At 46.6% G+C, this 56,375-nt stretch carries 59 protein-coding genes (2 of these 59 cut by a window edge); 38 read left to right on the plus strand and 21 right to left on the minus strand.

Features of this window, described 5'->3' with window-relative positions; translation table 11 throughout:
* Positions 1 to 517: the 5' portion of a bifunctional phosphopantothenoylcysteine decarboxylase/phosphopantothenate--cysteine ligase CoaBC gene (gene coaBC, locus AABA11_RS01900; RefSeq protein WP_338264917.1), read on the minus strand. The gene continues 710 nt to the left of window position 1, outside the view; 517 of the gene's 1,227 nt are visible here — the first part of the coding sequence; its start codon is at positions 515 to 517; its stop codon lies off the left edge, out of view.
* Between the two features lie 137 nt (positions 518 to 654).
* On the opposite strand from coaBC, the gene radC reads away from it, so the two are divergent.
* From radC to cdd, 9 genes are all read left to right on the plus strand, one after another.
* Positions 655 to 1,329 (plus strand): RadC family protein, encoded by a 675-nt coding sequence (radC, locus tag AABA11_RS01905; RefSeq protein ID WP_338264919.1) that lies wholly within the window; start codon positions 655 to 657, stop codon positions 1,327 to 1,329.
* 269 nt (positions 1,330 to 1,598) lie between these two features.
* Complete coding sequence (gene rpmB, locus AABA11_RS01910; RefSeq protein ID WP_072838851.1) at positions 1,599 to 1,835, plus strand: 50S ribosomal protein L28; 237 nt, start codon at positions 1,599 to 1,601, stop codon at positions 1,833 to 1,835.
* An 11-nt stretch (positions 1,836 to 1,846) separates the two neighbouring features.
* Positions 1,847 to 2,017 carry a 50S ribosomal protein L33 gene (gene rpmG, locus AABA11_RS01915; protein WP_123096784.1) on the plus strand — a complete coding sequence of 57 codons (171 nt, stop codon included), beginning with the start codon at positions 1,847 to 1,849 and terminating at the stop codon, positions 2,015 to 2,017.
* A gap of 168 nt (positions 2,018 to 2,185) precedes the next feature.
* Positions 2,186 to 3,004: a bifunctional DNA-formamidopyrimidine glycosylase/DNA-(apurinic or apyrimidinic site) lyase gene (gene mutM / locus AABA11_RS01920; RefSeq protein WP_338264925.1), complete on the plus strand. Its 819-nt coding sequence runs from the start codon at positions 2,186 to 2,188 to the stop codon at positions 3,002 to 3,004.
* A 248-nt stretch (positions 3,005 to 3,252) separates the two neighbouring features.
* A complete protein-coding gene (locus AABA11_RS01925; protein WP_265728444.1) occupies positions 3,253 to 4,245 on the plus strand; it encodes a BMP family lipoprotein in 993 nt (330 codons plus the stop codon).
* 93 nt (positions 4,246 to 4,338) lie between these two features.
* On the plus strand, positions 4,339 to 5,907 hold the full coding sequence (locus tag AABA11_RS01930) for an ABC transporter ATP-binding protein (protein ID WP_338264927.1): 1,569 nt from the start codon (positions 4,339 to 4,341) through the stop codon (positions 5,905 to 5,907).
* The gene (locus AABA11_RS01935; RefSeq protein ID WP_265728446.1) at positions 5,904 to 7,001 is read left to right on the plus strand and encodes an ABC transporter permease; all 1,098 of its coding nucleotides are present in this window, start codon (positions 5,904 to 5,906) and stop codon (positions 6,999 to 7,001) included. The genes AABA11_RS01930 and AABA11_RS01935 overlap by 4 nt, the downstream gene beginning before the upstream one ends.
* A gap of 9 nt (positions 7,002 to 7,010) precedes the next feature.
* Positions 7,011 to 7,979 (plus strand): ABC transporter permease, encoded by a 969-nt coding sequence (locus tag AABA11_RS01940; RefSeq protein WP_265728447.1) that lies wholly within the window; start codon positions 7,011 to 7,013, stop codon positions 7,977 to 7,979.
* Between the two features lies 1 nt (position 7,980).
* Positions 7,981 to 8,397, plus strand: a complete 417-nt coding sequence (gene cdd / locus AABA11_RS01945; RefSeq protein WP_338264931.1) for a cytidine deaminase — start codon at positions 7,981 to 7,983, stop codon at positions 8,395 to 8,397.
* 50 nt (positions 8,398 to 8,447) lie between these two features.
* Here cdd and AABA11_RS01950 read toward each other — a convergent pair whose 3' ends face one another.
* The gene (locus AABA11_RS01950; protein WP_338264932.1) at positions 8,448 to 9,527 is read right to left on the minus strand and encodes an AbrB family transcriptional regulator; all 1,080 of its coding nucleotides are present in this window, start codon (positions 9,525 to 9,527) and stop codon (positions 8,448 to 8,450) included.
* A 256-nt stretch (positions 9,528 to 9,783) separates the two neighbouring features.
* Here AABA11_RS01950 and AABA11_RS01955 point away from each other — a divergent pair, with 256 nt between their 5' ends.
* Positions 9,784 to 10,167 (plus strand): septal ring lytic transglycosylase RlpA family protein, encoded by a 384-nt coding sequence (locus AABA11_RS01955; RefSeq protein ID WP_338264933.1) that lies wholly within the window; start codon positions 9,784 to 9,786, stop codon positions 10,165 to 10,167.
* Here the strand turns inward: AABA11_RS01955 and AABA11_RS01960 are convergent.
* Positions 10,164 to 12,557, minus strand: coding sequence for a bifunctional acetate--CoA ligase family protein/GNAT family N-acetyltransferase (locus AABA11_RS01960; protein ID WP_338264935.1), 2,394 nt, complete (start codon positions 12,555 to 12,557; stop codon positions 10,164 to 10,166). The genes AABA11_RS01955 and AABA11_RS01960 overlap by 4 nt on opposite strands.
* Before the next feature lie 210 nt (positions 12,558 to 12,767).
* On the opposite strand from AABA11_RS01960, the gene AABA11_RS01965 reads away from it, so the two are divergent.
* Positions 12,768 to 13,691, plus strand: coding sequence for a histone deacetylase family protein (locus tag AABA11_RS01965; RefSeq protein ID WP_338264937.1), 924 nt, complete (start codon positions 12,768 to 12,770; stop codon positions 13,689 to 13,691).
* A gap of 36 nt (positions 13,692 to 13,727) precedes the next feature.
* Here the strand turns inward: AABA11_RS01965 and AABA11_RS01970 are convergent, their stop codons facing one another.
* The 6 genes from AABA11_RS01970 to AABA11_RS01995 form a co-directional block, all read right to left on the minus strand.
* Positions 13,728 to 14,789: a GlxA family transcriptional regulator gene (locus AABA11_RS01970; RefSeq protein ID WP_265727445.1), complete on the minus strand. Its 1,062-nt coding sequence runs from the start codon at positions 14,787 to 14,789 to the stop codon at positions 13,728 to 13,730.
* Between the two features lie 186 nt (positions 14,790 to 14,975).
* Complete coding sequence (locus tag AABA11_RS01975; protein ID WP_265727446.1) at positions 14,976 to 16,070, minus strand: sulfate/molybdate ABC transporter ATP-binding protein; 1,095 nt, start codon at positions 16,068 to 16,070, stop codon at positions 14,976 to 14,978.
* Positions 16,067 to 16,948: a sulfate ABC transporter permease subunit CysW gene (cysW, locus tag AABA11_RS01980; RefSeq protein WP_265727447.1), complete on the minus strand. Its 882-nt coding sequence runs from the start codon at positions 16,946 to 16,948 to the stop codon at positions 16,067 to 16,069. Before cysW ends, AABA11_RS01975 begins: the two co-directional genes overlap by 4 nt.
* Positions 16,949 to 16,957: 9 nt before the next feature.
* Positions 16,958 to 17,818, minus strand: a complete 861-nt coding sequence (gene cysT / locus AABA11_RS01985) for a sulfate/thiosulfate ABC transporter permease CysT (RefSeq protein WP_338264938.1) — start codon at positions 17,816 to 17,818, stop codon at positions 16,958 to 16,960.
* A 97-nt stretch (positions 17,819 to 17,915) separates the two neighbouring features.
* Positions 17,916 to 18,929: a thiosulfate ABC transporter substrate-binding protein CysP gene (gene cysP, locus AABA11_RS01990; protein ID WP_265727448.1), complete on the minus strand. Its 1,014-nt coding sequence runs from the start codon at positions 18,927 to 18,929 to the stop codon at positions 17,916 to 17,918.
* Between the two features lie 120 nt (positions 18,930 to 19,049).
* Positions 19,050 to 19,949, minus strand: coding sequence for a LysR family transcriptional regulator (locus AABA11_RS01995; RefSeq protein ID WP_265727449.1), 900 nt, complete (start codon positions 19,947 to 19,949; stop codon positions 19,050 to 19,052).
* A 150-nt stretch (positions 19,950 to 20,099) separates the two neighbouring features.
* Between AABA11_RS01995 and AABA11_RS02000 the strand changes: the two genes are divergently transcribed.
* From AABA11_RS02000 to feoB, 3 genes are all read left to right on the plus strand, one after another.
* Positions 20,100 to 20,855 (plus strand): SDR family NAD(P)-dependent oxidoreductase, encoded by a 756-nt coding sequence (locus AABA11_RS02000; RefSeq protein WP_338264944.1) that lies wholly within the window; start codon positions 20,100 to 20,102, stop codon positions 20,853 to 20,855.
* 194 nt (positions 20,856 to 21,049) lie between these two features.
* A complete protein-coding gene (locus AABA11_RS02005) occupies positions 21,050 to 21,274 on the plus strand; it encodes a FeoA family protein (protein WP_265727451.1) in 225 nt (74 codons plus the stop codon).
* Positions 21,275 to 21,317: 43 nt separating this feature from the next.
* Positions 21,318 to 23,387, plus strand: coding sequence for a ferrous iron transport protein B (feoB, locus tag AABA11_RS02010; RefSeq protein WP_265727452.1), 2,070 nt, complete (start codon positions 21,318 to 21,320; stop codon positions 23,385 to 23,387).
* Between the two features lie 21 nt (positions 23,388 to 23,408).
* Here the strand turns inward: feoB and AABA11_RS02015 are convergent, their stop codons facing one another.
* Positions 23,409 to 23,720 (minus strand): cupin domain-containing protein, encoded by a 312-nt coding sequence (locus tag AABA11_RS02015; protein ID WP_265727453.1) that lies wholly within the window; start codon positions 23,718 to 23,720, stop codon positions 23,409 to 23,411.
* Positions 23,721 to 24,016: 296 nt separating this feature from the next.
* Between AABA11_RS02015 and AABA11_RS02020 the strand changes: the two genes are divergently transcribed.
* Complete coding sequence (locus AABA11_RS02020; RefSeq protein ID WP_338264947.1) at positions 24,017 to 25,516, plus strand: methyl-accepting chemotaxis protein; 1,500 nt, start codon at positions 24,017 to 24,019, stop codon at positions 25,514 to 25,516.
* A 78-nt stretch (positions 25,517 to 25,594) separates the two neighbouring features.
* Here AABA11_RS02020 and nadS read toward each other — a convergent pair whose 3' ends face one another.
* On the minus strand, positions 25,595 to 25,879 hold the full coding sequence (gene nadS, locus AABA11_RS02025) for a NadS family protein (RefSeq protein ID WP_338264950.1): 285 nt from the start codon (positions 25,877 to 25,879) through the stop codon (positions 25,595 to 25,597).
* 176 nt (positions 25,880 to 26,055) lie between these two features.
* Between nadS and AABA11_RS02030 the strand changes: the two genes are divergently transcribed.
* On the plus strand, positions 26,056 to 27,465 hold the full coding sequence (locus tag AABA11_RS02030; protein ID WP_338264952.1) for a tetratricopeptide repeat protein: 1,410 nt from the start codon (positions 26,056 to 26,058) through the stop codon (positions 27,463 to 27,465).
* A 178-nt stretch (positions 27,466 to 27,643) separates the two neighbouring features.
* On the opposite strand, the gene tnpC (AABA11_RS02035) is transcribed toward AABA11_RS02030, so the two are convergent.
* The 3 genes from tnpC (AABA11_RS02035) to tnpB all read right to left on the minus strand — a co-directional run bounded on the left by tnpC (AABA11_RS02035) (position 27,644) and on the right by tnpB (position 30,403).
* The gene (tnpC, locus tag AABA11_RS02035) at positions 27,644 to 28,279 is read right to left on the minus strand and encodes an IS66 family transposase (RefSeq protein WP_338264955.1); all 636 of its coding nucleotides are present in this window, start codon (positions 28,277 to 28,279) and stop codon (positions 27,644 to 27,646) included.
* Between the two features lie 184 nt (positions 28,280 to 28,463).
* Complete coding sequence (gene tnpC, locus AABA11_RS02040; RefSeq protein ID WP_338264682.1) at positions 28,464 to 30,014, minus strand: IS66 family transposase; 1,551 nt, start codon at positions 30,012 to 30,014, stop codon at positions 28,464 to 28,466.
* Between the two features lie 26 nt (positions 30,015 to 30,040).
* Entirely contained in the window at positions 30,041 to 30,403 is a 363-nt protein-coding gene (tnpB, locus tag AABA11_RS02045; RefSeq protein WP_338264837.1) for an IS66 family insertion sequence element accessory protein TnpB, read from the minus strand.
* A gap of 62 nt (positions 30,404 to 30,465) precedes the next feature.
* Here tnpB and AABA11_RS02050 point away from each other — a divergent pair, with 62 nt between their 5' ends.
* Positions 30,466 to 32,022, plus strand: coding sequence for a tetratricopeptide repeat protein (locus AABA11_RS02050; protein ID WP_338264957.1), 1,557 nt, complete (start codon positions 30,466 to 30,468; stop codon positions 32,020 to 32,022).
* A 9-nt stretch (positions 32,023 to 32,031) separates the two neighbouring features.
* Here the strand turns inward: AABA11_RS02050 and AABA11_RS02055 are convergent, their stop codons facing one another.
* Positions 32,032 to 32,319, minus strand: coding sequence for a type II toxin-antitoxin system RelE/ParE family toxin (locus tag AABA11_RS02055; RefSeq protein ID WP_338264959.1), 288 nt, complete (start codon positions 32,317 to 32,319; stop codon positions 32,032 to 32,034).
* Positions 32,316 to 32,597, minus strand: a complete 282-nt coding sequence (locus AABA11_RS02060; RefSeq protein ID WP_338264961.1) for a type II toxin-antitoxin system Phd/YefM family antitoxin — start codon at positions 32,595 to 32,597, stop codon at positions 32,316 to 32,318. Before AABA11_RS02060 ends, AABA11_RS02055 begins: the two co-directional genes overlap by 4 nt.
* A 178-nt stretch (positions 32,598 to 32,775) precedes the next feature.
* On the opposite strand from AABA11_RS02060, the gene AABA11_RS02065 reads away from it, so the two are divergent.
* From AABA11_RS02065 to AABA11_RS02085, 5 genes are all read left to right on the plus strand, one after another.
* On the plus strand, positions 32,776 to 33,006 hold the full coding sequence (locus tag AABA11_RS02065; RefSeq protein WP_338264964.1) for a Trp family transcriptional regulator: 231 nt from the start codon (positions 32,776 to 32,778) through the stop codon (positions 33,004 to 33,006).
* Positions 33,003 to 34,412, plus strand: coding sequence for an anthranilate synthase component I family protein (locus tag AABA11_RS02070; protein WP_338264966.1), 1,410 nt, complete (start codon positions 33,003 to 33,005; stop codon positions 34,410 to 34,412). The genes AABA11_RS02065 and AABA11_RS02070 overlap by 4 nt, the downstream gene beginning before the upstream one ends.
* An 11-nt stretch (positions 34,413 to 34,423) precedes the next feature.
* On the plus strand, positions 34,424 to 35,086 hold the full coding sequence (locus AABA11_RS02075; RefSeq protein ID WP_338264968.1) for an anthranilate synthase component II: 663 nt from the start codon (positions 34,424 to 34,426) through the stop codon (positions 35,084 to 35,086).
* A 99-nt stretch (positions 35,087 to 35,185) separates the two neighbouring features.
* Positions 35,186 to 35,575 carry a type II toxin-antitoxin system RelE/ParE family toxin gene (locus AABA11_RS02080; protein WP_479481447.1) on the plus strand — a complete coding sequence of 130 codons (390 nt, stop codon included), beginning with the start codon at positions 35,186 to 35,188 and terminating at the stop codon, positions 35,573 to 35,575.
* Positions 35,575 to 35,877, plus strand: a complete 303-nt coding sequence (locus AABA11_RS02085; RefSeq protein ID WP_265727458.1) for a helix-turn-helix domain-containing protein — start codon at positions 35,575 to 35,577, stop codon at positions 35,875 to 35,877. Before AABA11_RS02080 ends, AABA11_RS02085 begins: the two co-directional genes overlap by 1 nt.
* 9 nt (positions 35,878 to 35,886) lie before the next feature.
* Here the strand turns inward: AABA11_RS02085 and AABA11_RS02090 are convergent, their stop codons facing one another.
* Positions 35,887 to 36,081, minus strand: coding sequence for a hypothetical protein (locus tag AABA11_RS02090; RefSeq protein ID WP_338264971.1), 195 nt, complete (start codon positions 36,079 to 36,081; stop codon positions 35,887 to 35,889).
* Positions 36,082 to 36,091: 10 nt separating this feature from the next.
* Positions 36,092 to 36,832, minus strand: a complete 741-nt coding sequence (locus AABA11_RS02095; RefSeq protein ID WP_338264975.1) for an ElyC/SanA/YdcF family protein — start codon at positions 36,830 to 36,832, stop codon at positions 36,092 to 36,094.
* A gap of 86 nt (positions 36,833 to 36,918) precedes the next feature.
* On the opposite strand from AABA11_RS02095, the gene AABA11_RS02100 reads away from it, so the two are divergent.
* Positions 36,919 to 37,923, plus strand: coding sequence for a phosphotransferase (locus AABA11_RS02100; protein ID WP_338264977.1), 1,005 nt, complete (start codon positions 36,919 to 36,921; stop codon positions 37,921 to 37,923).
* A gap of 3 nt (positions 37,924 to 37,926) precedes the next feature.
* Here AABA11_RS02100 and hrpB read toward each other — a convergent pair whose 3' ends face one another.
* Together hrpB and AABA11_RS02110 are read right to left on the minus strand one after the other, a co-directional pair.
* On the minus strand, positions 37,927 to 40,467 hold the full coding sequence (gene hrpB / locus AABA11_RS02105; protein WP_338264980.1) for an ATP-dependent helicase HrpB: 2,541 nt from the start codon (positions 40,465 to 40,467) through the stop codon (positions 37,927 to 37,929).
* Between the two features lie 58 nt (positions 40,468 to 40,525).
* Positions 40,526 to 40,828 (minus strand): 2Fe-2S iron-sulfur cluster-binding protein, encoded by a 303-nt coding sequence (locus AABA11_RS02110; protein WP_338264983.1) that lies wholly within the window; start codon positions 40,826 to 40,828, stop codon positions 40,526 to 40,528.
* Between the two features lie 129 nt (positions 40,829 to 40,957).
* Here AABA11_RS02110 and AABA11_RS02115 point away from each other — a divergent pair, with 129 nt between their 5' ends.
* The 10 genes from AABA11_RS02115 (at position 40,958) to AABA11_RS02160 (ending at position 51,373) form a co-directional block, all read left to right on the plus strand.
* The gene (locus tag AABA11_RS02115; protein ID WP_338264985.1) at positions 40,958 to 41,692 is read left to right on the plus strand and encodes a response regulator; all 735 of its coding nucleotides are present in this window, start codon (positions 40,958 to 40,960) and stop codon (positions 41,690 to 41,692) included.
* Positions 41,693 to 44,221: a PAS-domain containing protein gene (locus AABA11_RS02120; protein ID WP_338264988.1), complete on the plus strand. Its 2,529-nt coding sequence runs from the start codon at positions 41,693 to 41,695 to the stop codon at positions 44,219 to 44,221. It abuts the gene before it with no gap.
* Positions 44,222 to 44,376: 155 nt separating this feature from the next.
* A complete protein-coding gene (locus AABA11_RS02125) occupies positions 44,377 to 45,399 on the plus strand; it encodes a sugar ABC transporter substrate-binding protein (protein ID WP_265728304.1) in 1,023 nt (340 codons plus the stop codon).
* A gap of 128 nt (positions 45,400 to 45,527) precedes the next feature.
* Entirely contained in the window at positions 45,528 to 46,610 is a 1,083-nt protein-coding gene (locus tag AABA11_RS02130; protein ID WP_265728305.1) for an ABC transporter permease, read from the plus strand.
* Positions 46,610 to 47,407: an ATP-binding cassette domain-containing protein gene (locus AABA11_RS02135; protein WP_338264993.1), complete on the plus strand. Its 798-nt coding sequence runs from the start codon at positions 46,610 to 46,612 to the stop codon at positions 47,405 to 47,407. Before AABA11_RS02130 ends, AABA11_RS02135 begins: the two co-directional genes overlap by 1 nt.
* A gap of 121 nt (positions 47,408 to 47,528) precedes the next feature.
* On the plus strand, positions 47,529 to 48,509 hold the full coding sequence (locus AABA11_RS02140) for a substrate-binding domain-containing protein (protein ID WP_265728307.1): 981 nt from the start codon (positions 47,529 to 47,531) through the stop codon (positions 48,507 to 48,509).
* A gap of 90 nt (positions 48,510 to 48,599) precedes the next feature.
* Positions 48,600 to 49,487 (plus strand): AEC family transporter, encoded by an 888-nt coding sequence (locus AABA11_RS02145; RefSeq protein ID WP_338264997.1) that lies wholly within the window; start codon positions 48,600 to 48,602, stop codon positions 49,485 to 49,487.
* Positions 49,488 to 49,508: 21 nt separating this feature from the next.
* Positions 49,509 to 50,060: a mechanosensitive ion channel domain-containing protein gene (locus tag AABA11_RS02150; RefSeq protein ID WP_265728309.1), complete on the plus strand. Its 552-nt coding sequence runs from the start codon at positions 49,509 to 49,511 to the stop codon at positions 50,058 to 50,060.
* An 86-nt stretch (positions 50,061 to 50,146) separates the two neighbouring features.
* Positions 50,147 to 50,422 (plus strand): hypothetical protein, encoded by a 276-nt coding sequence (locus AABA11_RS02155; protein ID WP_072842024.1) that lies wholly within the window; start codon positions 50,147 to 50,149, stop codon positions 50,420 to 50,422.
* A gap of 117 nt (positions 50,423 to 50,539) precedes the next feature.
* Positions 50,540 to 51,373: an ion transporter gene (locus tag AABA11_RS02160; protein WP_338265001.1), complete on the plus strand. Its 834-nt coding sequence runs from the start codon at positions 50,540 to 50,542 to the stop codon at positions 51,371 to 51,373.
* Positions 51,374 to 51,382: 9 nt separating this feature from the next.
* Here AABA11_RS02160 and AABA11_RS02165 read toward each other — a convergent pair whose 3' ends face one another.
* The gene (locus tag AABA11_RS02165) at positions 51,383 to 52,279 is read right to left on the minus strand and encodes an EamA family transporter (RefSeq protein WP_338265004.1); all 897 of its coding nucleotides are present in this window, start codon (positions 52,277 to 52,279) and stop codon (positions 51,383 to 51,385) included.
* A gap of 293 nt (positions 52,280 to 52,572) precedes the next feature.
* Here AABA11_RS02165 and AABA11_RS02170 point away from each other — a divergent pair, with 293 nt between their 5' ends.
* From AABA11_RS02170 to AABA11_RS02190, 5 genes are all read left to right on the plus strand, one after another.
* A complete protein-coding gene (locus AABA11_RS02170; RefSeq protein ID WP_338265005.1) occupies positions 52,573 to 53,244 on the plus strand; it encodes a response regulator transcription factor in 672 nt (223 codons plus the stop codon).
* Positions 53,237 to 53,713, plus strand: coding sequence for a sensor histidine kinase N-terminal domain-containing protein (locus AABA11_RS02175; protein ID WP_338265006.1), 477 nt, complete (start codon positions 53,237 to 53,239; stop codon positions 53,711 to 53,713). Before AABA11_RS02170 ends, AABA11_RS02175 begins: the two co-directional genes overlap by 8 nt.
* Before the next feature lie 33 nt (positions 53,714 to 53,746).
* The gene (locus tag AABA11_RS02180; protein WP_338265008.1) at positions 53,747 to 54,661 is read left to right on the plus strand and encodes a sensor histidine kinase; all 915 of its coding nucleotides are present in this window, start codon (positions 53,747 to 53,749) and stop codon (positions 54,659 to 54,661) included.
* Positions 54,658 to 55,785 (plus strand): ABC transporter substrate-binding protein, encoded by a 1,128-nt coding sequence (locus tag AABA11_RS02185; RefSeq protein WP_338265010.1) that lies wholly within the window; start codon positions 54,658 to 54,660, stop codon positions 55,783 to 55,785. Before AABA11_RS02180 ends, AABA11_RS02185 begins: the two co-directional genes overlap by 4 nt.
* A 93-nt stretch (positions 55,786 to 55,878) precedes the next feature.
* Positions 55,879 to 56,375: the 5' portion of a TAXI family TRAP transporter solute-binding subunit gene (locus AABA11_RS02190; RefSeq protein WP_338265012.1), read on the plus strand. Its footprint extends 442 nt past the window's final position; only the first 497 of its 939 coding nucleotides appear in the window; it begins with the start codon at positions 55,879 to 55,881; its stop codon lies off the right edge, out of view.

Genomic DNA, 56,375 nt, shown 5'->3' on the forward strand with positions numbered 1-56,375 from the left:
TATCGCCCGGTTCGCTCATGCGGCCAGGGCCAATATCGCCACAGGCTTGTGCTCCATCGGCAGGCCCAATGCTTAATGCGCCTCGTTCGGCCAGTAATTTTGCATTGGCTTGTGTTGCAGGATGACGCCACATGGCTTGATTCATCGCAGGTGCCAGCAAAACAGGGGATTCCGTGGCCAAACATAATGTGCTTAGTAGGTCGTTTGCCATGCCTTGAGCGTATCGTGCCATAAAGTCGGCAGAGGCTGGAGCGATCACAATTAAATCTGCCCATTTCGCTAATTCTATGTGTCCCATGCCCGCTTCGGCATTTGGGTCTAATAAGGTACTGCGTACAGGATGGCCAGAAATCGCTTGTAGTGTCATCTCAGTGACAAAAGCTTTTGCACCTTCTGTTAAAACGATCTGAACCTCAGCACCTACCTTGGTTAATAAACGAATTAACTCGATGCTTTTATAAGCAGCGATGCCGCCAGTAATGCCTAATAGAATGCGTTTTTGAACGAGATTTGACATAAAAAACTTCTCAATTCGATCTGTGATAGATAAGGTTAGCAAATAAGGCAGGAAGCCTTTTGCGGTTGTTGTTACATCGCCGCTTTTATTTGCTTGTCTAAATTAAAGCAAGATTATCATGTATCAAGGAGTAGATCATGAGTATTAAACATTGGCCGGAGCAGGAAAGGCCGCGTGAGAAACTGATTCATCAGGGCGCGAGCGCATTGAGTGATTCGGAATTGTTGGCTATTTTTTTGCGCACAGGCACTCAGGGTATTAGTGCCGTCGATCTGGCTCGTCAAGTTTTGTCCCAATTCGGTGGATTGCGAGCGTTGATGTCGGCCAGTCGTGAAGAATTTTGCCAAGGCTTTGGTCTTGGTGATGCTAAATACACCCAGCTGCAAGCGGTGCTGGAAATGTCCAAGCGCCATCTGCAAGAGCAGCTAATGCGCGAAACGGTATTCACCAGCGCGGAACATGTCAGAACCTATCTTTCTTCCCAACTGCGTCATTCTCCGCGAGAAGTGTTCGCGGTGCTTTTCTTAGATACTCAGCACCGGTTGATCCGCTACCAAGAACTTTTTATGGGCACCATTGATGCCGCTGCCGTGTATCCGCGTGAAGTCGTTAAAGCGGCTTTGCAATATAACGCCGCGGCGGTGATTCTCGCTCATAATCACCCCAGTGGTGTTGCAGAGCCAAGCCAAGCGGATATCAGTATTACCGATAAAATCAAACGAGCGTTGGATCTTGTCGATGTGCGATTGCTCGACCACTTTGTGGTGGGTGATGGCTCGCCTGTGTCGTTAGCAGAGAGAGGATTGATGTAAGTTGCTTTTGGGAAAAGCATAGTGATGTTCCGAATGAGGTAGGCGCGAGTTTCGATAAGGAACATCACTGTGTTTTTCTTTGAGATTCTTGTTTGAGTGCTGGTTGATCATTTTTTTAACAAAAGAATTGCTCAATAGGTGTGGTTATGGGAAAATGCGCGCCGCTATATCCTCGGTATGGGATTTTTTTGATTCATAAGGAATCATGCTCCGCCTGAGGAAGTGAAACACTTCCAATAATCTTTCTGGATAGCAAAAGGTATTTAATTATGTCTCGCGTATGTCAAGTTACTGGGAAACGTCCTGTTACAGGTAATAACGTTTCTCACTCAAAACGCCGCACTAAGCGTCGTTTTCTTCCTAACCTTCATTGGCACCGTTTTTGGGTCGAAGGTGAAAACCGTTACATCCGTTTACGTGTATCTTCTAAAGGTATGCGTATTATCGATAAAAAGGGCATTGAGACAGTTCTTGTTGAAATGCGCGCTAACGGCGAAAAAGTATAAGGATCTGAATCATGGCTTCTAAAGGCGCTCGCGATCTAATTCGCATGGTATCTTCTGCTGGTACTGGTCACTTCTACACAACTGACAAGAACAAGCGAAATACTCCTGACAAACTTGAAATGAAAAAGTTTGATCCAGTTGTACGTCAACACGTAATGTACAAAGAAGCGAAAATTAAATAATTTTCGATTTTTGTCAAAAGGAACCGACTCATTGAGTCGGTTTTTTTTTATCTAGCATATAGTAGTAGAAGCTTTTTGTTCGTTTGGTCAAAATTGCTTGTATTACATGACGCAGAATCCCATGAGGTGGTGAGATGATCCTATTTGAGGTTTTACTGGAGATTGCTTATGCCTGAATTACCCGAAGTAGAAACCACATTGCGTGGCATCGAAACCAAGTTAGTCGGACGTTCTCTTGCTAGTGTGGACATTCGTCAGCCAAAGTTACGTTGGTTGATCACGCCGGAACTAAGTTCAGACATGGTCGGCGAGGAAATTACACACTTGTCTCGTCGTGGTAAATACATTGGTATTCACACGTCAAAAGGCACCTTGATTGTGCATTTGGGCATGTCTGGTAGTTTGTACTTTGTGCCTGCTGAGACACCGCCGCTGTTTCATGATCATGTGGATTTTTGTTTTGCCGATGAGGATGTGTGGCTGCGATATACAGACCCACGTCGTTTCGGTGCGATTTTGTGGACGACTGACGATTGGCATGAACATGAACTGATTAAGCATTTAGGTCCTGAACCACTGTCTGAGCTTTTTAATGGTGACATGCTGTACGCAAGAGCGAAGGGGCGCAAAGTGCCCATTAAGACCTTTATCATGGACAGTAAGGTGGTTGTGGGTGTTGGGAATATTTATGCCAATGAAGCGCTTTTTAAAGCTGGGATTCGTCCAGATCGTTTGGCCGGCAAGATCAGTAAGGTGCGCATGACACGGTTGGTTGAGTGCATTAAAGTGGTGCTTTCAGCTGCCATTAAACAGGGCGGAACCACGTTAAAAGACTTTGTCGGTGGCGATGGAAAGCCGGGGTATTTCAAGCAAGAATTAGCGGTATACGGGCGTGCTGACAAACCTTGCGTGGTTTGTGGTGCGGCATTAAAAGAAATTCGTCAGGCACAGCGCAGTACGGTTTTTTGCTCAAACTGCCAATCTTGACCCTGTGTTTATGTCCGCTGTGAATGGCGGCATAAGAATTGCTGTCTATAATAGTCGGTAACACAGATAGTTAGAAAAGTGTTTTCTGGATTGGCTTTTTACTATATACGTAAGAATATTGCTCAAAATGTGCATATTGCGTTGCGGTATTTTGCTATTCGGTTTATTTTTGACCAGTTAGGCAAGATTTACATTGTGCCTAGATTAAATTATGCCTAGAACATATTACACAAATAAGAGGAATTGGAATGAAAGCTGTCTTTCTTGCGTCTGTCACGGCGTTGGCTATCTCATCAAGTATGGCTCACGCGGCATCAGAACCTGCTGTTGTTTACGATCAAGCGGGTAAATTCGATAAATCGTTTAACGAAGGTGTTTACAACGGCGTTAAAAAATACACGGCTGAAAGCGGTGTTCAGGTTCGCGAATTTGAACCTAAAAACGAAGCGCAAGTAGAGCAAGGCCTACGCCGTTTAGCAAAACGTGGTTATTCTCCAATTGTTACTGTTGGCTTTAACATGACGTCTGCTGTTGAGAAAGTTGCGAAAGATTTCCCAGAAATCAATTTCACTATTATTGATGGCGTGATCGACCTTCCAAACGTTCAGTCCGTTGTTTTTAAAGAGCATGAAGGTTCTTTCCTTGTTGGTGCTTTGGCTGCAATGGCGTCCAAAACCAATACTGTAAGCTTTGTTGGCGGCATGGATATTCCTCTTATTCGTAAGTTTGCTTGTGGCTACGAGCAAGGTGTGAAATATCAATCTCCTAATGCCACTGTTTTTCAAAACATGACAGGTTCTACTGGTGCGGCGTTTAATGATCCAACAAAAGGATCTGAGCTTGCGAAGAGCCAGTTCTCTAAAGGGTCTGACGTTGTATTTGCTGCCGCTGGCGGTACTGGTATTGGTGTTTATCAAGCCGCAAAAGACGAAGGCAAATTGGCGATCGGTGTTGACTCAAACCAAAACCATATTCAACCTGGCACTATGTTAACGTCCATGGTTAAACGTGTGGATGAAGCCGCGTTTAAGACCTATTCTGATTCTGCTGCAGGTACCTGGAAGCCAGGCTTAGTGGTATTGGGTCTTGCTGAAGATGGTGTTGATTGGGCGCTAGACGACAATAATGCCAAGCTAATCACGGCTGATATGAAAGCGAAGATCAATGATATTCGTTCTAAAATTATCAGTGGTGACATCAAAGTTCACGATTACATGTCTGACAATACATGTAACTACTAAGCTGTCGATGAAAACAGTTACTTACTTTTGGTAGGTAACTGTTTTTTTTGCTCTAGTGTGTTCCGTTTTTAAGCAGATGAATTATTTTTAGTTATGACGAATAAAACAATGCCATACGCAATTGAATTGCGAGACATCAGTAAACGTTTTGGTGCCGTTCAGGCCAACAAAGACATTTGCTTACAAGTCCCAGCCGGTACAGTTCACGGAATTATCGGTGAAAACGGGGCAGGAAAATCCACCTTGATGAGTATCATTTATGGCTTTTATGAAGCCGATACTGGCCATATTGAGGTTGACGGTAAGCAGGTTGATATTCGCAGTTCTCAAGATGCTATAAATGCTGGTATTGGCATGGTGCACCAGCATTTTATGTTGGTGGAAAATTTTAGTGTGCTTGAAAACGTTATTTTGGGCGCAGAAGGTGGAGCGTTACTGAAAAACGGCATCGATACTGCGCGAATCGAATTACAACGTCTTGCTCACGAATACAGTTTGGATATCGATGTAGACGCTATTGTCGAAGATTTGCCAGTCGGATTACAGCAGCGAGTCGAGATTTTAAAAGCGCTTTACCGTGGCGCCCGTATTCTTATTTTGGATGAGCCTACAGGGGTTTTAACACCACAAGAGGCGGATCATCTTTTTCGTATCCTGAAAGCCTTGAAAGATCAGGGCGTGACCGTTCTATTAATCACCCATAAATTGCGCGAAATTATGGCTTCCACGGACAATGTGTCAGTGATGCGCCAAGGCGAAATGGTGGCCCACCGTGAGACAGCACAGACCAGTAAAGAAGAGCTGGCTGAACTGATGGTGGGTAAAAAAGTCCGTCTTACTGTTGATAAAGACGAAGCTCAGCCGAGTGAGGTTTTATTGTCTGCGCAGAACCTTTCTCAGTTTGATAGTCAGGGCGTGAAACGCTTAAAAAATGTCAGTTTAGAATTACGTGCTGGTGAAATTTTAGGCATTGCTGGGGTGTCTGGTAATGGTCAAAGTGAATTATTGAATGTGTTGTCTGGCATCGTTCCTATGGACGAAGGCGAGATCCATTTTGCAGGTCAAGTCATGACCGCAAAAGCCCCAAAAGATGCTGCGCAGATGCGAGACCTTAAGATGGCTCACGTACCAGAAGACCGCCATAAAATGGGGTTGGTGACGGGTTTTGAAGCGTATGAAGCCGCGGTGTTGGGCTACCACAATTCGCCTGCGTATAACGGCAAAATCCTTATGGACCGTAAGGCTATGCTGGATGAGTGTAATGAACGTATGGCGGCGTGGGACGTTCGTCCACCCAATCCACATTTAAAAACCGCTAACTTTTCCGGTGGTAATCAGCAAAAAATTGTTATTGCCCGTGAAGTAGAACAGAACCCAGATGTTTTGTTGATTGGTCAGCCGACCCGCGGTGTGGATATTGGCGCGATTGAAAATATTCACGAGCAAATTGTTAAATTAAGAGACGCTGGCAAAGCTATTTTGTTGGTATCCGTAGAACTGGATGAAATTATGGCACTGAGTGATCGCATCATTGTGATGTTTGATGGTGCGGTCGTTGGTGAGCTTGATGCGAAAGACGCAGACGAACGCACCCTTGGCTTGATGATGGCTAACGCCTATAACGAAGAACAAGGCGAAGAGCAAGAAGGGGTATCTGCATGAGTCAGGCGAAAGTTCCAGCTTGGGTAAATATTGCACTTATCCCAGTACTGAATATTTTATTGGCCTTTTTAGTATCTGGATTGGTGATTCTGGCTATTGGTGAAAATCCAATCGAAGCGGCTGGCTATCTGATCTATGGTGCTTTTGGTTACGACGAAGGCATTGGCTATACGCTGTATTACGCCACGAACCTGATTTTTACCGGTTTGGCAGTGTCGGTTGCATTTAAAGGTGGGTTGTTCAACATCGGTGGTGAAGGGCAAGCGTACATTGGTGGTTTGGGTGTGGGTTTGATCTGTTTATCGCTTGATCACACTATGCCGTTTTATGTGATTGCGCCATTGGCGGTGATAGGCGCTGCTGTGTTTGGCGCTGCATGGGGTTACATTCCCGCGTACTTGCAAGCGCGTCGTGGTAGTCACATTGTTATTACCACCATCATGTTTAACTTTATTGCGTCGTCTTTGATGGTTTACTTGATTGTGAATTGGCTAAAAGAAGATGGCCGCATGGCACCTAATAGCCGAACGTTTGAAGAAAACGCGTGGTTGCCTTACTTACATGAAATCTTTTCCCCATTAGGGATTGAGATTGGTGATTCTCCACTGAACTTGGCTTTTGTGTGGGCATTGTTGTGCTGTGTCTTTGTGTGGGGATTGATTTGGCATACTCGCTGGGGTTACCAGCTGCGTACATTGGGAACCAATCCAACGGCCGCGCGTTATGCAGGTATTGATACGGCAAAAGTGACGATCTGGGCAATGTTGATTTCGGGTGGTTTGGCTGGTTTTGTCGGTCTGAATGAAATCATGGGTGTTAACCATAACTTGCTGCTTAATTTCACTGCTGGTTATGGTTTTGCGGGGATTGCGGTGTCGTTGATGGGGCGCAATCATCCTATTGGTATTATTTTGGCTGCGGTTTTGTTTGGTGCCCTGTATCAAGGTGGTGCGGAACTGGCTTTTGAGATTCCAACCATCACACCTGAAATTGTGGTAGTGATTCAAGGTTTGGTTATTTTGTTCTCTGGTGCGCTTGAACACATGTTCAAAGACCGTATCGAAGGCTTTTTTATTCGCAGAGCGGTCGCGTAGGAGAAGAATATGTTTGAAACATTAATATTGATGCTAGACGCGACCATGCGTGTATCGACACCGCTTATCTTTGCGGCGTTAGCTGGCTTGTATTCTGAGCGTGCAGGCATTGTAGATATTGGTTTAGAAGGTAAAATTTTGGGCAGTGCGTTTGCGGCTGCAGCGGGGGCCGCGGTGTTTGGCTCTGCGTGGATTGGTCTTTGCTTTGGGATTATGGCGTCGGTGTCGTTGGCGATGATTCACGGTTTTGCGTGTATTACGCATCGCGGTGACCACATCGTTTCGGGTGTGGCGATTAATACCATTGTGGCTGGTCTTACGGTTACTTTGTCGATGGATTGGTTTGGCATGGGCGGTCAAACGCCGGCTTTGACGGGGGATGCGCGCTTCTTAGATATCACCTTTCCTTTTGCTGATGCATTAGAAAGTGTGCCAGTGATAGGGTCGATCTATTCGAATTTACTGAGCGGTCACAATATTCTAGTGTACTTGGCGTTCGCGATGGTTCCTGTGACGTATTGGGTGATTTACAAAACGCGCTTTGGCTTGCGTCTTCGCGCGGTGGGGGAAAACCCACATGCTGTAGATACTGCGGGTATTTCGGTGGCGTTTATCCGCTACCGAGCTCTCATTGTGTGTGGCATCTTATGTGGTCTTGCGGGGGCGTATTTGTCGACTGCGCACAATGCAGGATTTTTGAAAGACATGAGCGCGGGCAAGGGCTATATGGCGCTGGCTGCACTGATTTTTGGTAAGTGGCGCCCAGTGCCAGTCTTATTAGCGTGTTTGCTGTTTGGTTTCTTGGACGCCGTTGCTGTGCGTATGCAGGGCGTTGAGATTCCTGGGATTGGTGAAGTGCCTGTGCAGGCGATCGAAGTGTTGCCGTATGTGCTGACGGTTCTGTTGCTTGCTGGCTTCATTGGCAAAGCCGTTGGACCAAAAGCCGTAGGCCGACCCTATGTGAAAGAGCGAGCCTAGTATGCCTGATTTGACGCAGAATACTGAGCTATTCGAGCTGGCGAAAGAGGCGATGAATAAGGCGTACGTGCCTTATTCTCAGTTTCATGTTGGCGCGGCGATCTTAACGGCAAAAGGTCAGTTTTATTCCGGCTGTAACGTAGAAAATGCGGCTTACCCAGAAGGGACCTGTGCCGAAGCGGGAGCGATTGCTGCTATGGTGCTGGGTGGTGATACGCTGATAAAAGACATCTACGTTATTGGTAATGGCGATGGTTTAGTAACGCCTTGTGGTGGCTGCCGTCAGAAAATTCGTGAATTCTCTTCTGCGGACACCATGATACATATTTGCGGTGCAGAAGGCGTAAGAAAGTCACTTACTATGGATGAGTTATTGCCTTTCTCGTTTGGCCCAGAAAACCTTGAACAAGCGGGCTAGCGGTCAGTTCAGTTTATTGTTTAAAAACCACCTTCGGGTGGTTTTTTCGTTTAGGCTGTTTGGTTTCTCGAAAGCCAGCGCGCCAGCATTGGCCCCGCAATGAGCACCAACAAAAACCGAGCCACTTGCATGGCCATCACAAACGACACGTCTGCACTGGTGGAAGCCGCAATGATGGCAACTGAGTCTGCACCTCCTGGGCTGGTGGCGAGAAATGCCGTCAGCGGGTCAATTCCCGCAAACGTAATCAAGAGACCCGCAACGCCTGCGTTGATGGTAATCAGTGCGATAATGGCCCCCAGCACGTGTGGAAAAACGTGCCAAGCATGATGCAACACTTGTCGAGTGAAACGAAAGCCTATTCCCCAGCCAAGTACCGCGAAGCTCAAAGCTAAACACCAGCTTGGTAATACAATGGGCAACAGCCCCGTGAACTTGATTACCAAACCAACCGACAAAGACAGCAGCATGGGGCCACTTGGTAAGCGCAGCAATACTCCCGCCACACTGGCCAGCAGGATGATGCCAAGTGTGATGCTAAAACCAAGCCATGATGACACGCCAAGCCAATCTGTGGGCACAGCGGACACATCGTCAACGTGGAATAAGGTGGCTACAATAGTGGCTGCGACGGCACAACAGGCAACGCGTAAATATTGCATGAAGGCAACCAATCGCATGTCTGCACCATAAGATTCCGACATGATGGTCATGGCCGAAGCCGCCCCCGGCGATGACCCCCAAATAGCCGTCGTGCCCGGCAGCAAACCAGTTCGACTCAATAGCCACCCCAACAAACTGGACGCCAATATCGTAGACACCGTACCGATTAAAAATAACGGCCACTCTAACGATATTTTAGCAAATACGGTTAAGGGCAGGCTGTTGGCGATCATCATGCCCAGTATCCCCTGAGCAAAGAGAAAGAGCGGCTTTGGCAATGTCATACCAGCACCGCTTGTAGCGAGTAAAATGGCGGTGATCATAGGGCCAAGCAACAAGGCCGCAGGAATTCGAACGTATTCAAATACGCACACCAAAACAAATGAGACGCCAAGCAGCATCATTAAACGCCATGAGGTAGGCCAACGAGAAGGGGTTTTGCATAAAGACAAAAAAGGTGAGCGCATAGCAAAATCAGAGACAATCCATCGTTTAAAACGGGGCCATCATACCTGAAATCCATCATGTCGTGTCGGCACTGACGGTGATGTTAAGCATAGGTGCTCATGATATTAGGTAGAGACAGCAACATAACATTTATCAATATACGCCAAGAAACTGACAGGACGCTGACGCAGGTTTCGCTTGGTAGCGTTGGTTTTTTCTCGTTATCTGGTTACCATTAACCGCACTATTTTTTAATGCCTCAAGGAAAAGAAAAAAATGCGAGTAATGAGTATTTTATCTTGGGTGACGCTCTCTCTTGCGCTAACGGCTTGCGCCAGTGGCCCAATTAGCCGATCAGATGCGGTTGGGTTTGAAGAAAGTGGTGGTGCCAGTTATTACGCGATGAAATACCAAGGCCGTAAAACGGCGAGTGGCGAATTGTTTGATCAAAAAGCCATGACAGCTGCCCACAAACGTTTGCCTTTTGGTAGTAAAGTCAAAGTCACCAACATCGAGAATGGCAAAAGCGTTGTGGTACGAGTCAACGATCGAGGGCCCTTTGTTCGCGGTCGGATTATTGATCTGAGTAAATCCGCTTTCCAACGAATCGGAAACACTCGCGATGGTGTAATAGAAGTAGAGATTGAAGTGCTACGTTAGGAAGCACCTCGACACTTTTCGAGCAAGCTGGGGGTTAGCTTTATCGTGGCGATGACTTGGCCGAAATCGTCTGGATCCCGCTGTATGGTAAAGCCCAAATGACGACAGAATTCGATCATGCGTTTGTTTTCGGCTAGGACGATACCTTTCATTACTCGAATGCCTTTGTCGGCGGCGACCTGAAACAGTTGTCGCATTAGATAAGACGCCAAACCCAAGCCCTGAAACTCATCCCCTAATACCACCGCAAACTCACAACTTTGATCATCAAAATTGTCTATGTAACGCGCGGTGCCTACCAGCCGGTCTTGTCCTTCGCGGTTAATGACGGCAAGTAACGCCATTTCTCGGTCGTAGTCTATGTGCGACATGCTGGCGAGCATGCGCGGTGTCAGTTCTTCTATGTTAGAGATAAAGCGAAAGTAACGGGTTTCGTGGGACATGCTGCGCACAAAATCGGCCAATATGCTCGCATCTCTTGGTAAAACGGGTCTAACGGTGGCGGTTTCGCCATTTTTTAGGTCGCGCTCCGATACCCATTGTCTTGGGTAAGGGTGAATGGCGAGGTGTTCATAGCGGCGCCAACTTTTGCATAAACGAAGCTGAGCAGACACGTCCGCGTAAACGCTGCCGCTGTCGTGGAGTCGCACGTCTGCAAGGTCGAGACGTTCAATTTCGGGTAATTCACACACCATGGTAGATAAGTTACGCAGCAGGCTTTCTAGTTCGAATGACTCTTCACCGGGAAAAGCGCGCTGTATTAAATCTTTTGCCAGAATGGTGTTGAGCGGTGGCAAAGCAACGGCTTCCGCCTGTTTGTGTTGTTGAGCGCCTTCCAATGACAAACCAATGGCAGGGCCAAACACAGCGTCTTGAAAAACGCGCAGGTGAATCGGTGCAGACAATTGATTGGAAGCCTGACGGCGCGTGATTAAACGAATGTGAAACAGCTCAAAAATTTCCCGTAAGGCATCGGCGTTGGGCGTTTTTTGTTTGTCTTTGAACAGTTGGTTCAGGGCTTTTGTTGCCTCGGAAACGTCAATTTTGAAGCGGAAAGCGTGGCTGTCTGGGGATTGCTTGGCGAGCAATTGGTTGCGTTGAAATTGCACCAAAAACTGAAAACCTTCAATGGCGGTTTCTGGCGTTCTAAAAGTGGGAATGCCCGCTTCGTTGATGCGTGTGCGCATGTTGGTCATATTGCCACCGCCGAGTAAACACACCATGACGAGTTTTTTCTGCGTGCGATGCAGCTTGATGATGAGATCATACAGGGAATCAATATCAATCAATGCCGTAGGACTTAGCGTCAGCAGTACGGCACCGCAGTCGTCACTGTGTAACGCGTCGGCAGCAAGGTCGATAAACAGATCCGTCGCGCAACTTGCCCAAACCGTAGTCACTGGGCCTATGCCGCCACGACCTGCCATGGTGGTTTCCAGTTTGTCTCTGAGCTCGCCTTCTGGTGTGAGCAGATCAATCTCTAATTCCATGGCGCGTTGCGCGGCGAGTTCCCCCGGTCCTGCGCCATTGCCAATAATTAACAACGAGCCCTCTTTGACGCGACGGGCGTTGGTCATGACCGACGCGGCCGCGATTAAATCGTTTAAGCGACGGCCTCGTACTGCGCCGGTTCGGCTCAGAGCAGCGTCCAGCACTCGCTCGTCCGCACCGATCGAATGTTCTGTGACCACGGCCACGGGTTTGCTTCGTCCGGTTGCTCGTAAACTGCTGAGAAAGCGCGTCGGGCGGCCAATTTTTTGCAAATACATCAAAATCGCCTGACTCTCAAAGTCATTGGATAAATAGTCCAGTACTTGCGAAGGCATCACATCCACGGGAGTTCCCATCGAAACGACTTGTGAGAACCCAATGCCTTGCCATGTCGCCCAATCGACTAAGGCACTCGCGACCGTGCCGGATTGTGACATTAGAGCGAGTCGGCCAGTTAAAGGTTGTGTGAGGCCAAGCCAGGCATAAACGCCTTGTTTTGGGCGGCAAATGCCAAAGCTGTTCGGGCCAAGCAAACGCACATTGTGTTGACGTAATGCTTCAATCAGTGACTCTTGACTGTCTCCCGTCCAAGATAGCATCAGCAAAGAACCAATTCCCGCCGCTCCGCAACTCGCAATGATGTCTTCCATCGACTGATGACTGTGTGTGCCGACCAGCACCGCGATGTCTGGACTATGAGGTAATTCGGTTAAATGCGTGACGAGCGGAAAGGCAAACGGTTTGGCGGGTTGAACGCCCGACAAAAACACAGGGCAAGATTTCTGAGCGTCAGACAACGAGGTTAACAGTGCCAGCATAAGCGGGTTCTGTGCATCATCACCGGTCAACACCACCATCGATTTTGGCGCGAGTAGAGATTGTAATGCGTGTTGGCTCACCTGATCGTCTCCTGAAACTCACGTATATTTGAAGTCATAGCACTGTCTTAGGACTGTAGCACAGTTCTTTGCTGTGCGAATGGTAGACCATCGTAGGGTAGACTGTCCTTAGCGTGTGTGGCTTGATATCAAGCAATTAAACGTCAGAATAGACAACAATTAAAAACGTCAAAAATAGCAATCGTCAAAAATAACAATACTGGAATAAAGATGACCACGGCTTACATCACACACACCTATTGCGACAAACACAACATGGGGGAAGATCACCCAGAATCTCCTCTGCGCCTTGGTGCGATTCAAAACCGATTGATCATGGGGCAATTAATGGACTTTCTACGCCGTTTGGAAGCCGAGCCCGCGACGCGTGAGCAGCTGAATCAGACGCACTCAGCGGCGTATGTGGATGCCATGTTTGCCCGCGCGCCAAAAGAAGGGAGCATTGAATTAGAGCCTGAAACCATTATGATGCCGCACACCTTGGATGCGGCTTTGTATGCCGCAGGCTCTGTCGTACAAGCGGTTGATTTGGTGATGTCTGGTGAAATGGACAATGCGTTTTGCGCGATTCGACCACCTGGTCATCATGCGGAACAAGACAAAGCCATGGGTTTTTGTCTGTTCAATAATATCGCTGTGGGTACTCGTCACGCCATTAAACAGTTTGGCCTAGAGCGTGTGGCGATTGTGGATTTTGACGTTCATCATGGCAACGGCACAGAAGATATTTTCAAAACCGATCCTAGCGTACTGTACGCCTCCAGCTATCAGCACCCATTTTACCCTTACAGCGATCCGGGGGCTTCCCACGATAATATTCTTCATATGCCTCTGGAAGCAGGGTCTGGCAGTGACGCCTTCCAGGCCATTATTACCGAGCAACTCTTGCCTGCCTTGGACGCGTTCAAACCACAGCTTATTATGATTTCCGCAGGGTTTGACGCCCACAAAGAAGACCCTATGGGGCAACTAAGGCTGAGCGAATCGGACTTTACGTGGATCACCGATCTTTTGATGGACGTAGCGGATCGACATTGTGATGGAAAAATTGTCTCGGTCTTGGAAGGCGGCTACAACATAGACGCGCTCGGCCGCGCTGCGTTTTGTCATATCAAAAGTTTGATGAAGTTGTAGTTATAAAACAGAGCACTTTTCTTACCATTTCGCCTCTTATTCCTCTTGGAAAGTACGTCGAGTGTCCGTTGGTGGTTGGCCAAAGAAGCGGTGGTAGGTGCGGCTGAAGTGGGCGGCACTGACAAATCCACAGGCAACTGACACCTCAAAAATGCTGAGGTTTGACTGCTGAATGAGCTGACGTGCACGGGTTAAGCGGTATTCCATATAATAGCGGGCGGGCGTAACGCCGACGTTAATTTTGAACAATCTTTCTATTTGGCGACGGGAAATTCCCACTAGTTTGGTGAGTTCATCGATGCTTAATGGGTCCTCTATGTTACTTTCCATCAGCAAAATGGCGTCTTTTATACAGTCTGGCGTATGCGTGTCGGAGCGTAAAAATCGGTTTGCCGCTTTGTTGTCTGTTTTATGGATTCGGTCAGAACCGATGACTTCGGCAACGGCTTGGGAGCAATCCGCGCCATACGCACCTTTGATAAAGTGAAGCATCATGTCGAGCGCGGTGTTCGGCCCTGAGCAAGTAAACAACGAACCCTCCTCGGTAAAAGCAGACGTTGATAAATGTAACGCCGGAAAGCGCTCTTGCATGATGGCTTTATTGTCTTGATGAATAGAGATGCTCTCGCCAATTTTAATCTTGCTGTCGGCGATGTAAAAACTGCCGTTCCAAAGCCCCATAATAGTGGCACTAGATTGGGCGGCTTTGGCTATTTTTTTGTTCAGCGCAGGTTCGGGTTTGAGTGCGCTGCGAAACCCACCGCAAATAATAAGAACAGAGTCTTTGTCTGTTTCAATGTCTTCGATGTTGCCATCGGTTGTTAATTCGATCGAGATATCAGAGAGCGCTTTGTTGTCTTTCAGGCCGTATGTTTTGCATTCATAAATGGGCTGGCTGTGGACAAGATTCAATGTGATCAAGGTGTCTAAAGCGACGGAAAAGGAAGACATTGAAAAATGGTCCAGCAGCACGAAGCTTGCTCTTCTTATTGGTGCAGAAGTGTTTTTGGTCAGCGTGGAGTGAGAGAAAGCATGGTTTGAGCGTTTCAGATGGCTCTGAAACAAAGAGGCGTTTAGCTTCTCACTGACTTCCAACATTCTATTACCCTTTATGTTTGTTTGTGGACACAATATCCGATTTCAAATGCAAAATAAATGCCGTTATTCAAGCCGATATAGTGTTTATCTTGGCTGTGTTGGGGAATTAAGAGAGGACGTTTTTTGGGGAGGGAGGCAGAAGAGGAAAAAGAGCCGCGCATAATTCGCGACTCTTTTCGCATTCGATTATTGATCCCAATTCAATAGCACGGGCTGTTGTGCGTCATGGGCGAAGAAGTAACCTGCTTTCGGTGTAACGTATAAGGTTTGGCCTTTTTCGAAGCCGTTTTTATCGAATGCTTTGTGAGGCAGGTCGATTTCCCATACGTCGTTGCTGTGCCAATCAATCGGAGTCAGTTCTAGGCGAACTTCAGCACCAATTGGGTTGATGGCAATCACGCGCAGCGGCAAGTTGGCTTGCACCGTTGGTTCTCTTGAGACAAAGAATTCATGGGAGCGAATGTACAGTTGGCCGTCTTTCTGTTCTGCACCATTTGGCAGAACGATATTGGCTTGCAGATTTTGCCATTTGCCATTTTCTACTTTGCCATCAAAAACATTGGCGTTACCAAGAAAGTCGAACACAAATCGGCTGTTGGGTGAGGCATAAAGCGCACCGGGTTGGTCGATTTGCTCTATGTGGCCGTTGCTCATCACGACAACGCGATCAGACAGCTCCAAGGCTTCTTCTTGGTCATGGGTGACAAACACGCTGGTGAAGCCTAGTTCGTCGTGCAATCCGCGCAACCAGCGACGTAGCTCTTTACGAACCTTGGCATCTAAAGCACCAAAGGGTTCGTCTAGTAGCAAGACTTCAGGCTGAGTCGCCAAGGCACGTGCCAAAGCAATACGTTGTTTTTGACCGCCAGAAAGCTGGGATGGGAAACGGCTGGCAAGATGCTCAAGCTGCACCATTTCCAATAAATGCATCACGCGGTTTTTTATTTCAGTCGGGGTTGGGCGTTCTTTACGTGGTAAGACTTCTAAGCCAAAGGCGACGTTATCCGCCACTGTCATGTGGCGGAACAAGGCGTAGTTTTGGAACACAAATCCTACGCGACGATCTCGCACATGTAAGTTGGTTACGTCTCTGTCACCAAACTGAATGCGGCCAGTGTCTGCGCCTTCTAATCCAGCAATAATACGCAATAACGTGGTTTTTCCAGAACCGGATGGTCCAAGCAAGCCAATCATTTCGCCTTCGTGGATGTCCAATGACAACGGTGACAAGGCTTGAAAATGCCCAAAGTGTTTGGAAATGTTTTCAATCAAAATGCTCATTGTGTCACCTGTCTTTCTTTTTCAGCTTCAATTTTTAAACTACGTTCCTGACGCCATTCAATAAAGGCTTTCAGCAATAAGGTAAGTAGGGCAATCATTGCCAAAAGCGAGGCGCTGGCAAACGCGGCAGCGGCTTGATAATCCTCATACTGGGCTTGTACCTGTAATGGCAGCGTGTTGGTTTCACCGCGAATATTGCCGGACACCACAGACACAGCGCCGAATTCCCCAACCGCACGCGCGTTGGTCAGGATCACGCCATAAATCAGCGCCCATTTAATATTCGGTAACGTCACTCGGCGGAATAATTGCCAGCCAGAAGCGCCCAGAATTACCGCCGCTTCTTCGTCTTCTCGACCTTGTTGTTGCATCAGCGGGATCAATTCACGAGCCACAAATGGACAAGTCACAAACACGGTGACCATGACAATGCCCGGCCAAGCGAACATCAATTGGATGTCTTGATCATAAAGCCAAGAGCCAATCCAACCGTTATTGCCGTACAACAATAGATAAAGTAGACCAGCTACCACGGGCGACACGGCGAAGGGAATATCCATCAGGGTCATCAAGAGTTTGCGACCAGGGAATTCAAAGCGGGTTACGGCCCATGCCAGCATCACACCGAATACCAAGTTGATAGGCACGGTTAACGCTGCAACGACTAGAGTCAAACCAATGGCGTGCAAGGTATCAGCTTCAATCAAACTGTTGAAGTAGTGCGCTGCGCCTTCCACAAAGGCTTGTTGGAAGATGGCAATCAGCGGCACGACTAACAAAATCGCGGTCAAAAACAGCGTGAGACCAATGAGTAACCATTTCACCAATGGGCTGTCGCCGACTCGAAGTTGGTTTGATGAGTGTTTAGACGATGACATATAAGCTTCCTAACTGCGTCCGTGAAGACGACGTAAATAACGTGCCTGCCAAATGTTAATGGCGAACAAGAGGACGAGCGACGCCATCAACACGACCGAGGCAATGGCGCTGGCGGCAGGAAAATCGAACTCTTGTAAGCTAACGAAGATCATCAAAGACGTAATCTCGCTGACGTAAGGCATGTTGCCTGCGATAAAAATCACCGCGCCAAATTCGCCTAAGCTACGAGTGAAAGACAAGGCAATGCCCGTCATCAAAGCTGGCCATAAGGCGGGGAAAATAACCCGACGAAATACCGACCAATCGGACGCGCCCAGCGTCATTCCTGCTTCTTCCTCTTCTGGTGACAGTTCTTCCAAAACGGGCTGTACCGTTCGAACCACGAAGGGAATACTGGTAAACGCCATGGCAAGTACAATGCCCCAAGGTGTGTAAGCCACTTTTAGCCCTAGGCTTTCAAGGATGTCACCATACCAACCGTTTTGAGCGTACAAAGTCGCCAAGGTGATACCTGCCACCGCTGTTGGCAACGCAAAAGGCAAATCGACTAAGGCATCTAAAATACGGCGTCCGGGGAAGTCGTATCGCACCAACACCCAAGCGAGTAGAAGGCCAAAAAAACCATTGAAAACAGAAGCAATTAACGCCGCCCACAGCGTCACCTTGTAACTGGCAACCACGCGTTCGTCACTGATGACTTGCCAATATCTGTCCCAGCCCATATCGACCGATTGCATCACCAGTCCGCTCATGGGGAGTAATAGAATCAAGCTGATAAACAGCAGAGACGTGCCCAAACTCAAACTGAGTCCGGGCAAAACTCGCTTATGGCGAGGCCGTGTTTCGGTCGCGCTTAGATGTGTTGCCATGTTTTTGCCTATGGTGTTCTTAATAATTAAACGCGCTGTTCAGAGACAGAAAAGCCGAACACGCGTGCGTATCCGGCTAGTGTTTCTCTATGTGATATTAGCGGCGCTGAAGTTGGTCTAGTTTACCACCATTTGCGAATAATTCTTTAGTTGCTTGTGGCCAGCCACCTGCAATGTTTTCGACGGTTAGCAAGTTAACTTCTGGGAACTTGTCAGCAAATTCGGCTTTCACTACGTCGTTATGCACGCGGTAGTTGAAACCCGCCAATAGACGCTGAGATTCCTCGCTGTACAAGTAGCTTAGGTATTCACGAGACACGGCTTCGGTGCCATTTTTCTTCGCATTTTTTTCCACTACAGCGACTGGGAATTCCGCCAAGATAGAGGTTTTTGGTACAACCACTTCGTACTTGTCTGCACCGTATTGGTTACGAATGTTGTTTACTTCGGATTCGAAGGTGATCAACACATCACCAATGCCACGCTCAACGAAAGTCGTTGTTGCGCCACGGCCGCCGGTATCAAACACAGACACGTTTTTCAGGAAAGTACCTAGAAAATCGTCGACTTTCGCTTCGTTGTCTTTACCAAAAGTATTTTGTGCATAACCGTAAGCGGCTAAGAACGTGTAACGGCCATTGCCAGAGGTTTTTGGATTTGGGAACACCAATGCCACATCGTTACCGGCTAGATCGCCCCAACTTTTGATGTTTTTCGGATTGCCTTTACGAACTAGGAAAGCAATCGTTGAATAATAAGGCGAGCTGGCATTTGGGAATTCATTTTTCCAATCGGCTGGAATCATACGGCCTTTGTCATGCAGAACTTGAACGTCAGTAACTTGGTTAAAAGTAACGACGTCTGCTGACAAGCCATTCATGATGGCATTGGCTTGTTTTGAAGAACCTGCGTGAGACTGTTTTATCTCGATGGTTTTGCCGGTTGTTTCTAGCCAATGTTTTTCAAACGTTGGGTTGTAAGTCGCAAACAGCTCACGAGCAATGTCATAAGACGTGTTAAGAATGGTTTGATCCGCAGCCGACGCTTGAACGGCGCCGCTCAATAACAATGTACCAATAATAGATTTTAAAAAGCGTGGTTTAGTTTTCATGGAATCCTCATCTGGGAAGCAATAAGTTAGATTGCTCACGAGATTACTTAAAAGATTTAGTTATTACAATCGGTAAAAATAAACTTTTTTGGAATAACTATAGTGCGATATTTCGCCAAATCAGGCCTCGATTTTGGCAATCAGCGTGTGCAGCCACGTCATGAAAACCACTAAGCGTTTTGGCGGCAAGCGACGAGAGGGATAGAGTAATGACACCGGCATAGGGGCGGCTTCGTATTCGGGTAATATTGCCATAAGTTGGCCCTGTTGGATGAAGCTTTCCACGCCAATGACTGGGATTTGTGCGATGCCTAAACCGGACAGACAAGCCTTTAAATACGCGTCCGTACCATTCACCGCTAGGCTGCTCGGCATAGACAGTTGCTTCACTTTACCATCTTCTGTGTATTCAAACTGAGCGTCAATATTGCCCAGTGTGTGTGAATACTCTATCAGCTTGTGGTGCACTAATTCTGGCAGTGTTTGTGGTATGCCAAATTTTTCGGCATAGCTTGGTGACACACAATTGACGCTACGATATTGAGTAAGAGGGCGAGCAATGAGGCTGCTGTCATTCAAATCACCCACCCGAACCACACAATCAATACCTTGTTTTACTGGGTCGACACGATAATCGGCGCTGCTGATCTTTAATTGAATATTGGGGTAAGTTTGCAAAAAATCCGCCAGATGAGGAATCACCACGGTGCTAGCAAATCGGCTGGGCATATCGATTCTGAGCACGCCTCGAATGTCGTCTGGTTCGCGTTGAAACTGACTGTCTAGGGCATCCATTTCAGCCAGTATGGCTTGGCATTGAGGGAAATAGGTCTCGCCGTCCTGAGTCAATGTCACGCTGCGAGTACTGCGATGAAACAGCCTAATCCCCAAATTTTTTTCAAGACTTTGGACAGAGTGGGAAACGCTCGATTTGGGCAAACCAAGGGCGTCAGCGGCTTTGGTAAAACTACCCGATTGCGCCACCAAAACAAATCGTTGCATTGCCTCAAATTTATCCATTATCGATTCCATTGTTTGTTTAATCCGAACAATGTTATCAGTTTTGGTGCGTTTATCTAGATTAATAAACGCTCTATTCTGCGTCTGTGTTTCGGGAATCGAACAAATAAACAATCGAGTAAACAACGACTAATTAATGAGGACGAGAGCATGACAACATTAGCGATCATCACTGGCGCAAGCAGAGGGCTAGGTAAGAGCAGTGCATTAGCATTGGCGGACAAAGGCGTTGATGTGCTGTTTACCTACCACCAAAATAAAGCGGCGGCTGACGAGGTGGTTAAGAGCATTCAGCAAAAAGGCCAAAAAGCCTTTGATGTTCAGCTAGACACACGAGATGTGGCGGCATTTGACAACTTTAGCGGTCAATTGTCCGCCATTCTAGAACGCGAATTTGGCCGTTCAGATGTGGATTATTTGCTCAATAATGCTGGAACGGGATTGCATAATAGCCTAGAAAACACCACCTACGATGAGTTAGAGGACATGTTGGCGATTCATGTGAAAGGTCCGTTCTTTTTAACGCAGGCGTTATTGCCTTACATCAAGAATGGCGGTCATATATTGAATGTTTCTTCTGGTTTGGCGCGCTTTAGTTTGCCAGGTTCCGGTGCCTATGCCATGGCCAAAGGTGCTGTTGAAGTGATGACGCGTTATATGGCAAAAGAGTTTGCAAGCCGCCAGATCCGTGTGAATACATTGGCACCGGGGGCCATTGCGACGGATTTTCGTGATGGTAATGTGCGTGATAACCCACAGATGAACCAAATGGTGGCCTCCATCACTGCGCTTGGACGCGTTGGTGAGGCCGAAGACATTGGTAACGCGGTGGCTATGTTGCTGAGTGAAAACAGCGGTTGGATTACGGGGCAACGCATTGAAGCATCTGGCGGTATGTTTCTTTAATCGATCTTTGTCACGTCATGCTAAGCCCTCTTGCTGAGGGCTTTCATCTTTTTATTCCCTCTTTGCGGCAATCTTTTCGTTTTGTGTTTACTGAATCATTACATTTAAGCGCTGGTGACGCCTCGCGTGTGTGAGTCATAATACGCACCAAAATTGATTTGATAATTGTTATCACGTTTATTCTTGGAGAGATCATGCTTCTTTCAATGCTGTCGAAAGGCGTTGTCGCTGAAATTCATTCTATTTCGCATCCTCAAGAAGACATGCAGCGTCAGCTGTTGGCGCTGGGATTTGACCCTGGTGAAACGGTTCAGTTGATGACAAGAGCGCCGTTTGGCCATGCTTTACAAGTCAAGGTCGGCGCGACCTTGGTCGCCATTCATAGTGATGACGCCAGCCATATTCTGTTGCGTGACTAGTGTTTCCCGTTGTTGTTCCTTTAATTAAGAGACCGTAAACCGCATGTCTTTTCACATTACCCTAGTCGGAAACCCGAACACTGGGAAAACGACACTATTTAATAAGCTGGCAGGGACGCGGCAAAAAGTTGGCAATTGGGCCGGCGTTACAGTGGATTGTAAGACTGGTTTTTTCACGAGCGCCGATGAGCGCGTTGATATGACGGATTTGCCGGGCATTTACAGTCTGAACAACCAGACTGGCGGTATGGACGAAGTCATCGCACGACGCTTTCTGAATGACAGCGATTACGATGTCATTGTGAATGTGGTGGATGCCAGCAATTTAAAGCGCAATTTAAAACTCACTCAGGAATTGATCGCGCTTGGTCGGCCAATGGTGATTGTGCTGACCATGACCGATTTGGCTCGTAAGTTAAATGTGATGCCAGACATTGAGCGCCTTTCGAAGAACATCGGTGTGCCTGTGGTGGATGGTTATCAGTTGTCAGTGAGCGACCTACAAGCTCGCCTCTTATCCTGCTTTCATGCATTACCGACAGTCCTACAAAATATTCTGCAGAAAGACGCCGCGCCGCCGAGCCATGTTCCCAGTGTGGGGATCTGGATGTCCAATGTGGTGGAAGGCCGTGCCCATGCGAAGAACTTTACCGACAAAATAGACCAAGTTGTGCTGCATCCTTGGTTGGGGATCCCGATTTTTTTATTGGCTATGTATGTCATGTTTGCGGTAGCGATTGGTGTGGGGACGTTGTTTATTGACCCGATTGATTCGCTGGCGGGTTATTGGTTTGTCAGTTTGCCAAGTTATTGGATGACACAGTGGGGAATTCCTCATTGGGTGATTGTGGTGTTGGCGAATGGCTTAGGCGGCGGTGTGCAGTTGGTGGCAAGTTTCATTCCTGTTATCGGCTTTTTGTATATCTGCCTGAGCATATTAGAAGACAGTGGTTACATGGCGCGGGCGGCGTTTATTGTTGATCGTATTATGTCGTCGATTGGTTTGCCGGGTCAGGCGTTTATTCCATTGTTGTTGGGTTTTGGTTGCAACGTGCCATCCATTATGGCGACACGAAGTCTGATCAATGTGAAACAGCGTATGCTGACGATGGCGATGGCGCCGTTTATGTCCTGCGGTGCGCGTTTGGCTGTATACGTTATGTTTGTTTCGGTCTTTTTCCGTGAAAACGGTGGCATTTTGGTGTTTGGTCTGTACTTGCTGGGCATCGTGATGGCGGTAGGGACTGCGTGGATTTTTAGGAAGCAACTGTTTCGAAATGCGCGAGTCAGTGTGCTTATGGAAATGCCGCATTATCACCGCCCACGTTGGAACAACATCGGTTTGTCTAGCTGGCATAAAGTGCGTGGCTTCATTCTGCGTGCAGGGAAAACGATTGTTTTGGTGTCGGCTATTTTAACCATCTTGAATTCGGTTCCCTCATGGCGTGCCAGCGATGAGGGTGGCAAGCCCTCTGCGTTAGCCGAGATCGGCCAAGTGATCACGCCGGTGTTTTCACCCATTGGTATGGGGGAAAACAATTGGCCTGCAGCCGTGGGCGTATTTACGGGCATTTTGGCGAAAGAGGCGGTGGTTGGCACCATGGATGCGTTGTATTCCAATGCCGTCAGCACGGTCTCTGCGGTTGAATATGAATCGCCCATCAGCAACGCCATAGGAGTGGTGACTTTATTGGGTTCAAACCTGGCGGGCATTGTGTCTACCTTGACTGACCCTTTAGGATTAACCAGTGTGAGCGACGCAAAAAGCCAAGAGATGACGGCGGGGCATCGCAATATGGTGTCTTTGTTTGAAGGTTGGAAAGGCGCGTTTTCTTATTTGGTATTTGTGTTGCTTTATACGCCTTGCGCGGCGACCATTGGCGCTTTGATGAAAGAGGGCGGACTGCTGTGGACCAGTGTGGTTGTGGCATGGAGCACGTCAGTTGCTTACGTGACCGCCGTGATAAGCTTTCAGTTATTGACCTTTGGTGAGAATCCATTAAACGCGATGATGACCATTGGCATTGCTAGCCTTTGGCTGATTTTGTTTATTATTGGCTTGAAAATTTGGGTCAAACCAAGAGTAGAAAGCCACATTATCGCGGTTGGCTAATGAGACCAAAGAAGGCGGTGTTTACACGCTGCCTTCTTTTTCAATCACCAAAATGCGTGCTTCTCCAATGGGATGCGCAACATGTTCTGTTCCGACCGCTGCGAAGAAAATATCACCCACTGACATCAATTGAACACGTTCTTTCCCATCGACTCGATAATGCATATTTACCACGCCGTCTAACACCACAAACACCTCTTCACCGTCGTTAATGTGCCATTTATACGGCTGATCCGTCCAATGCAAACGCGTCGTCACACCGTTCATATTGGCAATATTCAACGCGCCCCAAGCACGGTCGGCGGTGAAGTCTTTGGCTTTGATGAATGTCATAAAAATACCTTTGTGATGTTGTTACAATAGCAGATAACTCAATGGATGGATCAACATACAATCTAATAACTTTTTCGCCAAGAAGAGCACAACGAAAACGTCACTCTGACGGTGAAAAAGGTGTTTTGATCGTAGCTTGACAGGCTTATGGACTACATTGATTTACGATTTTTTTGATCCAAATTGCCACTTAATGCGTAAGATCTAATACAGCATTTTATAAAATAATGCTGACAATTTTCATCACTCAATCACTTCCGTTTCGTCTAATCGAAAAACCAATTGAAAGGCTAATAATGTCGACCTCCCCAGAAAAAGTGTTAAAAAATGATGTGTTTATTTACCGGTTTCTACTACTGCAGATCTTAATATTGCTAGTGAGCGGTATGGTGGGAGAAGGGTTGCTCTCGTTTACCTCAATCAGTGCAGGCGTGTTATTTATTGCGATACAGGCGTCTTACAGCCTGTTCAAAGGCAGCGCCGTCTTTTCTGTACTTGCTGGTATTTTGATGATGCTGTTCTCATCAGCACTCATCCAGAGTCAGCTGGGCATGATTGAAATGCACTTTCATATATTTGCGTCCATCGTCGTGTTTCTAATCTATCAGGATTGGAAACCCATCATTGCTGCCTTGTTAACCACCGCGGTATATCACGTTGGTTTTATGTACCTTCAAATGCAAGGCGCACAGATCGGCGATATGCCCATCATGGCATTTGAGGGGCACCACACTATGTGGATAATGATCGTGCATTGTATTTTTGCGATCTGTCAGTCCGGTCTGTTGATCTACATGGCGTCGCTGATGAAGGGCGAGTCCAGCTCAAACCAAAACATAGCCAGCGCGATAGAAAGTGTCTCAAAAGACAACGATCTGTCCATACGACTTGACAATCCTAAGTCGAATGCAGAGCAGTCTTTTAACCAGTTATTGGATAAATTGGCGAACATATTCACCGATTACCAAAATATTGCCAACAAACTGGTTTCCAGCAGTCAGCAAATTCACACCATTAGCGAAGAAGTGACTGGTCGTGTAGTGCATGGCAATACGTTGGCTAAAAGTGCGTCTGAATTGACCTTTGATGTTTCTCAATCTATGCAATCTATTACTCAGCGCAGCGGCGAATCGGCAAACTTGGTAACGGATTTGGAAAAGGGTATTCTGAGTGACAGCCATCAAACATTGGAAGTGATGGAAGACATGCAACTCTTGTCTAAAAATACATTAACGGCGTCGGAATCACTTAACTCTCTTACTGCTGATGTGGAGTCGATTACGACGTTGCTCAGTTCAATCAGAAGTATTTCTGAACAGACCAACTTACTGGCGCTAAACGCCGCTATCGAAGCCGCCAGAGCAGGCGAAACGGGGCGCGGCTTTGCCGTCGTCGCCGACGAAGTCAGAACATTGGCACAAAGATCCAGTGAATCCACCGATGAAATCGAAAAAGTGCTCGCTAATTTGAATACCAGTGTGAAACTGACGGTCAGCTCAATGGAATCGAGCAAACAGAGAACATCGATCAGCGTAGAACACGCACAGACTATCTCGAACGCCCTTGTCGAAAGATCAAAAGCCGTAGGGAATGTCGCAATAGCCAGTAAAACCATTGCGGCAGAATCCATAGAGCAAGAAAAAGTGATCACCTTGATCAACAGCAAAATCAATGAAAATGAACAATCCATTAAAATGCTGTCGAATTTAATGTCGAACCTGCAACAAAGCAGCGAAGAAATCGCATCGATCTCCAAGAACTACGAAGCCAGCGCGTACTTGTTTAAAACCAAGTAATGCCAGAATAGTTGTAAGTGTCATAAATACAAAAAGCACCGCCAGACGGTGTTTTTTGTGAAAAACACGAGAGCAACTTTAATGGACTGACAGCTCTTGATAAAAATTTGGATTGTCTTGAATGGTTGCCAGCACTTTGGCCGCCAAACCTGTTGGGTTACGGCGTCGGCTTTCCCAGCTTTTAATTGTATCCACACTAGTACCAAGCGCTTTCGCAAATTCCGCCTGAGAGACTTGCAGGCTATCGCGAATAGACTTTACATCAGCGATCTCAAAGCGAGTAATACGAGAGGCTGCTTTACGACCTTGGTGGATTTCTACTGCTTCTTCTAAAGAAGATTTTAATTCTTTGAAAAGGGTCATGGTGTCTCTCTAAGTAAATTTATTTGGTGTACATAGTACTCTTTTGTTTCTGTTTTCAAAGTCTGAAATTAGATAAGTAGATTTTGCTTGGCTAAAAAGGCCAGTATGAATTGCCTGAACGCGCTATTAGGCGCTACTCTTGTCCCACTTTCATTTATTCACAAGGACGTAACAGAGTGCTTACCTCTCTCATTCGTTTTGCTTTTATCAGTGTTCTATTTTCCTCAGCGGCTGCCTTCTCGGCAGATAATGCATCAATTTCAACAGAGCCAAGTGCTTCACAAGTTACGCCACAAAATACATCGAATACTCAACTTCCCGAATGGTTTTATCGGGAACTAACGTCAATTCGCAAAGACGTCAGTATGCTCGATGCAACAGGCGCATCGAAAGAGCAAGTTCTCGAATTGAAAGAACGGATTGGGAAGGTAGAAGTACGTTTTGAAGCGTTTCAATCACGAATTGATGACAAGCTATCTGCACAAGGGAAATATGTTGAAGCGATTAATGCTTCTACTGATCGTTTTGGGACACTTGCTAGTATTCTTGGGCTTGTTGCATCTATTATCGCCGTAATTTTTGGTTGGGTTTCAGCTGGGAAAAAGGCTAAATCAGAAGCTAAGAAACATGTTGATGATTGGTTAGAAAATAATAAAGCTGAGTTAGATGCTCAGTTGGCTGAAGCAAAAGAAAAAGCCAAAGAAAGTTTGGAAGGGACTTTGGAAGCCGAAATAGTCTCAGCTAAAAAACAAATAGAAGAGCTAATTCGTAGTAGTAAAGGGAAAATTGAAAAAGTTGAGGCCCGAGTCGAATCTCTGAATGAGAGTTTAAAAGATGTCGTTTCTAAGATAGAGGAAAATGAGCCAGAGAAAATTACAGATACAAGCCGTAACAATATACATAAGAGAGCTGAAGAAGTATCAACTAAACCAATGGGTGAAAGAACAGCTGAAGATTGGAAATTACTTGCTGTCAAATCATATATAGATAAGAAATTTAGTGAGTCACTAGATCATATTGATCAGGTTTTAGCGAAAGAACATGTTCTCACAAATAAAGAAATTGCTGATTCATTATTTTTAAAAGGGATGATTTTAAATAAATCGAAGCGTTTTGAAGAAGTAGTTGAAGTTTTAGGAGATCTAATTAACCGATTTAAAGCTAATGACGACCTAGCTATTCAAGATGTTGTTACTAAAGCACAAATGAATCAAGGCGGAGCTTTCAGTGAGCTTAATCGATTTCATGAGGCTATTGTTGTATGTGATAGTTTGCTTGAACAATTTAACGATAGTAATGAACCGATTATACAGGAACGTATTGCAACAGCTCTGGTTAATAAGGCTTTTGCATTGGGTAAATTAAATAAGCTAGAGGATAAGATAGCAGTCTATGATGAATTGCTTGAACGCTTTAAAGACAATAAAGATATAGCTATCCAGAGAAATATTGTGAAAGCACTGGTAAACAAAGCCATTACGTTAGGCCAATTGAATCGTTCAGAAGAAGCGATTGCGGTGTATGACGCGTTGCTGGAACGATTCAAAGAGAGCGACGAACGTAAGCGTGCGGTAAACCACACATAGGCCGCGTTAATTTTTTATTGCCATAAAACTTGTATCTGACACGTGATTGTAATAATTTAAGATTTGACAGAGGGTAAATGGATTTACCTATGCCTCCAGGACGGAGGCTCTGTCTCTTTTCAGGAAGATTCAAGGCTGCATGGATGCAGCGGGAAGATTTTTATCTTTATTCTCAATCTTAAGTCAGCTTGATATTCCACGGCAATAATTCTTCCATGTCATCGTTTTCTTTTCTTCTCGGCAGCTCTTCAAACAATCTTACTAAGTAATCATAAGGGATAAGCCCATTGGCTTTGGCTGTTTCTATTATGCTGTAAAGCGTTGCACTGGATTTTGCACCATTCCCCGTATTGGAGAACAACCAGTTTTTGCGTCCAATCACGAAGGGCTTGATGGCGCGCTCCGCTCGGTTGTTATCGATGTTGATACGATAATCGGTCAAGTAAACGCTCAGTTTGTCCCATTGATTGAGATTGTATTGGATCGCTTTGCTCAATAAGGATTTCGGTGGCACTTGTTGAGCCGATTTTTCAAGCCAGGCTTTGTAGTTCGCTAAGACTTCGGGCGCTTGCTCCTGACGGATTTTAAAGGCGGCTTCTGCATTGTCAGCCTGTTGGGCCAACGTCTCGATAGCGTACAGCTTTTTGATGTGATTGATCGCCATCGTTGCTTTTCCTGACTTGCCTTTCGGCATGCCTTTTTCCGCTTCAATAAACTTACGACGTGCATGTGCCCAGCAACCAGCCAGCTTGGCTTGGGTCGATTCGTACGCTTGGTAGCCATCGACATTAAGAGTAAGCGTGCGGTAAACCACACATAGGCCGCGTTAATTTTTTATTGCCATAAAACTTGTATCTGACACGTGATTGTAATAATTTAAGATTTGACAGAGGGTAAATGGATTTACCTATGCCTCCAGGACGGAGGCTCTGTCTCTTTTCAGGAAGATTCAAGGCTGCATGGATGCAGCGGGAAGATTTTTATCTTTATTCTCAATCTTAAGTCAGCTTGATATTCCACGGCAATAATTCTTCCATGTCATCGTTTTCTTTTCTTCTCGGCAGCTCTTCAAACAATCTTACTAAGTAATCATAAGGGATAAGCCCATTGGCTTTGGCTGTTTCTATTATGCTGTAAAGCGTTGCACTGGATTTTGCACCATTCCCCGTATTGGAGAACAACCAGTTTTTGCGTCCAATCACGAAGGGCTTGATGGCGCGCTCCGCTCGGTTGTTATCGATGTTGATACGATAATCGGTCAAGTAAACGCTCAGTTTGTCCCATTGATTGAGATTGTATTGGATCGCTTTGCTCAATAAGGATTTCGGTGGCACTTGTTGAGCCGATTTTTCAAGCCAGGCTTTGTAGTTCGCTAAGACTTCGGGCGCTTGCTCCTGACGGATTTTAAAGGCGGCTTCTGCATTGTCAGCCTGTTGGGCCAACGTCTCGATAGCGTACAGCTTTTTGATGTGATTGATCGCCATCGTTGCTTTTCCTGACTTGCCTTTCGGCATGCCTTTTTCCGCTTCAATAAACTTACGACGTGCATGTGCCCAGCAACCAGCCAGCTTGGCTTGGGTCGATTCGTACGCTTGGTAGCCATCGACATTAAGATAGCCATCGAAGCCTTGTAAAAAGTCGACGGCGCATTGCCCACTTCGTGTCGGTTGGTAATCGTATAGGACGATATTCGGGATCGGATTGCGTTTGTCTGGGGCATCTTTGCCTGTGCAATACACCCACATGTAACATTTCGAACGAGCTTCTTTGATCACATTGAGGGTGGTTTCATCCGCTTGGATAACGGACTGTTTCAGTAATTCTTGATGCAGCCGTTCATAAAGCTTCTCTAAGGCATCGGCACATTTTTTCATCCAATCTGACATGGTTCGTCGGCTCAACTCGATACCGTATTGCTTAAATAAGGTTTCTTGTCGATAGAGTGGTAAGCTGTATTGGAATTTGCCCGTGATAATCTGACTCAGCAGACTAGGGGTCGCGATGCCTTTGGGGATAATGCTCGGTGGCACAACCGCTTGCTTAATCGCATTCTGGGTGCCTGTTTTCTCACACTCACGGCACGCGTATTTAGGGCGAACCGTTTCGATGACCTTGAGTTGAGCCGGGATAAAATCAAGCTTTTCAGAACGGTCTTCACCTATGCGATGAAGTGCACCTTGGCAACATGAGCAGACTTTGTCTGACTCAGCGATATCCAGTACAACCGTTTCGCGAGGTAAATCCTTTGGCAGGGGCTGACGCTTAGGTTTCGAGCGAGTGTAAGAGACGGTCTGCGTTTCAGTCTCCGTGTCGATGACATCAGATTCGGCCGCCATTTCATCAAACAACTCACCTTGCCCAGGTGAGGTTTCCGAGCTTTTGCCAAACTGCTTTTGCTGCGCCAAACGCCACTGCTCTAAAATGAACGTGTATTTCGATTGCCACTGTGCAAGCTGCGAGTCTTTTTCACCCAACAGCCGAGCTTGCTCAAGCAAGATAGCCTTGAGTGACTCAACGTCATTGGGTAAGTTTTCTGGAAGCATTTTCATGGGTTGGATTATACCAACCTAATGGGTTATTCGTCATGATATCGATAGGTTAAATGCGGATGAGCCTCTTGAGAGTGAAGAGGCAAACCATCCAACAACCAATTAAGTTGTCGATGGGATATGTGCCGCGATAAATGTTCATCCTCAATGCCAGGCCATTGGAAAGAGCCTTTTTCCAATCGTTTGTAATGCAACCAAAAACCATTATTAGACCATTGCAATATTTTAATCTTGTCACGAGCTCGCCCACAAAAGACAAAAATGTGCTCACTACAAGGTTCTTTTTTAAGATCGTAGGCGACAATATTGCAAAGTCCATCAATGGCCTTACGCATATCGGTTGGTCCACAAATGAGAGTAACGTTAAGCTGGGAAGACGCGGTAAACATGAGTCTGTTGCTCTGATTTAAAAGACAACAGATTTTAAGGTGTTTGAAGATAATTAAAATGTGTGGTTTGCCGGACGCTTACCGACGAACTGGCGCTACAGGAGCCGATAGCGACAGCACTGGTAAACAAAGCCATTACGTTAGGCCAATTGAATCGTTCAGAAGAAGCGGTTGCGGTGTATGACGCGTCGCTGGAACGATTCAAAGAGAGCGACGAACTGGCGCTACAGGAGCCGATAGCGACAGCACTGGTAAACAAAGCCATTACGTTAGGCCAATTGAATCGTTCAGAAGAAGCGATTGCGGTGTATGACGCGTTGCTGGAACGATTCAAAGACAGCGATGAACTGGCGCTACAGGAGCCGATAGCGAAAGCACTGGTAAACAAAGCCATTACGTTAGGCCAATTGAATCGTTCAGAAGAAGCGATTGCGGTGTATGACGCGTTGCTGGAGCGATTCAAAGACAGCGATGAACTGGCGTTACAGGAACGGGTAGCGACAGCACTGGTAAACAAAGCCATTAGATTAGGCCAATTGAATCGTTCAGAAGAAGCGATTGCGGTGTATGACGCGTTGCTGGAACGATTCAAAGACAGCGACGAACTGGCGCTACAGGAACAGGTAGCGAAAGCACTGGTAAACAAAGCCATTACGTTAGGCCAATTGAATCGTTCAGAAGAAGAGATTGCGGTGTATGACGCGTTGCTGGAACGATTCAAAGACAGCGATGAACTGGCGTTACAGGAACGGGTAGCGACTGCACGGGTAAACAAAGCCATTAGATTAGGCCAATTGAATCGTTCAGAAGAAGCGATTGCGGTGTATGACGCGTTGCTGGAACGATTCAAAGTCAGCGACGAACTGGCGCTACAGGAACAGGTAGCGACAGCACTGGTAAACAAAGCCATTACGTTAGGCCAATTGAATCGTTCAGAAGAAGAGATTGCGGTGTATGACGCGTTGCTGGAACGATTCAAAGACAGCGATGAACTGGCGTTACAGGAACGGGTAGCGACTGCACTGGTAAACAAAGCCATTAGATTAGGCCAATTGAATCGTTCAGAAGAAGCGATTGCGGTGTATGACGCGTTGCTGGAACGATTCAAAGACAGCGATGAACTGGCGCTACAGGAGACGATAGCGAAAGCACTGGTAAACAAAGCCATTACGTTAGGCCAATTGAATCGTTCAGAAGAAGCGATTGCGGTGTATGACGCGTTGCTGGAACGATTCAAAGACAGCAATGCTGTAACTAAGGAGGTCTTTGTTGCTTTAGCTAACAAAGCTGAACTGGTGCTGGCTGCGGGTGATAAAGAGGAAGCGAAAAAGGCGATATATGATGCGATTATCTTTATGAAAGATGGTTATAAAGAACAAAGAGCTGTAATGGAAATGCTGAGCTTTATTATCGAGGATTCGACGGCAGATGAGGCGTTAGGACATATTTATGCTATTTCAGATGAAGAGGTTGATCAGAGTTTTGATCCTATTCGCTCAGTCATTGAAAACCTAGATTATCCTCACAAAGAACAAGTCCAAGCCTTTGCTCGCTATTTCGAAGACCACCACAGCAAAGCTAAGTTAAAAGAAGAGTTGGGTCAGATTTCTAAACTCTAGTCGACTAGGCTATAAATCCTTTTCTGTGAGTATCTGTCGGCAGTTACGCACCGTTAATATTCGGATTTCGGTGCTGATTATGTAGATTATTCGATAGTTACCAAAAATGAGTTCACGGAGATTTGCTTTTTGTAACTCTGGGACAAGTCGTCCCATTTCAGGTTGGTGGCTGAGTAGATCTGTTTTATCGAATAAATCGTTTACCCATATCTCAGCTGCATTAGGATTATCTAGTGCGATAAAATCGGCAGCATGCCCAAGTTTTTCCATAGCGAGAGGTGACCAACTTACTTTCATTTTTTCAAGCGTCCTAAGGTTTGCTTTCTTGCTTCCTGATTCGAAATGCCTAATCCTTCGGCAAACTGTGATTCAGCGGTGCGTATCTCTTCGAGTAATTCTATTTTTTCTTGCATGGCTTCGTATTCAGCCACATCGAGCATGACAGCGACACCTTTGCCACGTTGTGTGATGAGCAAAGGGCGGCGAGTTTCATTAATCTGTTTAATGAATGACGTTACACCAGAACGAAATTCTGATAATGGTTGTATGTCTTGATCTAAATTTATGCGGCTCATGTGAAGTTACCATTGTACGTTTATTTGTACAAAATATAGTGCAAATTTTGTTTATTAACAAGTTGAAGTATTTTTTGACGTGCCTAAACAATACTGTATTTCTGTCTTGCTTATCTTCCTCAAAATCTATACTGTACTAGTACGTGAATACATAACTGCTTATCAAATAGAAGTGCCTATGAAAGATTTGGTCCAGTTTTTAACCGAAGCCGGTGATGAAGCGGTGTTGGAGAGGCGCTTAAAAGCCTTACTAACTCCGAATGAGATCAACGAGATGCAACACAGATTACAAATTTTCTCTCTGTTGGAGCAAGGCGTACCGCAGCGAGACATTGCGAAACAATTAGGTGTGGGTATTGCCACTGTGACCCGTGGCTCCCGAGCATTGAAGGAATTAAAAGAGATATGAGTTCATATAACAAAAAGCCGCAGCGCATCACGCTGCCGCGTAAGCCTAAGTACGTCACCATCAGTTCTACCTGTGATTTTTTTGATCTGTTTAAGAAGGTTGAGAAGCGTTTTGACAACTGTTTTATGTTGGAATCCCTTGGTGAAGAGAGCTTCATTTCCCGCCATTCTATTATCGGTTTTGATCCTGAGAAATTGATTTGGGCCGAAGGCAAGCAGCTGTTTATCCAAGAACGTGACGGCAGCACGGAGTCTTACGAATCGGATAATCCGTATTACTTGTTACGCGAGATCGTGCCGCAGAATATTTTGTCGCGCGGTTTTGCTGGTGGTTTAACGGGTTATATCGGTTACGACAGCATGAACTATTTCGAGCCGACTTTGGATCTGCAATCGAGCGACATGTTCGATGCCTTCCGTTTTGGTTTGTATAAAGATGGCCTGATTCTGGACAAGATGACAGGCGAAGTTTTCTACTTCTACTACGATGATAATCGAGTCGAGTTGGTGCAAGAGATGATGTCCGCTCCAACACCAGAAAATGGTCCCTTTGTGGTCACGCCAGCGGGCGAGTCTATGAGCAAAACGGATCACGCCGATGCGGTTGCCAAGGTGAAGCAAGACATTATCGAAGGTAAGATCTTCCAGTGTGAAGTGGGCTTCAAAAAATGGTTCGATATGGAAGGCGACACCATCAATTTGTACGAGCAATTGCGTGAAGTGAATCCTTCGCCGCAAATGTATTACATCAAATTTGCTGAGCAAAAAGTTATTGGTGCCAGCCCAGAGTTGTTGTTCCGAGTGCGCCAAGGGGAAATGGAAACCTTCCCGCTAGCAGGGACAGCGAAGCGTGGTAAAGACGCCGCAGAAGACACGGAATTTGCGCGTGCTTTGTTGAACGATCCAAAAGAAATCGCCGAACACAATATGATTGTCGATTTGCACCGAAATGATATTGGCCGTGTTGCGCGATTCGGTACGGTAAAAGTACGCAGCTTGATGGACATTAAACGTTTTAGTCACGTTCAGCACATTTCCAGTGAGATTGTCGGCATCATGGCGGAAGATCACGACATGTTCTCTGCCTTGGCGAGTAACTTCCCTGCGGGAACCTTGACGGGCGCGCCGAAAATCGAAGCGATGAAGATCATCGATGATTTGGAAAACGATGGCCGTGGCCCTTACGGTGGCGCGGTGGGTCAATTCTCTTTCAATGGCGATTGTATGTTTGCGATTCCAATTCGAACCGTGTTTGCCAAGGGTAACAAAGCTTATGTGCAAACCTGTGGCGGCAATGTGTATGACTCCAATGCCGAAGACGAATACGAAGAAATTCAACGCAAATTTGCTGGCACTAAACGTGTGCTCGACAGTTTCGCGCCAGCCAACACACAAGACAAAGCGTAAGGGAAGCCGACATGAAAGTGTATATTATCGACAACTACGATTCCTTCACGTACAACCTGTATCAGTTTATTGGTGAAGTATTAGAAACCGAAAAAAGCCGTGGTGAAATCGACACGTTTGAGGTGATTGTCAAACGTAACGATGAAGTGACATTAGACGACATTCGTGCCGCCGCGCCAGATCGTATTATTATTTCCCCAGGGCCAGGTTCACCAGACGACAAGGCTTACTTTGGTGTGTGTGCGGACGTGATTTTAGAGTTCGGTAAAACCATTCCATTAATGGGCGTTTGTCTTGGTATGCAGGGCATTTGTCATGTGTTCGGCGGCAAAGTGGTCAAAGCACCATTGCCAATGCACGGTAAAACCAGCCCAATTACTCACAACAGCGAAGGTATTTTTCATGACATTCCAGACCAACTAGAAGTCATGCGTTATCACTCGCTCATCGCCGAAGCGGAAAGTTTCCCAGATGTGTTGGAGGTGACGGCTTCTGTTGGTGAGTTAAAAGAAGCGGACTTTAAGGACATCGCGACGATTCACAAAGGCGGTAAGTTTGAACTCATGGGCGTTCGCCATAAAGAATACCCAATTCAAGGGATTCAGTTTCACCCAGAATCCTTTGCAACCGAGGGCGGAAAAGACTTGATTAAGAACTTCTTGTTTCAGGTTTGATTTATTAGAAATCGGTACTTTTGAAGTAATAGAAAAGCAGTGTCCAGTGATGGGTGCTGCTTTTTTTAAATTGAAAATATAGCTTTAAGGCTATATAGTTTGAAAGCTATTATTTTATGTAAAAGGGAATTTATGTGGAGTATAGAAACAACGGATGTGTTTGATGAATGGTTTGAAGCTCTGGATGACATTGATAAAGAAAACGTGTTGGCAACATTGCTTTTACTACAGCAAAAAGGACCGCAATTATCTAGGCCTTATGCTGATGCTGTGAATGGCTCGAAGTTCGCGAATATGAAAGAGCTAAGGACGCAAAGTAAGGGTAACCCTATACGCTCGTTTTATGCTTTCAATCCAAGCAGAACTGGTATTTTATTGTGTGCTGGAGAGAAAACAGGGAAAGATAAGCGATTTTATGAACAGATGATTTCAGTTGCGGATAAAGAGTTTGAAAAGCATCTACTGGATCTAAAAAGTCGAGGTGAGTAATGGCTAGAACACTTGATAAATTAATTTCAGATCAGAAGCCTGAAATAGTAAAAAATGCCCGTAAAAAGGCGGATGACATGGTGCTTGGTATTCATCTCGCCCAGTTGCGTGAACGCATGCAAATCACTCAAGAGGATATGGCAAACACGCTAGGTGTGAAGCAACCAACGATTGCAGGCATGGAACGCAAAGGTAAAGATGTCAAATTATCTACTTTGAAGCGCTATGTTGAAGGCGCTGGGGGCAAACTAACCGTGGACGTTGAGTTGCCAGATGGCAGCCATTACGGGTTTAATTTATAAAGCATGCAACTATAAAGGATTATTTCTAGAACGAATTTCTGCTTTAAAATCTGCCATTTGAACATTGGCTTCTTCGTTCGACACAAATACAGCAAGGCCGTTTTCCATATACACGAAAGCGGCGTTAACTTGCTGTGTTAACCAAGTATCGTGAGATATTTGCTCATCTCTTTTGTTCGCTTCAAATGTCATTTTAGATGTCATTGTTTACTCCTCAATTTTTAATCCATTGCCAAGTACGTCCAAGCCATTCGTAAAAGGCGCGTTGGCTTTTGTAGTTGGCAGTGGCGTCAATTTGCCAGTCGCTTTTTTCGGACCCTAAATACAGAGCCGGTGCGGGAATAATGTTGATGCCTGCTTGTTCGAAGAAGATAGACGCACGTTTCAAGTGTGATGCTTCGGTGACTAGCGCGGCGCGTTTTCTTTCTAGGTAGGGCTTCATGCTGTTGGCTTCCTCTTCTGTGTCTTTGGCGAGAGGAAAAGCTCTAATTCTATCGGGTTGGACGCCTAATTCTATGGCGGCTCGGCGCATGACTTCTGCGTGCGGTTCGGTCATCTCACCTGAATAACCGGAAACAAATAATTGTGCACTCGGATTGGCTTTTAAAATGCGTAACCCTTCTTCGAGGCGAAATAATGCGCTGTTGCCTAGTGCCATTACAGTGGGAGTATTACTGAGGTCTTTATGTCCACTGCCAAGAACGATTACTGCGTCTACCGGTTGTTGAACATCAAATACTGGGAAATCGTGTTCCACCGTGGCGATGAGTGAATTCGCCACCGGATTCCAGCTGGTCAAGCCTAATAAAAGTACGGCGCAGAATAGCAGTAGCTTGGCGAACTTTGGGCATTTCTTCATCAATAACAATGTTAGACACATCGTCAGTAAAGTGAGGGGAATGGGCATCAACATCATGCCGATGATTTTTTTGAGATAGAACAGAATAAGGCTCATGATAGATCAGTAATGATTATAAAAGACGTTTTAGCATACCGTTTTATGGGTAAAATAGTCGCGACTTTTACGTGGATTGTATGAATATGATGACGCCCGAGATCTTTATTAAGCGCCAATGCAAGGCCGACACAGTGGAGCGAACCTCTTTGATTCAGTCATTGTGGAGCGGTTACGGCGAGGTGGTGCGTTATTCGCTAACGGGACAAGAGTCGCCATCGTCTGTGATCGCCAAACATTGCACATTTCCCTTGGACGTGAATCACCCTAGAGGCTGGCATTCGGATCACGCGCATTTGCGTAAAGTGCGTTCTTACGAAGTGGAGCAAGTTTGGTATCGACAATGGGCGTCGCGATGCAATCCATCGGCTCGGGTTGCGCAGTGTTATGGGGATTTCCATGACGAACACACGGGGCAAAGGTTGACGTTGTTAGAAGATTTGGACGCCGCTGGGTATTCAGACCGATATTGGGAACATAATATGGATTATGTGTTGTCTTGCATTAATTGGTTGGCGGCGTTTCACGCGAGTTTTATTCATTCTTCTCCTTCGCTGAATTGGCCGCAAGGCTTGTGGAAAAAAGGCACATATTGGCATCTAGATACGCGACCAGACGAATGGGCAGCAATGCAAGAAGGCGAGCTGAAATCGGCGGCGGCTGAATTGGCTGAGTGTCTGGATAACGCACGCTTTAAAACCATTGTTCATGGTGATGCCAAAGTCGCCAATTTTTGTTTTTCCCCAATGCATTATTCAGTGGCGGCGGTTGACTTTCAGTACGTTGGCGGTGGCGTTGGGGTTCAAGATGTGGCGTATTTTCTGGGCAGTGCGCTGACTGAATCTGAACTGGCCGACAATATCGACTATTTACTGGCGCATTATTTTGCTGAGTTAGGGCGTGAGTTAATGGCGCAAGGCGAGTCACAGGCTTTGGTTCATGAGGTGGTGGACGAGTGGCAGCGCTTGTTCCCGATTGCGTGGGCGGATTTTCACCGTTTTATTATGGGCTGGTCACCGACACACTCTAAGAATACGCCCTTTAGTCAGCGCCTTACCGAACAAGCGCTGACACAATTAGGAAGGGATTAGCGACTAAGACGATCTCAAGGCGCGGTTGGTTTTTGCAGTTGCTTCGGCCTTTAATGGGTCTTCTGGCCACGGATGTTTAGGGTATCGTCCGCGCATTTCTTTGCGCACTTCTGGGTACGCTTCACGCCAAAAAAAAGCCAAATCTTGTGTGACCGCCAGCGGGCGTTGTCCCGGTGATAAGAGTTCGATGCGCACTATTTGGTTGAGCACGGTTGGGCTGGTGGTGTAACCAAACATTTCTTGCAGTTTGACGCGTAGGGTTGGCTGTTGTTCGCAGTAGTCAATCGCGTGACTTGCCCCTGATGGTACTGTGATTCTTGCCGGTACGGTTTTGTTCAATAGCGACTGCAATGACCAATCCAAACGGTTGATTAAAATATCCGCCAAGGGCAATTTGTTTATCACTTGTTGGTTGGTGGCCTTGCCTAAGTACGGGCCAAGCCATTCTTCCAAATTCGTGAGTAGCGCCGTATCGGAATATTCTGGCCAGAGGTTTTGTTTATCATGGATAAAGGCAAATTGCAGGCGCGCTCGCAGTTGTTCGCTTGCCTCATTCCAAGGTAAAACGGACAGACCTTCTTGGCGAATATACTGACAAACCGCTTGGCAAACATCGTCTTCGGATGGCGCGCTGAGTTTCTGTTTGTCGAGGCAAAGTTTGCCTATCCAGCGTTGTGTTTCGCTCAATAAGCGGCCATCTTTTTTTGACCATGCAAGGTGGTTTTTAACGGTCAAAAGATCAGCAAAGCCTTCGGTGAGAGTCGAGATGGCCAGTGGATAAGCAAGAAAAATACGGTCTTCATCTTGTCCATGATGACCGCCTATATCAAGCGCAATAAGCCATTCGCTCTGCGCGCAAGGGTCGAGCGACGACAGACTTGCCATGCGACCATTAGCGAGTTTGTAACGTGTTTTGTCGGCGTCTTGCTGGATGCGTTGAGCGATGCGATCGGCAAAGGCACGGACCAATACGTGTGAAAGGTCATGGTTGCTTTTGCCCATTTTTGGCGTAAGTGATTCTGCCAAGTGAATGGTTTGGCTGCGGGCACGCCATTGCTGCTGCGCTTTTAAGTAGCTCTGTCTCGGTCGCTTGCCCTGTGTCTGATTGTGACCTGCCAGCCACTGAAGCCGATCTGACACATCACTGTGGTGATTCGAAAACGGGTCGCCTTCCGACAGTATGGTGCAGATGGCGCTGGCCAAATCGCTGTCACCATTTTGCTTTCCATCTAAAAGTAATCGAGCGAGTCGAGGTTCGATGCCGAGATTGCTCATCTGCTCACCGAGTTGGCTTAACTCTAAAGTCGGTTGTGATGTTTGACTCTGTTCAAGTGCTTGCAGATTGGTTAGCAAGTCGATCGATTGTTGCCAATGGCTGTTTGGGGGCGGCGTAATCCAATCCAATTCAAGGCGTTCTTGCACGCCCCATTTCGCCAAATCCATCACCACACTGCTGAGGTCGCTGATTTCTATTTGTGGTTGAGCTTGTGGTGCGAGCTGATGTTGTTGGCCTTCGCTCCACCAACGATAACAAATGCCAGCCTCTGTGCGCCCAGCTCGCCCCATACGTTGAATAGTTTCGGCTTGGGTTGCACGACGAGTATGCAGTCGCGTGGTGGCGGTGTTGGCATCAAAGCGCGCTTCTCGGCTTAAACCGCTGTCGATCACTACCCGAATGCCGTCAATGGTCAAGCTGGTTTGTGCTATTGCCGTTGCGAGTACAATTTTCCGGTGTGGTGCTGTTGTGGGCTCAATCACAGCCTCTTGCTCTTTGAGGCTGAGTTCGCCGTATAAGGGTAAGATGCTTAGGTTTGGCTCATGTCCTAAACGTTGTTGTAACTGGCTTGCCACTTGGCGAATTTCTTTTTGACCGGGTAAAAACACCAAAATGTTGCCAGTTTCTTCATTAAACGCTTGGCAAGTGAGTCGAACCACTTCATCGGTGACTTGAAAGGTCTTGAGGGCTTTATTGCTGTAGTGCGTGGTGATGGGAAAGCTTCGACCTTGGCTGGTGAGTGTTGGGCAGCCAAGTCGTGTTTCGAGCGCTTCTGTATCAAGTGTGGCGGACATAACCAAGAGTTTCAGTGGGTCTTCGTCGCGATACAGTTCTCGTGCTTGTAAACACAAGGCAAAGGCTAAATCTGAGTGGAGATTACGCTCGTGAAATTCGTCAAAGATAACCAAAGCGATGTCGTCTAAACTTGGGTCATCGTGCAGCATTCGTGTCAGTACGCCTTCGGTGACGACCAGCACTTGTGTCTGAGAGCTTTCTTTTCCTTCGTGACGAATACGATAGCCAACGCGTTTTCCGAGCGGCTCTTGTAAGCCATCTGCAAGACGCTTTGCCGCGGCTTTGGCTGCCAGACGCCTTGGTTCTAACATGATGATTTTGCGACCTTTGAGCCAAGCTTCTTCCATCAGCGCCAGTGGAACCACCGTGGTTTTACCTGCCCCAGGTGCGGCTTCTAATATCGCTTCGTGGTGATGCAATAGCTGGTTTTTTAGCTGGGGAATGAGTGAGTGAATGGGCAGTTCGCTGGACATAAGATGGCTCGTTGTTGTGCTTTGCTTATAATAACGTGTTTAACCGCTGGGCGCAGTGTCACTTTGGTTTTACCAATACCTTTGGTTGGGCAATGGTAATGTCGGTTTTGCAGGTGGCGATACAGGGAAGAAAATAGCCATTTTGTTTTTCTTTCTCGTTTAAACCATGAGGGTGGCGATGTTCGTAATCAATTTCGCCATCCAGTAAGGGGGTTAGGCAAACACCGCAAACGCCATTGCTGCAGGCGTGTTTTATAGGAACGCCGGCAGAGGTCAATGCGTGCAGAATGATATCGCCTTGTGCAATCGAAAGGGATTGCTCGGGCGTTAAAAAAGTAAGGCGAATCTGTTTCGTCTGCACAATATTTTCCTACTGTTAATTTTCTATTAACTTTACCATGATATGACTAAGGTGCTGACTGCTGTATTCTGAGCGACTGGCCTAAAATAATAATGACAATGGATTTCAACCCAAGATGATAGAACAGCCATGACAGAGCAAAACAAAAAGACGTTATTAGTCGTCGACGATGACCAAGACATCCGTCAACTTTTAGGCGATGCGTTATCGCAAAAGGGTTACAAGGTCTTGGAAGCGGAAAATGGTCGCCAGATGTGGCTGCATTTAGACGCAGAACAAGTGGATTTGGTGCTAATGGATTTGTACCTACAAGAAGAAGACGGCTTGAACCTCGCTCGGGAGATTCGCGCACGTTTTGCGATGCCGATAATGATGTTAACGGGCAAGGGCGACGAAACAGATCGTATTTTGGGCTTGGAGTTGGCGGCGGACGATTACATGATGAAGCCGTTTAACTTGCGAGAACTGACGGCGCGCATTCATGCCTTGTTACGTCGTTCCTACGCGGTGCCGGTCGCAACGGGCAGCACCATCAATGAAGACCATGATTGTTTACGCTTTGGCCATTGGACATTGGATTTAACCGCTCGTCTTTTGCATGACCCAGATGGCACATTAGTGACGCTGACCTTGGGGGAGTTTTCGCTTCTGGAAGTGTTGGCTCGCCATCCTGATCGTATTTTCTCTCGTGAGCAATTGATTGAACAAAGCCGAGGCCTAGAAACCGAAGTGTTTGACCGCACCGTTGATGTGCTGATTCTGCGCTTGCGCCGAAAAATAGAAACCAACCCCAAAACGCCAGAATTCATTAAAACTCAACGAGGTCTGGGGTATTTTTTCCAAGGCCCAGTGCGGATGAACTAAATGCGCTTTATTAGCATTCGCCAAAAAGCCTCGTTGTCCATTTTGGTCATCAGTCTGGTGGCTTTTTTCATGGTTGGCATTGGTTGGCAATCCATGCGCGTCAGCGAAGCGTCGTTGTCGGAATTTGAATCCGAAACCCTACCCGAAATCAGCACCTCGCTAACATTAGCCGAGGGGGTTGCTCAGTTGGCGGCCATCGCGCCTTATACCGCAGGATCCGGTCGGCCCTTCCAATTACAAACTGAGTCAGAACGCATCCACCTTCGTATTTTAGAACTGCGTGGTGTGGCAGACAGTTTGACGGATTCGGTGTTTCAACGAGACATTGATGACCGTGTGGATGACCTGCAAACCACGCTGGAAGAATTGGTTGCCCTAGTGCGAGAAGAACTGTATCTGCGTGAGGACAGTTTGGCGCAGCAGTTCCGTATCCGCCATTTGCCAATAGAAGAAAGCGCCTCCGCCGTGACGAGCCAGCAAGGATTGGTGTGGCTGTTGCAACTGCTGGAGTCGCCAAGCTTGGTGCCAGAAAGCATGTTGAAACAGCTAAAACTGTCGAAAAAAAGCGAGCAAGTGGCGGAAATCGCCGACGATTTATTGATGGCGCATCGTCGCTTAAATCAAATCCAAGAGCGCAAAAACTATCTGCTGATTTCGATTCGCGCGAAATCCGAACAGCTCAGCAAACAAGTCAGTGACTTTGTTGGTGGTCTACAGAAAAAAGTCAGTAGACAACGCCAAGAAGTGTCGTCATTTGTGGCCCGAGGGCAAAATTGGCTGATTGGCATTTCGGTGTTTTTGCTGTTGGGGCTGACGCGTTTGTATTGGTATAGCCAGCGCATGACCAAAGATTTGGGGGTGGTGACCAACGACATGGAGCAGCTGTCGTTAGGGCGAGTGGATTCAAAGCACACGGGCATTCGCCGTAATGATGAAATCGGTACGCTGGCAGACACGTTTGAAGTTTTCCGTCGTGACGCATTACGGCGTTTGGAAGTGACCGCAGAATTGTCTGAGCAGAAGCGATTGCTCGAAACCATTTTTGACAACATGAACGATGGCCTAAGTGTGTTTTCTGCGAAAGGCACCTTGGTGGCGTGGAACTCGGGCTATCAAAAATTGTTTGATTTATCGGACGACGATTTACGGGTCGGTATGCCGATCGATGATGTGCAATCTTTGATTAACCAAGGGCAACATAAAAATCTGAATTTGGAAAATCAGCAAGTTCATATGGAAGAAGTGAACGTGTCGCGGCATTTGCGTTTTCAGAGTTTTGAACGCCATTTTGACTCAGGCAAGATCGTTGAGTTTCGTTCTAAGCCGATGCCCGAAGGCGGTTTTGTGACCTTGTATACGGATTTGACGGAACGTAAGAGCGTTGAAAGTCAGCTGCGTCAGGCACAAAAAATGGAAATGCTCGGACAATTAACCGGTGGCGTGGCTCATGATTTCAATAACTTACTGGCGGCGATTATGGGTAACTTGCAAATGTTGTCTGACTCCCGTCCACAAACCGATGACCAAGCCCGATACATTGAACGTGCGCTGGTGGTATCTGAAAAAAGCAGCAACTTAGTGCAGCGATTATTGGCGTTCAGCCGGCGTCAGCAGCTGTTTCCGGTGTCGATTGGCATCGACGATCTGATCGAAGGCATGCTGGATTTGGTGGAATACAGCGTGGGGTCACACATTGTGGTTGAAAGCGATTTGCAATGCCCAGATGCCATGAGCTTAATTGATCCTTCTCAGCTGGAAAATGCCTTGCTGAATTTGTCTTTGAACAGCGCCAGCGCGATGCCAGATGGCGGCAAACTGTCTTTTTCGACCAAGCTGTGCACTCTGCCAAACAGTGACGTGCCAGCGATTCGTATTCGCGTGGAAGATTCGGGCGAAGGCATTGCCGATGAGGTGATAGGCCGTATTTTCGAACCTTTTTTCACCACCAAACCGGTTGGTAAAGGCAGCGGTTTGGGCTTGAGTATGATTTACGGTTTTGTGAAGCAAAGCGGTGGGGAGATTCAAGTGACGTCTGAAAAGGGCCAGTGGACTCGTGTGTGTTTGTTCTTGCCTAGGCAGCTGGTGCCATTAGATCACGCTACTGATGCAAAAGACGAAACAGAAAGCTGCTCTTTGCCGCGCACTGCGATTCCGTTGCCCGAATCCAGCTTGGTGTGGCTGGTGGAAGACGACGACGAAGTGTGTCGGGTGATGCGTGAACAGCTCGAAAAAATCGGCTTTATGGTGCAAACCTTCGACTGTGCCGAAGCCGTGATGAAAGCGTTGAGCAAAGCCATATTGCCGGACGCCATTGTGTCCGATGTGAACTTGGCTGGCACCATGAGCGGCGTGGAGTTGGCGCACAACATTGCGTCTGACGTGTCAGGCTTCACGGGGCCAATATTGCTGATGTCGGGCTTACCTAAAGAAGAATTGAAGCAAAAATATCAATTAAAAGACGACGATTTATTTATCTCAAAACCTTTTACTATCAAGGAGTTAAGCGGAATATTTCAGTTGAAAAACTGATTTATTACAAATATTACAAAAAAAGAATAAACAATGAAATTATTCATTAGTTTTTGATCTCCATAGTGGTTTGTCAGAAACAGAGTCGGGACTGGATCTGTTTTTAACATGGCCTTGCTGCCAATAATAAAAACAAAAACTGGAGTTCTAACATAATGAAATTCATTCCTTATAAGAAATTGGCTTGTCTTGTTGCTGCTGGCGCGTTATCTAGCGTGGCGATGGCAGAAACCCCTATCATTGGTCTTATTACTAAAACCAACACCAACCCGTTCTTCGTGAAAATGAAAGAAGGCGCGCAACAAAAGGCGGCTGAGCTTGGCGTTGAATTGCGTACTTTCGCTGGTCGTTACGATGGCGATAACGAAACGCAAGTACAGGCTGTTGAAAACCTCATTGCCGCTGGTGCAAAAGGCATTCTAATTACCCCAAGTGACACTGCGGGTATCGTTCCGACTATTCAAAAAGCACGCGATGCTGGTTTGCTGGTTATCGCATTAGACACACCACTTAGCCCAGCCAGTGCGGCTGACATGACATTCGCAACGGACAACTTCAAAGCGGGTGAAATGATTGGTATGTGGGCAAAAGCAAAAATGGGTGACAAAGCCAAAGATGCCAAAATTGGCCTGCTGGATTTGAGCACTAGCCAAATCACCGTTGACGTTGCTCGTGACCAAGGTTTCTTAAAAGGCTTTGGTATCGACATTAAAAACGCGAATCGCATGGGCGATGAAACCGACCCTCGCATTGTGGGTAATGATGTGACTCAAGGTTCTGAAGAAGGTGGCCGTCGTGCGATGGAAAACCTACTTCAAAAAGATCCAGATATTAACTTGGTATACACCATTAACGAACCTGCTGCTGCGGGTGCGTATGAAGCACTGAAATCATTCGGTCTTGAAAAAGACGTGTTGATTGTTTCTGTGGATGGTGGTTGTCCTGGTGTGCGTAATATTAAAGATGGCGTGATCGGCGCGACTTCTATGCAATTTCCTCTGAAAATGGCCTCTGAAGGCGTAACTGCGATTGTTGAGTTTGCGAAATCTGGCTCTCGTCCATCAGCGTCTAATGGTCTGGACTTCTTCGACACAGGCGTTCAGTTAATCACTGATGAGCCAGTTAAAGGTGTTAACTCTGTCAGCTCTAAAACGGGCTTGAGCATGTGTTGGGGCTAATCAATCTCTTGTAATAGATGGGCGAGAAAGTGCCCGCTTCGCCGTTAGTCGTGAGTTGGACTAACGGCACTTTTTCTGTCTGGAGCACTTTTTCCGTTTAGAGCAATGTTTCCTGTCTGGAGTAATCTATGAGTTCTACCAACCCAAAACCGTCCACAGCGGTGCTAGACCACGATAAAGTCGCGGATCAGGCGAGCACCTATGTTGCCAAGTTTGAGCGCCATGAAACGCCGTTGCAGCGTTTCAAAAAGTTTCTTCATCATTATCCTATTGCTGCGCCTCTGATTGTATTGTTGTTGGCCGTTATCAGTTTTAGCGTCATTGTTGGTGACCGCTTTTTACACCCTTTTAATTTGTCCTTGGTGTTACAACAGGTGACTATTATTGGTGTCATTGGTGTGGCACAAACATTGATTATCTTAACCGCAGGCATCGATTTGTCTGTGGGTGCGATCATGGTTCTGACCTCCGTCGTTATGGGACGGATGGCGGTGAATCATGGTATTGATCCTAGCTTGTCGATTTTAATCGGTATTGGTGTCGGCGCTTTGGCGGGGTTCATCAATGGTCTGTTGATAACGCGATTAAAAATCCCACCTTTTATTGCCACGCTAGGTTCTTGGAATGTGTTTTTTGCGCTGAACCTATGGTATTCGAAAAGTGAGACCATTCGCTCGCAGGACATCAGTAATATTGCGCCATTACTACAATGGACGGGCCAAACCATCGACTTCTTCGGAGCAAGATTGACTTATGGCTCCCTGTTGATGTTGGGGATCTTCTTTCTGATTTGGTACGCCTTGAACTGGACGGCGTGGGGTCGTCATGTTTACGCAACGGGCGATGATCCGGAAGCCGCGAAATTGGCTGGTATTCGTACCACGCGTATTCTGATGTCTGTTTATGTGTTGGCTGGCGTGGTATGTGCTATCGGCGCGTGGGTGCTTATCGGTCGTATCGGTTCGGTTAGCCCACAAGCAGGCACCATGACCAATCTGGACAGTATCACTGCGGTGGTTATCGGTGGCTGTAGTCTATTCGGTGGCCGTGGTTCTATTTACGGTACGCTTATTGGCGCCTTAGTAGTGGGTGTGTTTCGAAACGGTTTGGCGCTTGCTGGTGTTGATGTGTTGTGGCAAGAGTTCACCGTCGGTATTTTGATTATTTCGGCTGTGGCCATTGATCAGTGGATTCGAAGAGGGACAGCATAATGACAGCACATTACGATCAAACCCCGGTATTACAAACTAAGAATTTGGTAAAACGTTACGGCAGTGTGACCGCCATTGATCATGCGGATTTTGAACTCTACCCCGGTGAAATACTGGCGGTAATCGGCGACAACGGCGCGGGAAAATCGTCACTGATCAAAGCCTTGTCTGGCGCACTCATTCCTGACGAAGGCGAGATTTTGTTGGATGGCAAACCTGTCAGTTTTTCTTCGCCAATGGAAGCGCGTGCGTTAGGCATCGAAACGGTGTATCAAAACTTGGCGGTGTCGCCTGCGCTTAACATTGCGGACAACTTGTATTTGGGTCGTGAATTATTAAAACCGGGTATTTTAGGCTCTGTTTTTCGCATGCTGGATAAGAAAGAAATGGAGCGTCGGGCGAAGGAGAAAATGACCGAGCTGGGCTTGATGACGATTCAAAACATCAGCCAAGCGGTGGAGTCGCTGTCTGGTGGTCAGCGCCAAGGTGTGGCCGTGGCGCGTTCGGCTTTGTTTGGTAGCAAAGTGGTGATCATGGATGAACCTACGGCGGCATTGGGTGTGAAAGAATCTCGTCGGGTTTTGAATTTGATCAAGGAAGTTCGCGACCGTGGTTTGCCGATTATCTTGATCAGTCACAACATGCCACACGTCTTTGAAGTGGCGGATCGTATTCATATCCATCGCTTAGGCAAACGTGCTGCCATTGTCACACCTCAGTCTCATTCCATGTCGGATGCGGTGGCCATTATGACCGGCGCCATGGACGTTGAAGCGAGCGAGGGAGAGGTGGCATAAAGAAAAAACAAAGCGGCTATTCTTATCTTCGGCAAGGTAAGGCAAAATAGCCGCTTTTTAAGCTTTTTAAGCTTTTTAAGCTTTTTAAGCTTGTTAAGCGAGCGGTCATCAGGGGTATCACATGAGTTTTATAAAACAGACAATGTCGGGGTTGAAAAAAACTCGTTCCCTTTTGAAGGCCAATCGCCTCATGCCGAGTGTATTGGCTGTTTCTGTTGCTGCTGCTTTATTGGCGCCACTAAGCTCACAATCTTCGGAACCAGCGCCACTTAAGTCCATTGGGATGAGTGTCGCTGACTTGGGCAATCCCTATTTTGTTCAGTTGGTTGAATCGGCCACCTCTAAAGCCGAAGAGCTTGCTGGTGCGCCCGTCACCATGTTAATCCGTTCTGATGCCTATGACTGGCAACGTCAAATTTCCCAAATTAATGATTTTATTGAGCAAAAAGTCGATTTAATTGTGCTAACCGCGGCCGACGAATACAAGGTTGGGGCGGTGGTGGCGAAAGCTCAACGAGCCGGCATTAAGGTGATTGCAGTTGATGTGAACGCCCATGGCGCTGACGCGACCATCACCACCGACAATGTTCAAGCGGGCGTTGTCGCCTGTGAAAAGCTGGCCGAAAAAATCGGTTACAAAGGGAATTTTGTCATTATTAATGGTGTGCTGGTGTCGTCTGTTATTGAGCGAGTGGCCGGCTGTAAATCCGCGTTAAATAAATACCCGAATATCACCTTGCTCAGTGACCGTATGAACGGCACCGGAAGTGTGGAAGGCGGGATGGAAGCCATGACATATTTAATGGAAGAGTACGATCACATTGATGCCGTGTTCACCATCAATGATCCGACTGCCTTTGGTGCTTTGCGTGCGGCACAACAAGCCAACCGTAACGAGTTTGTGATGGCTTCCGTCGACGGTGCGCCGTTTGCCGTGGACATTATCCAAAAAGACGACAATCCTTGGATTGCTACGGCGGTTCAACGGCCTATTCCGATGGCGGAGAAAGCCATTGAAATTGGTATGGATTTGTTAAAAGGCAAAGACGTTGCCCAACGTTTTATTTTGATCCCTTCTGTATTGGTTGAAAAACACCATTAGCCTCGCCGGCGTCGCGATTCGGGTGAATTGCGACTTGGTTTTTTGTCGTAAAGAACGGTAAGCTATCGGCCTTCGTTAAAGAGGCCATGTATGGACACTTCCACGTTATTTTTACAAATTTTTAATACGGTATTTCCTCTTGCCAGTATCGTGCTGGTGGCGTTTTTGTATGCGCGTGTTCGACCTACTGACATGACGGTGGCGAACCGTTTGAACATCAGTGTGTTTTGTCCTGCGCTTATTTTCTCCGTTATGGCCTCAAAAGAATTTCATATCGCGCAATACGTTGATCTGATTATTGCGGCTGCAGTGGTGGTGTTGGGATCGGGGTTGTTGGTGTGGCCGTTATGCAAATGGCTGAACATTTCACCGAAAACCTTGGTTCCTCCGATGATGTTTAACAACAGCGGAAACCTAGGGATTCCGTTGATTGTGTTGGCGTTTGGTGAGTCGGCTTTACCGGTGGCTGTGGTGTTATTTTTAACGGAAAATTTGCTGCATTTTACGGTTGGCATGTACCTACTGAACCCCAAAACCAATCTTCTTAATGTACTGAAAATGCCGATGATTATTGCCACGGCGTTGGGGTTGGTATGGAGTCTGCAGGGCTGGACTGTCTTGCCGGCCGTGAAGGTTTCGGTGGATATGATGGGGCAAATTGCCATTCCTCTGATGTTGTTTGCGTTGGGTGTGCGTATGACTCATGTGGATTTTAGTCAGTGGAAATTGGGTGTGATTAGTGGGATTTTGTGTCCATTAAGTGGTCTGATTATGGCGGTGATTTGGCAGTATTTTGTGGGTATGTCTGCAGAAAACTTTGCCTATTTGTTGATCTTCGCATGTTTGCCGCCTGCGGTACTGAATTACATGGTGTCGGAGTTGTATCAACAAGAGCCACATAAAGTGGCCTCGATTGTATTGATTAGCAATCTGATGAGTGTGGGAATTATTCCTTGTGTGTTGTTTTATGTTTTATAACGCGATGTTGGGAGAATGGACATGTTAGTGCAAATTGGGTTGATTGCGTTACTGGTGGTGGCGTATGTCATCATTTCGCGCCTATTAAAATCCAGTGTTACCTTGTTGGGTCGAAATAAAGCCGCCAATGAAGTGCGCATAACCTATGTATCAAAAATGTTGAATCTTGGGTTTACGGCGATTTTTGTTCTGTTGGTATGTTTGGTGCTGGGTATTGGCTATGGGCAGTTGGCGATCTTTTTCTCGTCTGTGTTTGCGGTCGTCGGCGTGGCATTGTTTGCTCAATGGTCAATTCTGAGCAATATTACCGCCAGCTTGATTATCTTCTTTGGCTTTCCTTACCGTGTTGGTGATTGGGTGAAAGTGGTGGACAAAGACGACGAAATTCTTGGCCATATTCTGGAAATATCGACATTTCATGTGATTATCGAGCGCTTATCCGGCGATGTCGTTACTTACCCAAACAGCTTGATTTTGCAAAAGGCGGTGATTCGTTTTGAAAGCAAAGAAGCCGCGCAAGCGATGAGTCAGTTCGCGCAATCCAAAAACGAAGAGAAAAGTGATAACGCTTGATATGAACAAAAAACAGCCAATTTTTTCGAGATTTCCTCTATCTGTGTCATACTAAGAGGCTTTCATCTTCAAGAAGGGAGCCTCTTGTGAAATCTGACCCTGAATCTTTATTAAAAAACAACGATGCATTGATTCATTCGGATGCATTGAAAGTAAAATCCCACGCTCAGCGTCCCCAAGAAGACTGGGTGCTGCACACTCTAATGATCGAAGGCTACGACGTGCCTTTTCGTTTCAAACGCCAAGGCAAATACCGTACTTTGCGCGGCGCTCGTGTGAACCTTACATATTATCCAACCCAAGAAATGGTCGCCGGTATTCCGGTAGAAATAATGAAAGTCGTGCGAGTAAAGCGAACTTAATGGGCGTCACTCGTTGCCAGGCATATTGTGGCTTTTCTTCTTGCTGATAAGAACTTAATATGGCGTCGATTGTCTGTGTTTCAGGCGTTTATCTTTGCATATTAGGTGTACAAAATAATGGAAATGAGTCGTTCGGGAAGTTGGCTTTCCACGTTAAAACGCATTGAGCGTAGCGTTTGGTTTCAAGGTTTTATCATCAGCATTATCGTTATTGCGGCATTAACGGTTGGCGCAAAAACCTATTCTTTACCCTACGGTATTGATAAAGCCATTAGCTATTTGGATAACTTTATTACCGTCTTCTTTCTGGTGGAACTGTCTCTGCGTTTCATTGCCTGCGACGACAAAAAACGCTTTTTCAAAGACCCATGGAATATTTTTGACACTGTCATTGTGATTGGCAGCTTAATGCCGGTTTCTGAAACCGAAATGATTTTGGTCGCACGTCTACTGCGAGTGTTCCGAGTGTTACGCCTGGTGTCGATCATTCCTGATTTGCGTTTTTTGATCAATGCCTTGCTTAAAGCCATTCCCAAAATGGGCTACATTGCCTTACTGATGTTTATCATTTTTTACATCTTCGCGGCAGTGGGTTCTATCTTCTTTCATCAAGTAAATGAAGAGCTTTGGGGCGATATCGCCATTTCTATGTTGACCTTATTCCGCGTTGCTACGTTCGAAGACTGGACCGATGTCATGTATGAGACGATGGACGTTTATCCGTTCAGTTGGATTTTTTACATCATCTTCATCTTCTTAACCGCGTTTGTGTTTTTAAACATGATGGTTGGTGTGGTGCTGGATGTGATGACGCGTGAAACCGCGCAAGAAGAACACGAGAACCAAGAAAACCACCATCATGCTTTGGTGACGCAAATCTCTGAGTTGCAAGCGCAAGTGGCGCGTCTTGCCGATAAGATAGATGCGCAACAAGACTCCAATAAGAAATAACCTCTGATCTCAAACCGGGCGTTGGTGTATTTTTTTCAGCCAGCGTCCGCCAAACGTATTCAACATCAGCCCTACTAGCACAACCAAAATCCCTATCCATTGCATTGCGCTGACGGTTTCAGACAGAAAAATTTCAGCGGATGTTAAACCGACCACCGGCACGCCCAAAGTGAGTGGCGCCACCGTAGCAGCGGGATAGCGAGACAATAAATAGCTCCATAAGCCGTAGCCCGCTAACGTCGCGAACAAGGAAAGATACGCTAAGGTCGCGAGAGTTTTTAGGTTCAAATTCACAATATTGCTCCACATGACATCGCCGCCATCAATGAAATAAGCGCACAGAAAGAAAGGCACAGGCGGCACCCAGCTTGACCACACGATAAGGTTAAGGTTTGCATCGTAACCTTTTCGGCTGATGATCTTGGTGAAAATATTGCCCAACGCCCAGCTAGAACCCGCTGCTAAGGTTAAGCCAAAGCCAAGCGCCGTCATGGTAGTGTCTTCATTGTCGAACCCAATCACCGCCAAGCCACCAATCGCAATGCCGATAGCCAATACTTGATAAGGCCGAACGGCTTCTTTTAACAACAAGACCGCGAACAACAGCGTAAAAATGGCCTGAGATTGCAGCACCAATGAGGCCAATCCCGCGGGCATACCAAACGACATGGCGCTGAATAAAAACGCAAATTGCCCGAAGTTCAGCGACAAAGCGTAACCAATACACCAGAGTATCGGGGTGTTAGGGCGAGAGAAAAAGAAGCAGCCAATAAGGCCAATCACAAGAAACCGCAAACCGCCCAACATCATTGGGGTAAGCTCATCCAATCCCCAGCGCATAACGATAAAGTTAAAGCCCCACGCGACAATAATAAAAAGCGCCAAAAACATATCTTTGCGAATCATGTTGAATCCTTAACTGTATGATCATAGTGGGGCAAAAAGTGATCAAACACTTTACGTGGTTTAGGCGAATTTGCACATGGACAGATAAAGAAAGAATTAAGGACACAGACGCGAAAAAGAGGGCAATGGACGTACTTCACCCTATTCATTTTTCCGTTTGCGGCATTAATAGAATGGATAAAGCATTCATTCGTGAGTGAATCTAGGCTAAATTGGCGGAATATACGCTGAAATCTGCCGCAGATTGGCAACGCGTTCATAATAATAAAAGAAACAAGAAGAGTACCCATGTCATGCGTATTTTAGTGGTCGAAGACGATCGGATTTTAGGCGAAGCCATCAGCCAAAGAATAGGGCGAATGGGGCATGGGTTGGATCTTGCTCAAACTGGAAGCCAAGCCAACCAAATGCTGGCGGTGCAAGAATACGATCTTATCTTGTTGGATCTAAATCTGCCGGACATGACGGGCAATCAGATTTTACAAAACCTTCGGAAAAAACAATCCAATACCCCGGTGATCATTCTCACAGCGCGAGATGAAATAAAAGACCGTATCGAACTGCTGGATTTGGGCGCCGACGACTACATGACCAAGCCTGTGGATTTTGGCGAATTGGAGGCACGTTGTCGTGCTTTGCTCCGCCGCAGTCAAGGGCAAGCGCAAAATACCATTGAATACGGCAATGTGTGTTTGGATCTTCAGGCGTGCACTGTGACGGTTGCTGGGGTGTTGATTGAACTGAAACAACGTGAATTTCGATTGTTAGAAGTGTTTATCGGGCACACTGGTCGAGTGCTGAGCAAGGAAACCTTGATTGAGCACATTTATAATTTCAACGAGAATCCCAACTCTAGCGTTATCGAAATTTATGTAGCGCGCCTACGCAAATCCTTGCAGGACAGTGATATTCACATTCGCACCATTCGCGGATTGGGTTATTTGTTGGAAAAACACCATGGCTAAGGCGACCACGTCTATTCGTCGGCAGCTTATTTTTATGGTGGCCACGGTACTGATTTTGATTAACGCCGTGGCGCTTTGGAGTACGCATATTTATGCGAATCGAGCGGCCAAAGAGTCCTACGATCGTTTGCTATACGGCTCGGCTTTGCAAATGGCGGAAAACATTACGTTGTTAGACGGCAAGGTATTTATTGATTTACCTGTGTCGGCGTTTGAAACGCTGGCGTTATCGACCTCAGATCGGGCATTTTACGCCATTATGAACGGTCAATATCAGGTGTTAACCGGTTATAAAGATTTACCGAATATTCCTTTTCCGCAATTATTACTGCAATCGAAAGAAAAAGAAAAATTCCAACCTATTTATTATGAAGCCGATTATCGCCATGAGAGAGTGCGTTTTGTGGCGTTAGGTAAGCGACTGTTGGAAGCCGACAACGTGAATGACGTGTTCATTATTGTTGGGTAAACCTTGGGCGCTCGCGACGTTGCAGCAGCCGAAATGAGCCAAATGGTGCTGCAATTTGTGACCTTGTTTTTCTTTATTACGTTGCTGCTTCTGCTGTTCGTTATTTGGCGAGTATTGCAGCCATTACAGGCCATCAAACAAGCCATCACAGAGCGTTCGCCCCAAGAACTGTCGCCATTAGAGGCCAATGTGCCGAGCGAAATCGCCCCCTTGTTGAAAAGTATTAATTACTTTATGGCGCAGTTGGACACCACATTGAGTCGTTTAAAACGCTTTACTGCCGAGGCGGCTCATCAAATAAGAACGCCATTGGCAGGGCTGAATTCGCAAGCACAAAATGCGTTGGATGAAACGGACGAAACACTGCGTCAAAAGCAGTTACAGCATATTTTAGAAAGCAGTGACGTATTGTCTAACACGGTTAATCAGCTATTGAATCGAGCCACATTGACGCACCGTTTTCAGAGCCATCCTTTTAGTCCTGTGTCTTTAGACCAACTTACCAAAGAAACCTGTCGTGAATTGGTGGTTTGGGCGTTACAACAAGATGTAGAAATGGAATACGTGGGCGAGGTGCAAGCGACCATAAATGGGGACGAATTTGCGTTAAAGCAAATGCTGCAAAATATCATTGAAAACGCCATTAAATACAGCCCGAAAGGTGGCGTGGTTGAAGTGGAATTAATGGCCGATAGCAAGAAACCGGCCGCGTCTTGGGTGTTGCAATTTCGTGATCAAGGTGTTGGTGTACCGGATCAGGATAAGGAACACATATTTGAGTATTTTTACCGCAGTCCAGACAACTTCACGTCTGGGACAGGCATAGGCTTGTCCATTGCAAAAGAAGTTGCAGAGCACCATAACGCCCGATTTCATCTGAAAGACAATCAGCCGAATGGGCTAATTGTAGAGGTGATTTTTCCTCAGCACAGTGAGGCGCTTTTATGATGACGCGTTATGTGGGCTGGTGCATGTGGTTATGGGTGAGCTGTTTGGGGTGGGCTGTGAATGCAAAAACGACGGAGTTTGTGGTTTTTCCCAGTGTCCATGAGCTGAAAAACGAGGCGTCTACTGCGTATCAACAATATCCGGTTTTGACGGTTCGTGGTGCAGTCAATCGCGAAGCCATAGCGCCGTTGTTTCAGGCCTACCAAGAAAAATACCCTAATGTGGTGATTCATTATGCTGAATCCAATACTCGGCATTTGTATGAGCAGTTTTTGGCACAGCCTGAATCTCGACCAGACATCATGCTCAGTCCTGCAATGGATTTGCAATTTAAACTGGCAAACGATGGCTATGCGTTGGCGTACGATTCGCCAGAACTGGCTAATGTGCCGAGCGACTCTTATTGGCGCAGTGAGTTATTTGGTTTTACCTATGAGCCGATTGTAACGGCGATCAATAGCGACATTTTGGCGGGTGAAATTCTGCCTCAAAGCCGTGAGCAATTATTGAATTTGATTCGCAGTAAGAACCATTTGTTAGACGACAAAATTGGTTTGTTTGATATTCAGCAATCTGGGTTAGGCTATCTGGCGTGGGCGTATGATGGCCAGCAATCTCGCAGTTATGGTCGTTTACTGGAAGCGTTTGGTACGCACCAAGCAAGACTTTATACGGACACGTCTTCCATGCTGAATGCCCTTTTAAAAGGGCAGATCTTCATTGCGTACAACCTAGTGGGAGCGTATTCGTATCGTTGGTCCGAGCAATATGATTGGATCAGAACCATCATGCCGACTGATTACACGTCGATTATTATGCGCACCGCGTTTATTCCAAGAGATGCTCAGCAGCCTGTTCTGGCTAAGCGCTTCATTGATTTTTTGCTGTCACCAACGGGGCAACATATTCTGGCGAATCAATCGGGGATTACACCAATAAGCTTAAATGCCGTTGGTCCCTATAGCCGAGAAGCTTTGCGTAAGCTGCCTCATGGCATTTTTCGCCCGATTCCGTTAGGGCTGGAGTTGTTGATTCAAACCGACGATGCCAAAAAACACATTATTTACCACGAATGGGACAGTGCCATGTTGTCCGCTGAACCGTCCTTGTCTGTAACGCCTTAATTTTGACGCTTTCTGATCCATGAAAGGTTCATGAAAGGTTGCCTCGCTAAAGTGATCAGGTGATATCAAAACAAAAATAATTTGGAGAAAACCATGTTTAAAAAAATACTGATCGCGAGCGCATTGTGCGCGACTCTGGTAAACAGCCCTGTGCAAGCGGCTGAACGTGTATCTATTGGCACTGGCGGAACGGGCGGTTTGTTCTATGTCATCGGTGCGGGCATTTCTGAAACCCTCAATAAACACATGGATAACACAACGGCGCGTGCCGAAGTAACAGGCGCGTCGGTGGAGAATAACCACCGCGTTGCGGCGGGTCAAATGACGCTAGGTTTGTCCTCTTCTTCAACCTTGTTTGAAGCAAAAAATGGCCAAGGTCCATTCAAAGTCAGCGGCCCATTGGATGTCGCGGGTATCGCTTATTTGTACCCTGCCGTTTTGCAGGTGGCGACGGTTGCGGGAACGGGTGTGGACTCTTTTGAAGCATTGAAAGGCAAACGAGTAAGCATGGGGCCTCCGGGCAGTAACGCAGCAGTATTGGCGACGCGTTTATTACAAGAGTACGGTGTGTTTGATGACATTACACCGCG

It is taken from the genome of Marinomonas pontica (genome assembly GCF_036322735.1).
In the GTDB taxonomy this organism is placed as follows: domain Bacteria; phylum Pseudomonadota; class Gammaproteobacteria; order Pseudomonadales; family Marinomonadaceae; genus Marinomonas; species Marinomonas pontica.

Bases quoted from the DNA above. Each gene is read 5' to 3' on its own strand.
- AABA11_RS01965 (WP_338264937.1), top strand. From the start codon at position 12,768: ATGACCACGGCTTACATCACACACACCTATTGCGACAAACACAACATG.
- AABA11_RS02120 (WP_338264988.1), top strand. From the start codon at position 41,693: ATGCGCTTTATTAGCATTCGCCAAAAAGCCTCGTTGTCCATTTTGGTC.
- AABA11_RS01955 (WP_338264933.1), top strand. From the start codon at position 9,784: ATGCGAGTAATGAGTATTTTATCTTGGGTGACGCTCTCTCTTGCGCTA.
- AABA11_RS02165 (WP_338265004.1), bottom strand. From the start codon at position 52,279: ATGATTCGCAAAGATATGTTTTTGGCGCTTTTTATTATTGTCGCGTGG.
- AABA11_RS02185 (WP_338265010.1), top strand. From the start codon at position 54,658: ATGATGACGCGTTATGTGGGCTGGTGCATGTGGTTATGGGTGAGCTGT.
- AABA11_RS01940 (WP_265728447.1), top strand. From the start codon at position 7,011: ATGTTTGAAACATTAATATTGATGCTAGACGCGACCATGCGTGTATCG.
- AABA11_RS02015 (WP_265727453.1), bottom strand. From the start codon at position 23,720: ATGACATTCATCAAAGCCAAAGACTTCACCGCCGACCGTGCTTGGGGC.
- AABA11_RS02125 (WP_265728304.1), top strand. From the start codon at position 44,377: ATGAAATTCATTCCTTATAAGAAATTGGCTTGTCTTGTTGCTGCTGGC.
- AABA11_RS02100 (WP_338264977.1), top strand. From the start codon at position 36,919: ATGATGACGCCCGAGATCTTTATTAAGCGCCAATGCAAGGCCGACACA.
- AABA11_RS01975 (WP_265727446.1), bottom strand. From the start codon at position 16,070: ATGAGCATTTTGATTGAAAACATTTCCAAACACTTTGGGCATTTTCAA.
- mutM (WP_338264925.1), top strand. From the start codon at position 2,186: ATGCCTGAATTACCCGAAGTAGAAACCACATTGCGTGGCATCGAAACC.
- AABA11_RS02000 (WP_338264944.1), top strand. From the start codon at position 20,100: ATGACAACATTAGCGATCATCACTGGCGCAAGCAGAGGGCTAGGTAAG.
- AABA11_RS02135 (WP_338264993.1), top strand. From the start codon at position 46,610: ATGACAGCACATTACGATCAAACCCCGGTATTACAAACTAAGAATTTG.
- cysW (WP_265727447.1), bottom strand. From the start codon at position 16,948: ATGTCATCGTCTAAACACTCATCAAACCAACTTCGAGTCGGCGACAGC.
- AABA11_RS01930 (WP_338264927.1), top strand. From the start codon at position 4,339: ATGACGAATAAAACAATGCCATACGCAATTGAATTGCGAGACATCAGT.
- tnpB (WP_338264837.1), bottom strand. From the start codon at position 30,403: ATGTTTACCGCGTCTTCCCAGCTTAACGTTACTCTCATTTGTGGACCA.
- cdd (WP_338264931.1), top strand. From the start codon at position 7,981: ATGCCTGATTTGACGCAGAATACTGAGCTATTCGAGCTGGCGAAAGAG.
- rpmB (WP_072838851.1), top strand. From the start codon at position 1,599: ATGTCTCGCGTATGTCAAGTTACTGGGAAACGTCCTGTTACAGGTAAT.
- AABA11_RS02090 (WP_338264971.1), bottom strand. From the start codon at position 36,081: ATGACATCTAAAATGACATTTGAAGCGAACAAAAGAGATGAGCAAATA.
- hrpB (WP_338264980.1), bottom strand. From the start codon at position 40,467: ATGTCCAGCGAACTGCCCATTCACTCACTCATTCCCCAGCTAAAAAAC.
- AABA11_RS02170 (WP_338265005.1), top strand. From the start codon at position 52,573: ATGCGTATTTTAGTGGTCGAAGACGATCGGATTTTAGGCGAAGCCATC.
- feoB (WP_265727452.1), top strand. From the start codon at position 21,318: ATGTCTTTTCACATTACCCTAGTCGGAAACCCGAACACTGGGAAAACG.
- AABA11_RS02150 (WP_265728309.1), top strand. From the start codon at position 49,509: ATGTTAGTGCAAATTGGGTTGATTGCGTTACTGGTGGTGGCGTATGTC.
- nadS (WP_338264950.1), bottom strand. From the start codon at position 25,879: ATGACCCTTTTCAAAGAATTAAAATCTTCTTTAGAAGAAGCAGTAGAA.
- AABA11_RS02115 (WP_338264985.1), top strand. From the start codon at position 40,958: ATGACAGAGCAAAACAAAAAGACGTTATTAGTCGTCGACGATGACCAA.
- AABA11_RS02140 (WP_265728307.1), top strand. From the start codon at position 47,529: ATGAGTTTTATAAAACAGACAATGTCGGGGTTGAAAAAAACTCGTTCC.
- AABA11_RS02180 (WP_338265008.1), top strand. From the start codon at position 53,747: ATGAGCCAAATGGTGCTGCAATTTGTGACCTTGTTTTTCTTTATTACG.
- AABA11_RS02055 (WP_338264959.1), bottom strand. From the start codon at position 32,319: ATGAAAGTAAGTTGGTCACCTCTCGCTATGGAAAAACTTGGGCATGCT.
- AABA11_RS02075 (WP_338264968.1), top strand. From the start codon at position 34,424: ATGAAAGTGTATATTATCGACAACTACGATTCCTTCACGTACAACCTG.
- rpmG (WP_123096784.1), top strand. From the start codon at position 1,847: ATGGCTTCTAAAGGCGCTCGCGATCTAATTCGCATGGTATCTTCTGCT.
- AABA11_RS02085 (WP_265727458.1), top strand. From the start codon at position 35,575: ATGGCTAGAACACTTGATAAATTAATTTCAGATCAGAAGCCTGAAATA.
- AABA11_RS01925 (WP_265728444.1), top strand. From the start codon at position 3,253: ATGAAAGCTGTCTTTCTTGCGTCTGTCACGGCGTTGGCTATCTCATCA.
- AABA11_RS02095 (WP_338264975.1), bottom strand. From the start codon at position 36,832: ATGAGCCTTATTCTGTTCTATCTCAAAAAAATCATCGGCATGATGTTG.
- AABA11_RS02070 (WP_338264966.1), top strand. From the start codon at position 33,003: ATGAGTTCATATAACAAAAAGCCGCAGCGCATCACGCTGCCGCGTAAG.
- cysP (WP_265727448.1), bottom strand. From the start codon at position 18,929: ATGAAAACTAAACCACGCTTTTTAAAATCTATTATTGGTACATTGTTA.
- AABA11_RS02145 (WP_338264997.1), top strand. From the start codon at position 48,600: ATGGACACTTCCACGTTATTTTTACAAATTTTTAATACGGTATTTCCT.
- tnpC (WP_338264682.1), bottom strand. From the start codon at position 30,014: ATGAAAATGCTTCCAGAAAACTTACCCAATGACGTTGAGTCACTCAAG.
- AABA11_RS02060 (WP_338264961.1), bottom strand. From the start codon at position 32,597: ATGAGCCGCATAAATTTAGATCAAGACATACAACCATTATCAGAATTT.
- AABA11_RS02005 (WP_265727451.1), top strand. From the start codon at position 21,050: ATGCTTCTTTCAATGCTGTCGAAAGGCGTTGTCGCTGAAATTCATTCT.
- radC (WP_338264919.1), top strand. From the start codon at position 655: ATGAGTATTAAACATTGGCCGGAGCAGGAAAGGCCGCGTGAGAAACTG.
- AABA11_RS02065 (WP_338264964.1), top strand. From the start codon at position 32,776: ATGAAAGATTTGGTCCAGTTTTTAACCGAAGCCGGTGATGAAGCGGTG.
- AABA11_RS02160 (WP_338265001.1), top strand. From the start codon at position 50,540: ATGGAAATGAGTCGTTCGGGAAGTTGGCTTTCCACGTTAAAACGCATT.
- AABA11_RS01995 (WP_265727449.1), bottom strand. From the start codon at position 19,949: ATGGATAAATTTGAGGCAATGCAACGATTTGTTTTGGTGGCGCAATCG.
- AABA11_RS02020 (WP_338264947.1), top strand. From the start codon at position 24,017: ATGTCGACCTCCCCAGAAAAAGTGTTAAAAAATGATGTGTTTATTTAC.
- AABA11_RS01970 (WP_265727445.1), bottom strand. From the start codon at position 14,789: ATGTTGGAAGTCAGTGAGAAGCTAAACGCCTCTTTGTTTCAGAGCCAT.
- cysT (WP_338264938.1), bottom strand. From the start codon at position 17,818: ATGGCAACACATCTAAGCGCGACCGAAACACGGCCTCGCCATAAGCGA.
- AABA11_RS02130 (WP_265728305.1), top strand. From the start codon at position 45,528: ATGAGTTCTACCAACCCAAAACCGTCCACAGCGGTGCTAGACCACGAT.
- AABA11_RS02175 (WP_338265006.1), top strand. From the start codon at position 53,237: ATGGCTAAGGCGACCACGTCTATTCGTCGGCAGCTTATTTTTATGGTG.
- AABA11_RS01935 (WP_265728446.1), top strand. From the start codon at position 5,904: ATGAGTCAGGCGAAAGTTCCAGCTTGGGTAAATATTGCACTTATCCCA.
- AABA11_RS01950 (WP_338264932.1), bottom strand. From the start codon at position 9,527: ATGCGCTCACCTTTTTTGTCTTTATGCAAAACCCCTTCTCGTTGGCCT.